This window comes from Nitrosomonas sp. JL21, assembly GCF_009833095.1.
GTDB lineage: Bacteria > Pseudomonadota > Gammaproteobacteria > Burkholderiales > Nitrosomonadaceae > Nitrosomonas.
The window spans coordinates 1-57,671 of sequence record NZ_QRCB01000050.1 but is presented as its reverse complement, the minus strand read 5'-3'; the positions used below and the strand labels follow the sequence as shown (position 1 = coordinate 57,671).

General features: G+C 50.5%; 41 protein-coding genes and 1 pseudogene (1 of these 42 running past the window's edge). 21 read left to right on the top strand and 21 right to left on the bottom strand.

The window, feature by feature from the left end; genetic code table 11:
* Window positions 1-1,649 (bottom strand): annotated as a pseudogene (locus tag ABF87_RS13335) (calcium-binding protein); its annotated part reaches 1,589 nt to the left of the window's first position; the annotation flags it as partial.
* Between the two features lie 324 nt (window positions 1,650-1,973).
* Between ABF87_RS13335 and ABF87_RS13330 the strand changes: the two are divergent.
* Genes ABF87_RS13330 through ABF87_RS13310 form a run of 5 tightly spaced genes read left to right on the top strand, consistent with a single transcriptional unit; the run spans window position 1,974 to window position 9,133 of the window.
* Window positions 1,974-3,497: an ABC transporter permease gene (locus tag ABF87_RS13330; protein WP_160829607.1), complete on the top strand. Its 1,524-nt coding sequence runs from the start codon at window positions 1,974-1,976 to the stop codon at window positions 3,495-3,497.
* Window positions 3,497-5,566: an ABC transporter ATP-binding protein gene (locus tag ABF87_RS13325; RefSeq protein WP_160829606.1), complete on the top strand. Its 2,070-nt coding sequence runs from the start codon at window positions 3,497-3,499 to the stop codon at window positions 5,564-5,566. The genes ABF87_RS13330 and ABF87_RS13325 overlap by 1 nt, the downstream gene beginning before the upstream one ends.
* The gene (locus tag ABF87_RS13320) at window positions 5,556-7,166 is read left to right on the top strand and encodes a peptide chain release factor 3 (protein ID WP_160829611.1); all 1,611 of its coding nucleotides are present in this window, start codon (window positions 5,556-5,558) and stop codon (window positions 7,164-7,166) included. The genes ABF87_RS13325 and ABF87_RS13320 overlap by 11 nt, the downstream gene beginning before the upstream one ends.
* Before the next feature lie 9 nt (window positions 7,167-7,175).
* Window positions 7,176-8,270 (top strand): hypothetical protein, encoded by a 1,095-nt coding sequence (locus tag ABF87_RS13315; RefSeq protein WP_240143688.1) that lies wholly within the window; start codon window positions 7,176-7,178, stop codon window positions 8,268-8,270.
* Window positions 8,267-9,133 (top strand): YicC/YloC family endoribonuclease, encoded by an 867-nt coding sequence (locus ABF87_RS13310; protein WP_160829605.1) that lies wholly within the window; start codon window positions 8,267-8,269, stop codon window positions 9,131-9,133. The genes ABF87_RS13315 and ABF87_RS13310 overlap by 4 nt, the downstream gene beginning before the upstream one ends.
* A gap of 83 nt (window positions 9,134-9,216) precedes the next feature.
* Here the strand turns inward: ABF87_RS13310 and ABF87_RS13305 are convergent, their stop codons facing one another.
* From ABF87_RS13305 to ABF87_RS13275, 7 genes are all read right to left on the bottom strand, one after another.
* A complete protein-coding gene (locus ABF87_RS13305) occupies window positions 9,217-10,683 on the bottom strand; it encodes a cytochrome c (RefSeq protein WP_160829604.1) in 1,467 nt (488 codons plus the stop codon).
* Window positions 10,605-11,195 carry an SCO family protein gene (locus ABF87_RS13300; RefSeq protein WP_160829603.1) on the bottom strand — a complete coding sequence of 197 codons (591 nt, stop codon included), beginning with the start codon at window positions 11,193-11,195 and terminating at the stop codon, window positions 10,605-10,607. The genes ABF87_RS13305 and ABF87_RS13300 overlap by 79 nt, the downstream gene beginning before the upstream one ends.
* A 16-nt stretch (window positions 11,196-11,211) precedes the next feature.
* The gene (locus ABF87_RS13295; RefSeq protein WP_160829602.1) at window positions 11,212-11,721 is read right to left on the bottom strand and encodes an SCO family protein; all 510 of its coding nucleotides are present in this window, start codon (window positions 11,719-11,721) and stop codon (window positions 11,212-11,214) included.
* A 95-nt stretch (window positions 11,722-11,816) separates the two neighbouring features.
* Window positions 11,817-13,688, bottom strand: coding sequence for a cytochrome D1 domain-containing protein (locus ABF87_RS13290; protein WP_160829601.1), 1,872 nt, complete (start codon window positions 13,686-13,688; stop codon window positions 11,817-11,819).
* 2 nt (window positions 13,689-13,690) lie between these two features.
* Window positions 13,691-21,013, bottom strand: coding sequence for a hypothetical protein (locus ABF87_RS13285; RefSeq protein ID WP_160829600.1), 7,323 nt, complete (start codon window positions 21,011-21,013; stop codon window positions 13,691-13,693).
* Between the two features lie 332 nt (window positions 21,014-21,345).
* Window positions 21,346-24,156, bottom strand: a complete 2,811-nt coding sequence (locus ABF87_RS13280) for a PAS domain S-box protein (RefSeq protein ID WP_160829599.1) — start codon at window positions 24,154-24,156, stop codon at window positions 21,346-21,348.
* Window positions 24,157-24,409: 253 nt separating this feature from the next.
* Complete coding sequence (locus ABF87_RS13275; protein ID WP_240143687.1) at window positions 24,410-24,823, bottom strand: multidrug ABC transporter permease; 414 nt, start codon at window positions 24,821-24,823, stop codon at window positions 24,410-24,412.
* A gap of 68 nt (window positions 24,824-24,891) precedes the next feature.
* Here ABF87_RS13275 and ABF87_RS13270 point away from each other — a divergent pair, with 68 nt between their 5' ends.
* From ABF87_RS13270 to ABF87_RS13245, 6 genes are all read left to right on the top strand, one after another.
* On the top strand, window positions 24,892-26,049 hold the full coding sequence (locus ABF87_RS13270) for an alkaline phosphatase PhoX (RefSeq protein ID WP_160829598.1): 1,158 nt from the start codon (window positions 24,892-24,894) through the stop codon (window positions 26,047-26,049).
* Window positions 26,050-26,162: 113 nt separating this feature from the next.
* The gene (locus ABF87_RS13265) at window positions 26,163-27,110 is read left to right on the top strand and encodes a DnaJ C-terminal domain-containing protein (RefSeq protein ID WP_160829597.1); all 948 of its coding nucleotides are present in this window, start codon (window positions 26,163-26,165) and stop codon (window positions 27,108-27,110) included.
* 3 nt (window positions 27,111-27,113) lie between these two features.
* The gene (locus ABF87_RS13260; protein WP_160829596.1) at window positions 27,114-27,431 is read left to right on the top strand and encodes a chaperone modulator CbpM; all 318 of its coding nucleotides are present in this window, start codon (window positions 27,114-27,116) and stop codon (window positions 27,429-27,431) included.
* A gap of 39 nt (window positions 27,432-27,470) precedes the next feature.
* A complete protein-coding gene (trxC, locus tag ABF87_RS13255; RefSeq protein ID WP_160829595.1) occupies window positions 27,471-27,902 on the top strand; it encodes a thioredoxin TrxC in 432 nt (143 codons plus the stop codon).
* A 27-nt stretch (window positions 27,903-27,929) separates the two neighbouring features.
* The gene (locus ABF87_RS13250; protein ID WP_160829594.1) at window positions 27,930-29,078 is read left to right on the top strand and encodes a trypsin-like peptidase domain-containing protein; all 1,149 of its coding nucleotides are present in this window, start codon (window positions 27,930-27,932) and stop codon (window positions 29,076-29,078) included.
* Window positions 29,079-29,172: 94 nt separating this feature from the next.
* Window positions 29,173-31,023 (top strand): ABC transporter substrate-binding protein, encoded by a 1,851-nt coding sequence (locus ABF87_RS13245; RefSeq protein ID WP_160829593.1) that lies wholly within the window; start codon window positions 29,173-29,175, stop codon window positions 31,021-31,023.
* Between the two features lie 70 nt (window positions 31,024-31,093).
* On the opposite strand, the gene ABF87_RS13240 is transcribed toward ABF87_RS13245, so the two are convergent.
* Window positions 31,094-32,653, bottom strand: coding sequence for an adenylyltransferase/cytidyltransferase family protein (locus tag ABF87_RS13240; protein WP_160829592.1), 1,560 nt, complete (start codon window positions 32,651-32,653; stop codon window positions 31,094-31,096).
* 277 nt (window positions 32,654-32,930) lie between these two features.
* Here ABF87_RS13240 and ABF87_RS15365 point away from each other — a divergent pair, with 277 nt between their 5' ends.
* A complete protein-coding gene (locus tag ABF87_RS15365) occupies window positions 32,931-33,587 on the top strand; it encodes a hemolysin expression modulating protein (protein WP_160829591.1) in 657 nt (218 codons plus the stop codon).
* 264 nt (window positions 33,588-33,851) lie between these two features.
* Here ABF87_RS15365 and ABF87_RS13230 read toward each other — a convergent pair whose 3' ends face one another.
* From ABF87_RS13230 to ABF87_RS13205, 6 genes are all read right to left on the bottom strand, one after another.
* Complete coding sequence (locus tag ABF87_RS13230) at window positions 33,852-36,101, bottom strand: hypothetical protein (protein ID WP_160829590.1); 2,250 nt, start codon at window positions 36,099-36,101, stop codon at window positions 33,852-33,854.
* Between the two features lie 130 nt (window positions 36,102-36,231).
* A complete protein-coding gene (locus tag ABF87_RS13225) occupies window positions 36,232-38,454 on the bottom strand; it encodes a TonB-dependent siderophore receptor (RefSeq protein ID WP_240143686.1) in 2,223 nt (740 codons plus the stop codon).
* A 498-nt stretch (window positions 38,455-38,952) separates the two neighbouring features.
* Complete coding sequence (locus tag ABF87_RS13220; RefSeq protein WP_160829588.1) at window positions 38,953-39,177, bottom strand: (2Fe-2S)-binding protein; 225 nt, start codon at window positions 39,175-39,177, stop codon at window positions 38,953-38,955.
* Between the two features lie 292 nt (window positions 39,178-39,469).
* A complete protein-coding gene (locus tag ABF87_RS13215; protein WP_160829608.1) occupies window positions 39,470-39,895 on the bottom strand; it encodes a biopolymer transporter ExbD in 426 nt (141 codons plus the stop codon).
* The gene (locus ABF87_RS13210; protein WP_160829587.1) at window positions 39,895-40,662 is read right to left on the bottom strand and encodes a MotA/TolQ/ExbB proton channel family protein; all 768 of its coding nucleotides are present in this window, start codon (window positions 40,660-40,662) and stop codon (window positions 39,895-39,897) included. The genes ABF87_RS13215 and ABF87_RS13210 overlap by 1 nt, the downstream gene beginning before the upstream one ends.
* A 3-nt stretch (window positions 40,663-40,665) precedes the next feature.
* On the bottom strand, window positions 40,666-41,373 hold the full coding sequence (locus tag ABF87_RS13205; RefSeq protein ID WP_160829586.1) for an energy transducer TonB: 708 nt from the start codon (window positions 41,371-41,373) through the stop codon (window positions 40,666-40,668).
* Window positions 41,374-41,664: 291 nt separating this feature from the next.
* Here ABF87_RS13205 and ABF87_RS13200 point away from each other — a divergent pair, with 291 nt between their 5' ends.
* From ABF87_RS13200 to serS, 6 genes are all read left to right on the top strand, one after another.
* The gene (locus ABF87_RS13200) at window positions 41,665-42,156 is read left to right on the top strand and encodes an RDD family protein (protein WP_160829585.1); all 492 of its coding nucleotides are present in this window, start codon (window positions 41,665-41,667) and stop codon (window positions 42,154-42,156) included.
* 168 nt (window positions 42,157-42,324) lie between these two features.
* Window positions 42,325-43,251 carry a GGDEF domain-containing protein gene (locus ABF87_RS13195; RefSeq protein WP_160829584.1) on the top strand — a complete coding sequence of 309 codons (927 nt, stop codon included), beginning with the start codon at window positions 42,325-42,327 and terminating at the stop codon, window positions 43,249-43,251.
* A gap of 175 nt (window positions 43,252-43,426) precedes the next feature.
* A complete protein-coding gene (locus ABF87_RS13190) occupies window positions 43,427-45,727 on the top strand; it encodes a DNA translocase FtsK (RefSeq protein WP_160829583.1) in 2,301 nt (766 codons plus the stop codon).
* 50 nt (window positions 45,728-45,777) lie between these two features.
* The gene (lolA, locus tag ABF87_RS13185) at window positions 45,778-46,404 is read left to right on the top strand and encodes an outer membrane lipoprotein chaperone LolA (protein ID WP_160829582.1); all 627 of its coding nucleotides are present in this window, start codon (window positions 45,778-45,780) and stop codon (window positions 46,402-46,404) included.
* A complete protein-coding gene (locus ABF87_RS13180; RefSeq protein WP_240143685.1) occupies window positions 46,388-47,725 on the top strand; it encodes a replication-associated recombination protein A in 1,338 nt (445 codons plus the stop codon). Before lolA ends, ABF87_RS13180 begins: the two co-directional genes overlap by 17 nt.
* A 32-nt stretch (window positions 47,726-47,757) precedes the next feature.
* The gene (gene serS, locus ABF87_RS13175; protein WP_160829580.1) at window positions 47,758-49,074 is read left to right on the top strand and encodes a serine--tRNA ligase; all 1,317 of its coding nucleotides are present in this window, start codon (window positions 47,758-47,760) and stop codon (window positions 49,072-49,074) included.
* A 97-nt stretch (window positions 49,075-49,171) separates the two neighbouring features.
* Here the strand turns inward: serS and ABF87_RS13170 are convergent, their stop codons facing one another.
* Entirely contained in the window at window positions 49,172-50,059 is an 888-nt protein-coding gene (locus ABF87_RS13170) for a recombination-associated protein RdgC (RefSeq protein ID WP_160829579.1), read from the bottom strand.
* A 45-nt stretch (window positions 50,060-50,104) separates the two neighbouring features.
* Here ABF87_RS13170 and ABF87_RS13165 point away from each other — a divergent pair, with 45 nt between their 5' ends.
* A complete protein-coding gene (locus ABF87_RS13165; protein WP_160829578.1) occupies window positions 50,105-50,434 on the top strand; it encodes a DUF2007 domain-containing protein in 330 nt (109 codons plus the stop codon).
* A gap of 26 nt (window positions 50,435-50,460) precedes the next feature.
* Here ABF87_RS13165 and ABF87_RS13160 read toward each other — a convergent pair whose 3' ends face one another.
* The 5 genes from ABF87_RS13160 to ABF87_RS13150 form a co-directional block, all read right to left on the bottom strand.
* Window positions 50,461-51,486 (bottom strand): Fic family protein, encoded by a 1,026-nt coding sequence (locus ABF87_RS13160; RefSeq protein WP_160829577.1) that lies wholly within the window; start codon window positions 51,484-51,486, stop codon window positions 50,461-50,463.
* Between the two features lie 79 nt (window positions 51,487-51,565).
* Window positions 51,566-53,512, bottom strand: coding sequence for an AAA family ATPase (locus ABF87_RS13155; protein ID WP_205012705.1), 1,947 nt, complete (start codon window positions 53,510-53,512; stop codon window positions 51,566-51,568).
* Window positions 53,513-53,520: 8 nt separating this feature from the next.
* Window positions 53,521-53,682 carry an AAA family ATPase gene (locus ABF87_RS14845; protein ID WP_205012704.1) on the bottom strand — a complete coding sequence of 54 codons (162 nt, stop codon included), beginning with the start codon at window positions 53,680-53,682 and terminating at the stop codon, window positions 53,521-53,523.
* Between the two features lie 215 nt (window positions 53,683-53,897).
* Window positions 53,898-54,068, bottom strand: coding sequence for a hypothetical protein (locus tag ABF87_RS14690; protein ID WP_164503244.1), 171 nt, complete (start codon window positions 54,066-54,068; stop codon window positions 53,898-53,900).
* The gene (locus ABF87_RS13150) at window positions 54,065-54,595 is read right to left on the bottom strand and encodes an AAA family ATPase (RefSeq protein ID WP_160829576.1); all 531 of its coding nucleotides are present in this window, start codon (window positions 54,593-54,595) and stop codon (window positions 54,065-54,067) included. The genes ABF87_RS14690 and ABF87_RS13150 overlap by 4 nt, the downstream gene beginning before the upstream one ends.
* A gap of 219 nt (window positions 54,596-54,814) precedes the next feature.
* Here ABF87_RS13150 and ABF87_RS13145 point away from each other — a divergent pair, with 219 nt between their 5' ends.
* Window positions 54,815-57,034, top strand: coding sequence for a Tex family protein (locus tag ABF87_RS13145; RefSeq protein ID WP_160829575.1), 2,220 nt, complete (start codon window positions 54,815-54,817; stop codon window positions 57,032-57,034).
* Between the two features lie 348 nt (window positions 57,035-57,382).
* Window positions 57,383-57,671 (top strand): hypothetical protein (locus ABF87_RS13140; protein ID WP_205012703.1); only part of this gene is annotated, 289 nt, incomplete at its 3' end.

The window sequence follows — 57,671 nt, the reverse complement described above, 5'->3', positions numbered from 1 at the left end:
TTCATGGTGTTATTGCCGGTGCCGCCATCGAGCACGACAGCCGTCATGACCAAAGGCGTCCAGGAGGCTGCCGTGGAAATCGACAAGGTATCGTTTACTGCAGTCCCTGAAAACGACGTCGCATTCGTAGGTAGATAATGCGTCGTAACTGGAGGATCAACCGGGCCTCCGCCCGAAGAGGGCGGCGACGGTAGTGCATCGGATTTTCCGTCGCCGTTCACATCCCCTACCCTGGCGGCGGCCGCCGTGATGCTTTTGGTAAACTGCGCGCCCGTCGTGCGTTTGACCGCCTCACCGATGTCGCCCTGAGCGGCACCGGATTGCATCGTTCCTTCGAGCGTTTCGGCGACAATTTGAACTGCGGCAATTTTGGAAAGAATGGTTTTCTTGTTCTGACCGCTGGTCGACAAGGCCGAGATGGTTTGCGCAAAATTCCCGATGGTCCGTGAAGCATCCGCCAGCACAGCGCCCATTCTGGATGATTCGGTGCCATCGGCCCCCGCCAGCAGGGTCGCGTCCTGAATCACAAGCGTAATGACACTGCGGGCGCTCAAATCGACCACATTGCTTTCACTTGCAAGCAAACTGGCCAGCGCCTGATATGCAAATGAAATGGCCGATGCCTCGGTATCAGTTATGCCGATGCCCTGCAATAACGCAGCCACCTGGCCCGTAATCACCTCGATCTTCACCGCCGCCGCATGGGCAGCCATTGCCATGCCGGTCATCGGCGCCGTATCCGCACTCATCACGGCGTTGATCGGATCGAAGTGCAGCAAATCGATCTCATCGTCCAACCCCAGCGCGGCCAGTACGATACCAGCCGCTTCGGCAGCGCTGACGCCGTCGTTGTCAATGATACGACTGATGATCGTGGTCAGCGGATTGATCACCGACGAGCCCGCTGGAGCAGTCATGATGCCTTCAAACGATTTGCCGGTCGCGATGTCGACACCGCCGGATGCGATCAAATCCCCGAATCCAGTTACGGCCGGCAGAGAGAAATGTCCGGTCGCATCGGTGACAGTGCTCGACTCGCCCTCATTTAATTGCTGGTCGCCGTTCAGATCGGCAAATACCTGAGCGCCCCTGACATAACCATCGATAACTGTTCCGGCGACGCCGGATGTGAGTATTTTCTTGGCCATCGCCACGCTGGCAGGGTCTTCGTCCACCAGAGCAGCCACGCGCTGCAATACCGACACGCTGGTCGCCGCCCCATGCAGATCGATCGAATAAAAAGCCGATATTTCAACCTGATGATCGAATTGTCGGGCTGCTGCGCCCCATTGCGGATCTGTTTCAGTCACTGCAGCCAGCGCCTTGGCAGCCCAATAAATGACGTCGCCTCGGCTCATGCCGTCATTGAGCAGGTGTTCTATTTCTGATGAAGCCCATACTTTGAGCTTGGCATCGACCAGGTCATTGACTGCGTTTTCAACCAATTGCAGCGAAAATTCAGCGTTCGAGAGCGTGTCCGGATAGCGTTGCTGAAATACCTCGGTTTGCGCAAGCAACCCGGCCAATTCCTGGATCGAACGCACGGAATCATTCATCACTCCCATGAATTCATTCAGATAATGTTCCCCCGCCGCAGCGCGGAACATCAAATTGATGGTCTGGAGGATATCAAGTTGCTTATTGTCCATGCAGGTTCACGGCATTCATAAAATAACTGATTATTTCCACAAGATTTTTCAACGTAGTTCGAGCCAGAGCACACTATGCATCAGATTCTTGTCAGAAAACAGGAAGAACAAACGCACTTTTTCCCACTAATTATCGAATTAAAGAGGCTTTTTTCTTACACGCGCGGAAGACTGAATAAAGAAGGGGCAAAGCTTGGCGGGATCAGGCGGGTTGTACCAATCGGCTTGGCCATAATTTCCGCTTAAGAACATCAAAAATTATGATATAAACAACACATGGTCATTATTGCGGGCACCGCAGCATTTCTTTGAATACCACCACACATGCCCTTTAGTCCGATTCTTTTGTGGACAGATGCACTGATCTACCTTCTGGTCGTGTTCGTTCTGTGCTTCATTTGGTATGTCCGGCGCCATGCACATATGCTCACGCCCTGGAAACGAGTGGGGCACAGCACCAGCGGCATGTCTGCACTGACCATTCTGCTGTTTTTCCTGCTCATCGGTTTGCTCGACACCGTGCATTTCCGCCCTGCGCTTGAGCATAAGAACGACGAAGGCAATGCTGTCTACAGCGTCGAAGTGCTGAGCCTACTCGATGTTCTGGTGGAACCACTGCGCACCCAGGTGGAAAAAACCTATTCCGCGCCGCTGGCAACCCATTTGTACGCCAAAGAGACCCTCGAACTGCCGGGTGGCCGGCAAGTCCGCACTTTCGCGCGACTTCAGCATGGCGGCGCACATCTGCAGGATCCGGAAGCCGAATACAACGACGATATCGCCTGGCGCTCGGCACAAGGACTGTTATTGGGTTTCGTTATTTGGAGCGTGCTGACTGCCGCAATCATTGCCGGGCTGGCACGTTTTCATCCGAAACGCATTCCGCAGAGCATCTCAGCCATCTGGCATCGAAGCACAGAAATTCCGTGGCATGCCATCCTCATCACGCTGTTCATCCTATCGATGCTGATCGGCTGGAGCGCGATGCTGGCATCGCATTATCATGTGCTGGGCACTGACAAAGTCGGCCAGGATATTTTGTATCAATCGCTGAAAAGCATACGCGTCGCGCTGGTGATCGGCACGCTTACGACTTTGATCATGCTGCCGTTCGCATTGCTGCTCGGGATTGCCGCGGGCTATTTCCGTGGCTGGCTCGATGATGTCATTCAGTATGTGTACACCACCCTGAATTCCATTCCGAGCGTCTTACTAATCGCCGCCGCGGTGCTGATGATGCAGGTCTATATCGAAACTCACCCGGAACTGTTCGAAACCGTCGCGTCGCGCGCTGATCTGCGATTATTGTTTCTGTGTATCATCCTCGGCATCACCAGTTGGACCAGCCTGTGCCGGCTATTGCGCGGCGAGGCGATGAAATTGCGGGAACTGGAGTATATCCAGGCAGCGCATGCATTCGGCGTGTCGCATTGGCGCATCATCAGCCGTCATATTCTGCCCAATGTGATGCACCTGGTTCTGATCGCCACGGTGATGGATTTCAGCGGACTGGTTCTGGCGGAGGCGGTGCTGTCGTATGTCGGCGTCGGGGTAGACCCTACGATGATCAGCTTTGGCACCATGATCAATGCGGCGCGGCTCGAAATGGCCCGCGAACCGATGGTGTGGTGGGCTTTGCTGGCCGCTTTCGGCTTCATGTTCACGTTGGTGTTGAGCGCGAACTTGTTCGCTGATGCGGTGCAACATGCGCTCGATCCACGCACCCGCACATTCACCCGGAAAATAACCACTCCACCCAATCCAGCAGAAAAAACAGCCATTCTTTCCAATCCAGCCACGGCTGCACCCGCGGCCGCGCCGATATTTCCTGAACCGCCGCAGCGCTGATGAATCCTCTCTTGGCCATTGAAGATCTTGAAACGCTGCTGCATACCGGCAATGCACCGGTCCGTGCAGTCGATGGGCTGACGCTGAACATAATGCCGGGTGAAACGTTTGCATTGCTGGGTGAATCGGGCTCCGGCAAGTCAATGACGGCACTCTCCATCATGCGGCTGTTGCCGGATGTCGGCGAGATCGTGGCCGGCCACATCCGCATCGATGACACCGACCTATTGCAATTGCCTGAAACGACGATGCGGAAAATCCGCGGCAAACGCATCAGCATGATTTTCCAGGAACCTATGCTGAGCCTGAATCCAGTGTTGACCATCGCGGAACAGATCGAAGAAGTGCTCAAGCAGCATTTCAATCTATCCCGGCAAGCCATCGATACCCGCATTCGGGAGCTGCTGGAACAGGTGGGTATACCGGATGCGCCGCACCGCATGCATGAATATCCGTTTCAATTTTCCGGTGGCATGAAGCAACGCGCGATGATTGCGATGGCGCTGGCCGGCGAACCGGAACTGCTCATCGCCGATGAACCGACCACGGCGCTCGACGTCACGATTCAGGCGCAAGTGCTCGAGCTGATGCGGAACATCCAGCAACGCAACCACATGGCGATCCTGCTGATCACGCATGATCTGGGCGTGGTCGCTGAAATGGCGCAACGGGTCGCGGTCATGTATGCCGGAGAGATCGTCGAAGTAGCACCGCGAGATGCGTTTTTTGATCATCCGGCGCATCCGTACTCGCAACAGTTATTCGCTTCCTTACCGGGAAAACACAAGCGCGATCAATCCCTGACCGTCATCCAAGGCGCCGTGCCTTCCCTCGCCCAGCAGTTCAGCGGTTGCCGTTTTGCCGACCGTTGCAATCAGGCGATGGATATCTGCCGCCAGGCTATTCCCCAATGGCACGCAATCACCGACGAGCACCTGGTCCGTTGCCATCTACTGAATGATGAAAGGCGCCAACCTCCTGCGCAGGCCAGTGCGGCACCAGTTCCACAGATGGCCAAGAACGCGCAACCGACATCGGTCAATCCCGCTGTGTTATTACAGGTCACGGATCTCAAAGTCCATTTCCCGATTCGCGAAGGATTGTTCAAGCGTACCGTCGGCCACGTGAAAGCGGTGGACGGTGTGTCGCTGACCATTGCAGCAGGAAAGACGCTGGCGCTGGTGGGTGAATCAGGTTGCGGCAAAACCACGATCGGCAAAAGCATACTGCAGTTGATCAAACCTACCGGCGGCAGCGTGCGCTTCAAGGAACACGAATTGGTGAGCTTGCCGCGGCCTCGATTGCGGCAATTGCGTTCACACTTTCAAATCATTTTTCAGGACCCCTACTCATCGCTCAATCCGAGGATGCGGATCATCGATATCCTGGAAGAAGGTATGAATGCGCTCGGCGTTGATCCATCCCGCCACAGCGCTCCGGGTGATTCACCCGCTACCTCCAAACACGAAGAAATCGATGCATTACTGCAGCGCGTCGGGTTGCCGGCTGAGGTAAAATGGCGCTTTCCGCATGAATTTTCGGGCGGCCAACGACAGCGGATCGCGATTGCGCGGGCATTGGCCGTTCATCCTGAATTGCTGATCTGCGATGAACCCACCAGCGCCCTGGATGTATCCGTTCAGGCGCAAATTCTGAATCTGCTCAAATCCCTGCAGAAAAATTTAGGGCTTGCATTTTTGTTTATTACCCATAATATCGCGGTTGTTGAATATCTGGCGGATGAAGTGGCGGTCATGTACTTAGGGCGAATTGTTGAACGTGGGCGGATCGATGAGGTATTGTCCGATCCCAAGCATCCATACACTCAGGCGCTGCTGTCGTCGGTGCCACAGATTACACCCCATCCTGACCGGCGCGCGGTTCCCGTAACAGGTGATTTACCCTCGCCGGCCTCACCGCCTGCAGGGTGTCATTTTCATCCGCGCTGCCCACATGCGATGCCGATCTGCAGGCAGTCCTATCCACCGGTCAGTTCATTCAGCACGACCCACACCACGCATTGTTATCTATATCCACAGGAACACGATTCAAATCAATATGAGCATTAAGAACGAAGTAGCGCGCCGCCGTACTTTCGCCATCATTTCGCACCCGGATGCGGGCAAAACCACCTTGACCGAGAAACTGCTGATGTATGCCGGCGCCATCCATATCGCCGGCAGCGTCAAAGCGCGCAAAGCAAGCCGGCATGCAACCTCCGACTGGATGGAGATTGAAAAGCAGCGCGGCATCTCGGTAGCCAGCTCGGTCATGCAGATGGAATACCGCGATTGCGTGATCAATCTGCTCGATACCCCGGGACACCAGGATTTTTCGGAAGATACTTACCGCGTGCTGACCGCCGTCGATGCCGCGCTGATGGTCATTGACGCCGCCAATGGCGTGGAGGCGCAAACATTGCGGTTGCTGGAAGTGTGTCGCGCGCGCAATACGCCGATCGTCACATTCGTCAATAAAATGGACCGGGAAGTGCGCGAACCGCTCGATCTGATCGATGAGATCGAACGCACCCTGGGCATGGCAACGATTCCGTTCACCTGGCCGGTCGGCATGGGAAAGAATTTTCACGGCGTCTGTGATTTACGCAATGACTGCATGCGGGTATTCCAGCCGGGAGCCGATCGCGTCAACGAGCAAGACGAAGTCATTGCTCAAATGGATGACCCGGCTATCCGCCAGCGTTTCGGCGACAGCCTCGCGGCTGCCTTGCAGGAAATTGAATTGATCAAAGGCGCGTCGCCGGCCTTCGATCACAAGGAATTTCTGGCCGGCCATCAGACGCCGGTGTTCTTCGGTTCCGCGATCAATAACTTCGGCGTCAGAGAAATTCTCGATGCGCTGGTTGATCTCGCGCCACCGCCGGAATCGCGCAACGCCCTGCAGCGCGAAGTGCTGCCGATCGAGAACAAATTCTCCGGCGTGGTCTTTAAAATCCAGGCCAACATGAATCTGGCGCACCGCGACCGGATTGCGTTCGTACGCGTGTGCTCCGGCCATTTCAAGCGCGGCATGAACCTGAAAATCACCCGCAACGGCAAGGACATCCGCACCAGCACGGTCGTGTCGTTCCTGTCCCAGCGCCGCGATATCCTCGAAGAAGCGTATCCCGGCGACATCATCGGCATACCCAACCATGGCACATTGCAATTGGGCGATACGCTGACCGAAGGCGAAGTGCTGCAATTCACCGGCCTGCCCTTTTTCGCGCCGGAAATTTTTCGCACCGTCGAAATTGCCGATCCGTTACGCAGCAAACAACTCAAGCTCGGATTGACGCAATTGGGCGAGGAAGGCGCGATCCAGGTATTCCGGCCCCATCTGGGCAATGTGTTGCTGCTGGGTGCGGTCGGAACATTGCAATTCGAAGTCGTCACACACCGCTTGCAGCACGAATATTCGGTCGCCACCCGTATTGCGCCTGCCAAGTACCAGTTGGCACGCTGGGTCACCGCCGATGACCCGCGCGAATTGCAGCGTTTCATCGAAGCCAATGCGCACCGTATCGCGTATGACGCGGTGGATGCCCCGACCTTTCTGGCGTCTTACGGCGCAGAATTGAGCGTCGCGGCCGACAACTGGCCAGCGATTCAATTCCATAAATTGCGCGAGCACGCCGGTCTGGTGTTTCAAAACCATTTGAATGGATAATACCGGGCGATGACGACGTGGCTGCGCCTAGTGTTAGGAATATTGCTGACTATCCCCGCCGCCCGCGCTGCCGATCCTGGCCAGAGCACCGCGGTCATCGATACTCAAGCCCTTGCAGTCACACAATTCGTGGTCATGGGTGACATGCCCTACAACGACGTCGAATACGCGTTGCTGGAACATTCCACAGGCGCCATTGCCGCCGCCATCAAGGCGCTCGATCCACCCGCGTTGATTCACATCGGTGATTTCAAAAAAGGGCGCTTGAGTTGCGGCGACGACCTGTTCAGGGATCATTACCGCCAGATTGCCTTTCTCCATCCGCATAGAATCGTGTATACCCCCGGGGACAACGACTGGACCGATTGCGACCGGTTTACGTTGGCGCCGCGGCACGATGAATTGGAGCGGCTGGCTTATTTGCGGCAATTGTTCTTTCATCAAGATGCTCATGAGTTATCCAAAAACATCCCGGGATTGGTGCGGCAGCAAGGCTTCATCGAAAATGCCCGCTGGAAAATCGATCACGTCAGTTTCGCCACGCTGCATATCCCTGGCACCAATAACGGCCGCAGCCAGATCATGCGCAGTAATGTCGAGGATGCACTGAATGAAGCCGATTATCGCGACCAGGCCAATGAAGAATGGCTGCAGCAGTTATTCGCCGAAGCCGAATCGGCTCAGGCGGTGGTGATCGCCTTTCATGCCGATATCTTTGAATTCGATCACAACAAACCCGCCTGCAGCTCCGGCAATCGCACCGAGTGCGATGGTTATCGCAGCACCCGTGACAGCATCAAACAGAAGGCCGCAGCTTTCAAGAAACCGGTGCTGCTGGTGCACGGCGACACGTTGGCCTATTGCCTGCATCAACCGTATGCCGAGATTCCGAATCTGTGGCGGCTCAATACCCCCGGCGATCATAAATATATTGATATCAGCCACGTCCTGGTTGACACCAAGGATCAGAGCAAGCCTTTCAAAGCGACCGGCGTGCTCGATCAAAAGCCGGCGCCAGCGATCTGCGACCATACTTTGCTTGGCCTGTCCCTTCAATCTTCCCCGTCAAACCCTTCAACAATGGAATCGATACCACCATCATGATTTTCAGTATGACAGGCTATGCCATCGCCACTCAGGACACGCCCTATGGATCATTCAATCTGGAGCTGCGGTCGGTCAATAATCGCTATCTGGACATTCAGTTCCGGTTGTCGGATGATTTTCGCAAGCAGGAAGCGGCCATGCGCGAACTACTCACGGCTCATCTGGTCCGCGGCAAGATCGAATGCCGGCTCAATTTCACAGCGGCTTCAAAATCCGATAGCACTATGTTGCTGGATGATGCGCAATTGGAGCAATTGCTGCATCTCGCACGCGTCATCAAAGCACGGCAACCCGACGCGCCCCCGCTCACCATCGCGGATATCCTGAAATGGCCGGGTATATTGATAAACGATACCTTGCCGATCGACGAGCTTGGCGAAATCAGCCTGCGCTTGTTGCAAACCGCCCTGGACGATCTGAAAGCTTCCCGCATCCGAGAAGGGAATAAACTGAAGAATGTGTTGCTGGAACGCATCCAGCAAATGCGCCAGTTATTGGACACGGCGAAACCGCGCATTCCAACGCTGATCGCGGCATTTGAGGAAAAACTCCGCAGCCGGATCGAGGAAATTCTGGGCAATCTGGAGGAGGAGCGCATCCATCAGGAAATCACGTTGTTTGCCGGAAAAATCGATGTCGATGAAGAGCTGTCGCGCCTGCAAGCGCATCTTGATGAGGTGGAGCGCATTCTCAAGGCCGGCGGCGCAGTCGGTAAACGTCTGGATTTCATGATGCAGGAACTCAATCGCGAGGCCAACACCATCGGCTCAAAATCGGTGGATCTGGAGATATCGCGGATATCGATGGACATGAAAATGATCATCGAACAAATGCGCGAGCAGGTGCAGAATATCGAGTGATAGCCGAAAACGCCGAGCATGCAGGATGAAGAATCAAAGTTCCGGCTGCGTAATCGGATATCGTTACTGTTCAGCGTCCCGAATCAAGGTTGAGGAAACTTATCAATGAACACCTGATCCACCAGCGCCTCAAAATGCGGCCTGCGATGTACCGCTAGATCGGTTTCCCATTGCAGGGTTTCCGGCAGGTCGGTGTAGTTGAGTTTTTTTTGGGCGGCCAGCGCCAGAAATTCACAGGCCGCGCCAGCCCATACCTCAACCGGCGTTCGCCAAGTATCTTTGTTACTGTTTCTAGGCGGGTAGGAATAGGCAATGCGCCACTCCCCGAAAGAGATACTCTGCTCACCGGGTTTCGTTCGATCAGGCTTGAAGAAAATGACCGGAACCAGCATCAATTCATCCCGGCTTGAATTCCAATCAAGTTGATTGGGGTTCACCGGTTGCAGCCATACCGTGGCGGATTTCAGGGTATCCGATGTTTTTTCATTATGTTCCGACATCAGCGACAATTGCAGCGAAGCGGCCAATTTCTGAGTGATGATTGCCAATTGCTGACTCAGGGAATTGCCAGCATCATACCGGAGTTGCACGTGCCGGTACCCCGATGCTCTGGCAGATTTCAGCAACGCCATGATCTGCGACTCCACGCCAGGAAAAGAGAACAACCAATGATGTTCTGCAGAGGGATCGCGCAGCGAAAAAGGCAGAACCGTCATAGCATCGGTATGTTCTACCGCCTGATGATAAGACTGCTCCCATCCGGCCAGGAAAGGCGCGAGAATGATCGGTGCCGGGCTAACTGATAAGCGCTTATTCAGCTTGGCGATGGCATCCTTCGGCGTATCGAAATAAATCATGTCGACGGCTGCGATCAGTGTTCCGCTTCTGCTGGCAGCGCAATTCTTGAGCTCGGCATCGAGCGCGTCAGTCAACGAATGCTGACCCGGGGTTGGCAACAAACCCAGAATGACCTGCTGCTGTTTGGCATTCTCCGTTTCATCGATGATTCCGAGATAGGCAATGAGTCCGCGAATCTCGTCGTCAGCCAGATCAAAACGCGGCATCGCCGGATCCAATGTCCTGCCGACGGCGGTCAGGCCGGTGCGCAATGCTTTGGCAAAGCTGGCCTCATCGTAGGATGTTTCGGTAAAACCGATGCGTCTGGCCGGATAACGCTTGCTTAAGCTCAACCAGCGAATATCAGGCACTTGGATGAAGGCTTCCCCTCCGCCTCGTCCTTGGCTGCCATGACAACCGTTGCAGGCAATCGCCGCAGCGCTCAATCTAACACTGCCGTGCACCACCGCGCTGATGTCCCTGCCGTCACGGCCAATTCCTTTTTCATAGATCGAACGCCCCAAATGAGCTTGTTCGGCTTCATCGACTCTTTCCGCTGCTTCGACAGCATGGATGTGACAAATCAGAGGCAATCCGAGCAAAAAGAGCGACAGGAAGGGCCGCACGTTCGCGATCAATTTCCAATGTCCGCGAGCCGGCGCAGATCCGCTACGATACGCTCGGGCGGTGAATCGGGACGTAATTTGACCCAATGCGCGCTACGGGCGTTGCCGGCAATCAGCATGGTGCTGTGATTGTTCGGATCGTCGCTCCATTGATTCAAACGGCCCAACACTCGAGCCATAACGGTTTCTTCCGCGGTGAGAAACTTCCAGCCGTCGACGTTTGCCTGCTGCTTATCGGCAAATGCTTTCAGCAGGGCGGGACTGTCCCGTTTCGGATCCACCGATAACGACAGGAACAGAATGCGCGAACCGAAATATTCTCCGAGTTCCCTGCGCACCCATTGCAGTTTTTGCGTCTGCATCGGACATGCATCCTGGCAATTCGTAAAAATGACATTGATCAATACCACGTGATTGCTCAATAAATCACTGACAAATCGGTGCGCCACACCGTTCTGATCGATCAGGCGCTCATCACCGAAATAGTTGCGCGCCCGTTCCAGCCGCTCATCCACCGTTGATTCACCGGCCGCGGCATAATCCGCCATGAGCATGGACTCAAACAAACCGAACAACAGCATTACCGCAATCTTTTTCATCTTCGCCTCGACTTTTTCATTTCGTCTCTGCGGCCAACGTATTGACTGCGTCTACCAAGGTTTGCGGCGCGGCAATGCCGACCCAGCGCAACCAGCGATTCGTGCCGACATTTCCGATCAGCACGAGGGGCGGATGATTTTCCGGGCGGCCAGTGGGCACACCGAAGGCTTTCAGGAGTTGCGCAATCTCCGCCGGTCTGCCGGTCAACCAATGCCAATGCGGGCCTGAACCTAGTTTCTCGGCATGCACGCGCAATTTCTGCGGCGTATCGTTGCCGGGATCGACAGAAATGGATAACAGAATCACGCCGCTGCCCAATCGATGCTGGAGTTGCTTTTCGAGTTCCTGCATGGTCGCACTCAGGATCGGGCACACCGTGGTGCAGGATGTGAAGACGAAATTAACGACCGCAACCTGATCCTTCAGCAAATGCGACAGTTGCTGCTCACGATCGAAGCTATCGCGCACCACGATATCCGGCACCACCAGCTGTGTTTCATGCGCACCGCTGACTGGTGCGGACATTGCATGCCCATGCGAAAAGAGCCATCCGTTGGTCATCAAGCACAAACACAAGATCAAGGCGGCGCTCAGCTTCATTCTATTCATTGTCCAGCGGATCATTGTTCCACCATCACGGTCACAAACGACGATGCCAGCGGCTGATCTGCTTCGATATGGACATAATAGCCGCCCTTGTGCGGAAGTTGACCGCTGGTAAACCATTCGTCGCGCTTATCAGGATCGGCCTGCATCGTCCAGACCGTGGCAACGCCGCCGTGCGCGGGCACGATCCGTAACTGCACGTGACGCACGGGCGTCTCGACACCCTCGTGCTGATCCTTGACGCGCACGCGGAAATCCGCCGCAGCATTGCCGCGTATCGTTTGCACGCTATCATTCAACCATTGAACCGACATCGCCGCTTCCGGCTGCGGGTTGATCGGCATATCGACAGTCAGGCCCAGGCATTCGCGCAACACCGGGGTTTCGCTCGCCAAAGCCACCATCATGCGTTTTGACGCAGGCAAGCGGATCACTGCCGAATACCGGCCCGGGCTGATTTCGCGCAATCCACGTTGCACGACCATCGCCGCCAGCGGGGTATGGCCATAGGTTTTCAAGCCGGAACTGGGCGAATTCATGCCTTCCATGTAGTGATACAAGGTGCGCTCAGAAGGCGTGGTGAAAAACGCGCCGGCGCGATCCAACGTCAACGCCATGCTCGAGGCCCGCGGCAAATCCTGCATCGCCGCCAACCCGCCCGCACCCGCCGGCACCAGTTTCAGAATCGGTTGTTCTCCGTCCAGGCTGCTTAACGACAATAACCCGATCTGCTCATTGTGCAATGTTCGAATATAGCCATATTGCGCCGAAAACAGAATGTCATACGGTTGCCCGGACAGCGTGATGCGATGCTTTTCTTTGGCAGTTGCCACATCCACGACATGAATCAGGTGCTGACTGGGATTGACCACAAGCGCATATTTCGCATCCGGCGTCAATTTGACCGGCCCCAAGCCGGGCTCGAGCATCCAATGATCGATCGGCTTGCCTCGGACATCGAAACGATGAATTTTTCCGGCCTTGGCATCGACCACCCACAGTAACGCAGATGTGTCGGCAAACATCAGGCTGATCGGCTCAAAACCGAGATCGACCTCGCGCACCACTTTGAATGTGGCTGCATCGACGATGGTCAGTGATCGGCTTTGGCGGTTGCTGATGAATGCATGGCGGCCATCGCCGGAGAAGACAATCTCATGATAACCCGCCGGCAACGGTATCCGCGCAACCGCTTTGTCATGCACGGTATCGATGATTTCCACGGCATTGTCTTCTGGTTTCGTTCCTGTCAGTCCCACCCACAGCAGCCGTTCATCCGGCTGCAATACCAACCGCGTCGGTTGCCCGGGCAAGCTCAAGTGATCCCGTATAGTCAGCGTTTGCAGATCGGCAATGGCCAGTTTCTTTTCAGCCGGAAGTGCAATGAACAAGCGCATGTCATCGCTGGTTCTGGCCCAGTCGAATCCTTTGCCGTCGAGTTTCATCGCGCCGTACAAGCTGCTGCGGCCGCTGAAACTGACTGAGGGATCCAGTATCGAGACGCTCGGTTCGGCGTCCATCGTCAGCACAAAATAACCGGTCAGATCCAGCAACGGGCGATCGACCAGATTACCGCTCAGATAGCGCCCGATCCGTTGGCCACAGACAGGAACCGCCCCGGACAGCGCATCGGTTTCACGATCCAGCCAGGCACCAACGCGCCAATTGCTCAATGCCTGATCATCGGCGAGGCGCTTGCCATCGAGCGATAACCGCACCAACTGCCCGGCCTGAGGCGTAGCAGGCGCCTGCTCGTCGATCGCGTCGATGCGGACAGCCATGCTGACGCCTTCCCGCTCGATCTGCCGGTCCAGATAGCGCGGAGGAGCTGCCTGTGCGAGCGCCGTCACGCATAGCCCCAGACAGATCATCAAGATGGCACGCATACTCATGGCTGCCCATCAACGGTAGCTACGACATCGCAATTAGTACGCAGTGATTTGCGGCTAGGTTGGGGATAATCCGCGGGCGCATCCTCAACCCGCACCAACCCCCATAAACCATTGGTAATGCCGAACCCTCCGAGATCACGCCAGAGATAATCACCGGTAACTTCATGTAAGCCACCAGCACTCGGGAAAACCAGATCAAAGTGCGACATCGGCGTCACGCTTTCCTGGCCACCCAGATGCATCGCCAGCGCATTGGCGCCGATGCATTTCGAGGGCATTCCCCACCCCAGTTGGATGAGCTCTTTGCCCTTATAGATGCCATGACGGTTACCGCCTCTGGGATATCCTTCCGGATCAACGAATTCAGACAAATAGGGATCTCTCATCCAGTGATGGCCATGCAACTGCATCGTCGACGCACGCCCGACCCCTGTCGGCAATATGGCGCGCAACCGCATTTCCTGGCCGGCGTAGGCTTTCAGGATCGGTACGTAAGGCTCATTGACAGGTCGGTCGGCGCTGATGACAGTGCCGATGTCCGCCCCATTATCACAGCATTGATTACTGAAAGCCTGCCAGGCGCTGTCGGCTCCGCCAAATCCCGACTTGCCAAACGGCGCATCCGGTGGCAAGCCAAAGCGGAACCACAACGGCTCAGCACCGTAATTGATCGCCATATGTCCAGAGTCGTGCGCATCTTCCGGCGCAGTTTGCAACGGATTTTCTCCGGCATTTTCTTTCTCAGCCGCCAGATTGGCAACCGGCTTACCATCCTTGTAACGCAAGTTCAGACCTTTCTGATGAATCATCACCAGATCGCGGAATTTGCGTACTGAAGTTGCGGTTGGATAGGTTACATCCGCCATTGTGCGAGTGGCACGCATGGCAGATTGATTGGCATTGGATACCTGCCGGTCGATGACTCGATCGTTTTCCTGCCAGGTCGCTTTTTCAGGCTCGAGGATCAACGCACCTATCGCTCCTTTCTGGCCTTGCTTGATGCGGTCGGGCGGCGTCAGGTTGGTGGCGCCATATTCGACGGCCACATATCGGGCGGGAGTGCATTGATCATTTTCTTGCTTGAGCGAAACCAGCCGCGTTGTGTATTGAGAAATCGGCCACAGCGTTTCAAGCGGCTTATTGAATTTTGATTCAATACATCTTGCCAACGTTTTGATAATCTTCCCGCGATCAAATAAATTCTCCGTAGTCACTTGATTCTTGTCTTTCAAAGCTGATAAACATTGATTATCGGAAGAAATATCGAGAGTAGCCGCTTCTTGTATAAAAAAAGCATTATTCTTTAGAAAATCATCGTCAATGAGCCGCCATTTCTGGTAATGATTCAATACCATTTTCTTGAATTCTTCTTTGTTTAGATTCTTAGGATTAAAGAAAACGGTATTTCCGGGTTTAAAAATATCGTCGATCTTGAATTTAGGATATTCATCCTCCAAATCAGCCAATCTTCTAATTTTAAGATTGATAATGCTTTCAACGAAATTAGCAGCAGAAAACAAATCGGCCGAGGATAATGGTGCTTTTTTCGGCAGAGCAAAGAGATTAAGGAGCCTATAAGCCTCGTCAGCATTTTCGTTAACTACTGTGCACACATTCGGAGGGACTTCCAAAGTGCCCGCATACCAGCTATACCGCTTGGCTTTTCCTGGTGCTACCGTATTCACCTCGTTGAAGCCGACATTATTACCATCTGCCGATTGCACATCGTAGTGCACCATTTGCGGATGTAAACCAATATGGTTGGAAGGCCGGATGAGATTATTGTTGAAAGTCACCGCTGATTTTGCGTTCTCAGAATCACGTTTACACTGACCTGATCGATGACTTCCTAAATCCGGGCAATTGCGTGGAATGATTCCAGATAATGACGTCTGTCCATCCAGATCCGGCATTTTATCGGGATCTTCCGGTAAAAGATTAGTCAGATGGATCTGAATACAATCACCGGCGGCAGCACGCAATACCAAAGGTTCGACCGGTGAATGCGATTTCAGCTTGCCATTTTCCAGATCCTCATCGAGCACGAACATAATTGCCGTAGGATCATGCAACGGCCCTGCCCCGAACGTCTCAGATTTCACGAGGTTACCCTCGTCATCATTGATCTGAATACTGATTTCGGTCTGACGTGGATTGTATACCAGGGTTCCACCCGCAGGATTCAGATGAGACCGGTTTGCCTCTCGCCGCCACTGCCTTTCCTGCGACCGATAATCCTTCGATTTCCATTCAGGAAGCGTCACCCCTAGAGCATTGTCAAGAACTTCATTGGCAAGCACAGCAGAAATATTATAGGTAATCTTCGGGGCATCCGCCGGACAAACGCGATCGACTCGTTCCCCTTCCTCTTCCTTTCCAGGGGCCAGCAGAGTCGGCACTGAATTATTGGCCAATGGCATCAGTTTCTGATGCACCCGCGCACGATTATAGCTGCGGATGAGCCCCCAGACACCGTTCCATAGACCATCCTGGCTTGAATCGACGGTATACATCCGGTCATTTATGCCGAATGGGCTTTCAAAATCGATGACATTGGCGTGGAAGGTAAATTGCTCTGATAAACCGGCATTTTGCGAATTGCGCCAGCCCGAATGCGGCGCTTGTCCAAACCCGGATCCTGCTTGCAACCATGTCAAACCATTGATGGATGCGTTGTGCTCATGCTCATGAGCGCCACCTTGAATTTTGATTCGGATTTGATCGCCCGCATAAGCACGCAAAATAGGCGTAAAAGGGTCACCTGGAAATATGCCTGACGTTAAGGGCTCATACGGTGTATGCCCCGTATCGTCATTCAATACTGCTATGGCTCGATCGATTCTGGTCTGCATCGCATAGGCAAGATCGCCTCTGATGCCATCGGCTTGCGTTCCTTTTTTTCCATCGCGACCGATCGCCTTGGGATCATACACCCGCGCACCAATGGGTTCGTTCCGGTAATTCATCACCATCATGCCGATATCGTCAGCCGAAATAGCCTCAGGGCATGGGCGCAAAGGCTCACCGTCATGATTATAAAGTTGGGAGTCAGAGAAATTAGTTTTATCTAAATAAACTGCCCCGGGTAAAAGGCTATCCCGTGAAGTATTTTTTCCTCCCGGACAGGTAGGTTTGAATGCAATGATATCAGGCGACGCCGGATCAGCAGGTTTCCTGACCGATGGATTGATGGCTTGATGAAAGCTGACTGATGTCGGTTTGGAAGTTTTCTTCCCTAAATTTTCAGGATCTTTTTCTTCCCATATCCAACCGACACCTTGTTCATTGACACCATAAAAGGCATCTTTCACATAGGCATGCTGGAAATCTCCGAACTGCAAGAAAAATTCACGATGTGAATCATCATCGCGATCCTGATTTACATCAATTTTATGTCCATCTTTTCCAGTTATTACTGCTTGCCACGATGTCGGTCCACCGTCATCTCGCTGAGATGTATCATATAGCTTGATCTTAGCGCTCTTCGAATCAAGTTCATTGCTCCACCATTCGGATCCCGGCGGCTCGGTCAGCATCGTCGCATAAAGCCCCAGTTGCTGATGCGTGGAAGGGCCAAGATGATCATGGGTAAAAGTGGTACCCAAGCCACGATGAATGCCATACCGATTAACGATGGGATCAGAAAACCAGCGTTGTAGTGTGGTGCGCGCACCCAGCCAGTTGCACATACCAGGCTTACTGCCATATTTTATCTGGAACGCCAATGCATCACCTTTCTCTTGCTTCCACAGATAAACGCATTCATCTACATTTAATTCAGAATCTCGGGGATGAGGAAGTTCCAGAATCTTTGCTTTTTTAATATTAAGCTGATGATCTGCGATGACTATACCATTGAAATAAGGATGAGCAGAAGGCGTAAGTTCTTTCTCTCCATTCGAGGGTTTGATTTTGAGATATTCAGGAACGCCTTCATTCCATTTATTGATGGCGTGTATCCGTTCACGCACGGTATCAGGTGAAAAAGTACCGTCTTCATAATTCCAACCATTCGCGCTGCCATCGGCTGAGGTCAGATCCCATTTCGGCAAATGGATATGCTGGCCAATGACATCGGTGGGTGTCGTGATCTGATAGTCATCCGCATAAAAAGCGGCGGGAACCAGATTGGTATGCGCATACATGGCGCAATCGAAGGTATTCATGCGCAACACGAGCGGTTCAGGCGCTTTCTTTTTGGCCAACAAGTCTCCAACATCTTTCCATAGCGACAAAATACGCTGCTGAGGATAATGGTAACCGAGTTTATTGAACACTACGTCCAGTTGAATATTGGCGCCTTTATAAATGCGCGGATTGAGCGCACCGAATTCAATTCCATTCGGCAATGAATCTTTGACGTTAATAAATTTTTTAATCAGTTCACTTTTATCGCGATGTGCTCCGCCGAAGAATTTGCCGTCTCCAAATTCTTTCAGTATTCTTCCATCGTCATCCATACAAGGCTCATTGAACGGCGCGCCAGGAACACGAGGGGCGCCATTAACAATAAATACTGCAGGAGAATGATTTCCTAAAAGATCTAATTTAACGGTCGCATGCTCTCGCTGTTCATGAAACGTCATAGCCATCTGCTCGAGCCGGGTACCCTCTTCCGGATAATAGATCGGCTTCGCCAGCTCAACGATTTTTTCAGCGGTTAAGCGATCAATTTTGGAATGTGCTTTTCCCCCCTCAACAAAGCCGCCCAGTGCATGCCGCGGCAATCCACCGTCATGCCCTGTGGCGGCCGATAATTTATCCGCCAATTTTGGACAATTTTCCTTATTGCACATATCGAGCGGTGGCGTTGTAGGACGAGTACCGATGGATACCGACTGTTCCTTTTTATCGATTCCCCTACCCTGTTCAGTATAGTAGGCTGCACCGGCTATCCAGAAAGGATAGCCCGGATTAGGGAAATGGCCGCTTTTCTGAGCATCGACAGGAATATCGACCACCGCCACGGAACCGTTTATTTTTGTTTCAATAGATTTCACATCATCGTTTTCATGCCGGGTAATCGCGTTTACTTCCTTGGGTTTTACAGTGACGTTCAACGGCATCGGTGCCAGTCCTTTACCGGGCAATGGAACGATGGCAGGAATTGGCGCCCCCGCAATAATTTCCCCATCGGGCAAAGCACGTGCTGTTGTGTGTGGTTTGCCTGACTTCAATGCAAAAGGTATTTTGTGAAATCCGATCGTTTCTTTCCCAGAATTATTTTTATGAATAGATACATCAAGTAATGTTCCTTTCTCAAAGACATCATGGTTGCGCCACAGGTACCACATGCCCTGCGCGAAATGCGGATAAAAATGGCAGTGAAAAATGGCGTCACCCACCGTTTTATTGCGATTGCCCGATCCGCCAAACGCAATTTCATAGGTATAGCCCGTACCCGGCCCAATGCCTTGCGCATCGATATAGTTTGAATTGTCGTCATTCGGATTAAACAACCATTGATGATTGTGCAAGTGAAAGATATGCTGCTCCTTGCCGGCATGCATATTGCGGAATTTCACGAAATCCCCGATGTAGCTGTGGTGTACATTGGCAGGGTCATGAGGGTAATAAGCCAATTCCGCCCGCTGCTCACGCGGTTGGGTACAGTAATGAGCGCGCTCTTTTTCAAATTTAGGATCTGGAATCTCTTTTATTCCTTTAGGATCGCGAGGATCTTTGATCATTCGCACATATTCAGGTTGACACTGACTGGTGAAAAGATTAGCTGGCTTGTCCACCAACATCGCAGCATCGCCGACGACAAAGGAAGACAAAAAGAATTCCTCATAGGCACAGTCGAGGCAATCATTCATCGGCCCGGCTTTTAATCGATTGGCAATAATTTCCGCACCAATTCCACCCGAGCCATAATTGATCATGAAGGCATCGCGCACGCCGTGCAGGGTGTGACTCAATTCAGGGTGTTCAAAGAAATAAGGAAACGCTTGGGTTGCGGCATTTTCATCGTGGAAAATCGACACGAATTCGCGAAAAGGTTCGAGTCGATTGGGAAGAGAAGGATTTCTTTCTCCGATGGCTTCTAACGGGTAAGTATCCTGGAGAAAACTGCCATCATTATTGGGTCCCGCGATTAAGGCATTTATATCGCCATGAATAATTCGATTATTTTGCACGATATTGAGAATCGGCTTGCCTGCTTTTCCTTCCTTGCACCAGACACCGTTGCGACTACAATCATTGGGGTAGGTAGCTTCATAATTGATAATGGGTTGCCCCGTGGTTGTTTTTACTAGATTTCCATTTTTATCTTGTCTGCTAGCAAGGCGCAATTCTTCTTCGGTAACTTGCGCACGGTAAAAGCGTGTTCTTAAATTTTTATCGCGCTTCTTTCTGAATTGTGGACTGCTCGGTTGCACCGTAACTGCACCAAATAATCCGACGCCGCTGTTGCCGGATGTACCTTCGCCGCCAAATACGGCACCGGTATTGCTCACTAAATAAGCACCTTCTTTCTCGGCACGGAAACAATACGTTCTGGTTTCACCTGGCACAACCAGGCTATTGTCATTTTTTCCTACATACGAGCTATCGTCGTTGATGCCGGTGACCAGCTCCAAACCCTGCGGATGAAAGCCGACATGGCGGCTCGCGACTTGATCATTGCTGGTATAGATCCGATGAAGGTCGGTTTCAGTTGGTTCTGTCAGCGGCTTATCTCGGCTGGTAATTCTTTCAGGGTCGGCATTTTTGTTGTCTGGATTTTCAGCGAAGCGATTTTTAGGTGGTCGCTCGAGCGGATGATCGATGCCCTTGAGGGGATCCGGATAATCAAAGGGGTTGGCATGATTAGGAGGGCTCGGAGGCTCTTGCTTGATTTCTTCGTCTGTTTCAGGTTCGAGAAAATCTGGTTCGGGTGCAGGATAATGCTTGAGTTTACGATGCAATAGATTGGTGAAATTCACTTTCAGGTAATCGCCTGCAGCAACCCTCAACACCAGTGGACGCGGACGAAGATCGGGACGTAGAGCGATGTCAAGGCTCATATGCTTATGTTTTGTTTTTGCTTTTTCTTTTGCTTTTTCAAATAACGCATTGCCTGCATCACTATAGTCAAGGGTCTTCAAATTGTTGGAATCCGAGGTATCCACGATGTCATGCCGCAACGCGTACATCATCCAATTCACATTCTGGGCGCCGAGCCGGTTAAACACCATCGGATGATCGATCGCGACCACATCAGCTTGCAATGCATTTTCCGGACATTGCCCGGCATACGCGGTAACGCTCGTTACCCAACTGAACATTGCGAACACGATGATCTTTTTGCATCCTCTTTTATCCAGACCGTTCATGATCCCCTCCCCCTCTTTAATGTCGAAAGCTTTTCCTGCGCAGTTCGTATTCCTTTCAATTCTCTGACGGCTAGTAGTCGCAGCGTTTGCCCAATGATTTTGCTGGATTAGCTCTCAGCTTCACGCACTCTAGGACGCATTACGATCAGAGTTCGATAGCCCATCCGCCACGTTTACATTAAATGATCGCCAATCGATGGGCTGTGATAAAAATCACATATCCTGAAAAACGCGAAATAAAGGAACGCGTTGGCGCAAAATTGCGCCTGCTGATCCAGAAAGAAAGGAAGAAAAGTGGAAAGGCAGCGTGCTGTGCTGCAAAGATTTTTCCGCTAATGCGTCAAATGCTGGTCTATGGAGCTCAGAAATTGCGATACATTGAGCGGCTTGGTCAGATAGTCGGCGAATCCGGCGGCACGACCTTCTTCGATATGATGGGCCATGGCGCGCGCCGTAAGTGCAATGACAGGTATATCGCTACAGCCTTGGATATTTCTCAGGGTTTTTAGCACTTCAAAACCATTCATGCCGGGCAGGTTGATATCCAGCAGCACCAGATCGGGCCGGTGCATTCTGATCAATTCGATGCCCTGCTCGGGCGTCGCGGCGGGAATGAGTTGGATATGCTGACGGTAAGCCAGTATTTTGGCGACCAACTCAAGATTGACGGCGTTATCCTCGATATACACGATCGTCTGCGGCTTCACTGATGAGAGTTGTTCGGGATCCGCTTGATCGATGCTCGTTTCGGCCGGGTTCAGGTAGTCCCCGCATTCTTCCATGGGCAACTCGAACCAAAATGTACTTCCCAAGCCTGGCTTGCTTTCCACACCTATGATGCCGCCCATCAATTCCACGATGCGGCGCGTCAGTGATAATCCAATGCCGGTGCCCTCGATGTCACTATTGGCAGCATCAAGCCGGTTGAAAGGTTGAAAAAGTTCCGTAAGCTTGGACGCGGCAATTCCGATGCCGGTATCCGTGACCATGATTCTCAAACGGCCGGGAGGACTGGATTCCTTCGCGTCGATGTGAATTTTTCCACCCGGACGATTATATTTGATCGCATTGGAAATCAGGTTGAGCATGATCTGCTTGAGGCGGATACGGTCGGTATGCAAAATCCGAGAAGATAATTCGCTGTAGTGTATGGTCACTTCTTTCTTGTCGGCTAGATTATCGACCAACGTAATGCATTCCTGGACGAGCGAACCGATATTCACCGGTTCCGGCCGCAAATCGATGCGTCCGGCCTCGATCTTTGCCAGATCGAGAATTTCATCGATCAGCGCCAGTAAATGAAAACCTGCATTCTTGATCTCTTGCACATAGTTCCGATGCGCCTCACTCAGATCTTCCATTTCCAGCAGTTGGCTGAAACCAAGTATGGCATTCATCGGCGTGCGCAACTCATGGCTCATGCTGGAAAGAAATTCAGATTTGGCCTTACTGGCACGTTCAGCCTCATGGCGCGCGGTGATCAACGCGTGTTCGGCGCTTTTCCGTTCGGTAATATCCTCAACAATTCCTTCGATGGACAAATCATCCGCTGATGTTCTTACCGGATGGCAAGAAACGCGAACAGTGCGCAAGTCTCCGCCAGGATGAATGAAACTCAGGTCGAATTGCGTGAAACCGAGTTTGCCTTCAATAATCTGTTGAATGATCGCCTTCGCGCGCTCACGATATTCAGGCAACCACTTGATGATGCCCTCCCACGACTTGCCGATGACATCCTCTTTCGTCAAACCAAACATTTTCTGAATGCCGCCGCTGACATAAGTGACTTCACCGGTAACCGCCCGATGACTGTAAATCACGAACTGATTGCCGATATCCTCCACCAATCGCTGGTATTTTTCCTGGCTTTCACGCAACGCCCGCTCTGCCTGAATACGCGAAGATATATCCTCGATGATTGACCAGACCAATTTTCTGCCGGCGGCATCATAGATCACCACGCCATTCAATTGAATGGGGTAACGGCCATCATTCTTGCGAATGTATTCTTTTTGATAAGGACCAAAATGACCTTTTGCCTGCAAATCTTCAAGCTGCTCCTGATCCAGCGCAGCATAGTCGGTGGGCGTAATGTCCTTATAGGTCATCGTGAGCAATTCTTCACGTGAATAACCGGAAGAAGCCAGCAAGGCATCGTTGATTTCAAGAAACCGGCCGGTTTTGTAATCGTTCAATGCAATTCCGACCGGCGACATATCGAACAACGCTCGCAGGCGAGTCTCGCTGTCACGTTTTTTCAGTTGAAACCGACCGATCGCAACCAGCGGCAGCAGAATCAGCAAACCGATGAGACCCAGACTCATCCGGAACCAGAGCGGATTATTGGCAGCAGCGGCCCACCCGCCTTTCGGCACCGCGGCCATCTGCCAGGATCCCGATGGTAAGGCAATATTCAATAGCACCGGGTGTTGGTCAAATATTGTCGCATCGCCTAAAAACACCTTGCCGCCCGGATCATATTCCTCTTCCGTCCGGATCGCGATATCAAATTCACCCGCAAAGTTCTTCAGATCGCTGGCGTTGAATAATCGATCAATGTCGATCACCGCCGAAATGATGCCCCAGAAAGCTTTTTCCTGCCTTGGCTGGCCATTCGCACCACTTAGGAATACCGGAATGCGGGCAATGAAAGCCTGCCCCCCTTGAACCAAATCCACCGGACCATCAAACAGCAGATTGCCATTATCGCGGGCACTCAAGGCGGCTCGCAATTGCGCCGGATGATCACGATAATCCAGACCAACTGCCGCTTCGTTATTTTCCAGCGGATACATGTACCGTATCACCAGATCAGGCGCAGCGCCGATATTGCGCAATTGCGAGCGATCATTGAACAGATAGCGCGCGAGCTGGGTAAATTTTTCTGCTGAGAGATCAGGTTCGACCGAAATCGATGCAGCCAACCCCTGCACGAGTTGCACGTTGTTGGTGATATACCCTTCGAGCTTCGCGCGTAACAGACTGAGCTGGTTAAAAACCGAAACTCGCATTTCACGCTCATGATTGCGGGTATTCAGGTGGTCGACATAGTATCCCACAGCCACCAAGCATGCGAAAACCAGAATGACAGGTAAAAAAACGATGATTCGTTGCTGAAAGAAAGTTGGTGGAGGTGTTGCCATCTCGCTCATACGCTAAACCCTGAAGAACTGGAATAGTCTATCGCTATTCGGCAATGGCAAGAACATTCGTCATGCCACGGTTATTGTATCAATCTCGGCATGAGAGCTTGAGGTCGCCGGTTATAAATAAAAAACATCACAGCGCATCGCAATTGAACACGCATTCATCGTGTTCCGCCACCGAATTCCCTGAACAAGCTGAGTCGATCTGTCGAGAGCCATTGAAATTCATAGTGCTGTGGCACGACATTGCTCATGCACGCTCATTATGCTTCGACGCATAGATATAACCCCCAATTGCGCCGGTGATCACCCCCAGCGGAGCAGCAATGAATACGCCAATCAACGGGCCTTGACTGGTATCCTTGGCAAACACCATCGGCCCCAGAAATCCAATAATGAAGCATAACCCGCCCAGCATCAGCGCACCGCTGAGGACGGCCAGACCGACATTCACTTTTTCATTCCCAGCCAGTTTCCAGGCCGACCACCCGACTAGCAACGCCCCTGCCAGCGCAACAGCGGCACGTAACCATATCGGCTGGTTCGTGGTAATCGATAGCATCGTACTGATGAAAAACAATACGATCAGAAACATCAGCGCAGCGACGATCGGTTTCAATAATGGCAGCATGGCAAATCCGCTTTCCTTGGAGTGGTCATTCATTCGTGCAATATTGTAATATATCTGCGTTGATAAATTGGCTGATGATCATTTTGTAAATCTTCTTCTCGATGACTACCCTCAATCCCCAACGGCGCAAGTTATTGCAATCCGGTTTCATGGCATTGGGAATTTTTGTTGGCAATAGCTGGTTATCCCCGCTGTTAAGAGCAAGTTCTTTATCGTTCGGGGAATTAGGCCCGGCCGATCGGAATGGGGTGCGTCTACCTGCCGGATTCACTTCCCGCATTGTCGCGCGGTCAGGACAAGCACAGTTCGGCTACCTATGGCATGCCGCCCCGGATGGTGGTGCCACCTTCGCCACGCCGGATGGAGGTTGGATATACGTTTCCAATAGTGAAGCCGACAAGGCCGCCGGCGGCGTAGGCGCACTCCGTTTCGATGCTCGCGGGAAAATCATCGATGCCTATCCGGTTCTGACGCACACCCATCGGAATTGCTCTGGCGGGGTCACGCCGTGGGGAACGTGGCTATCCTGCGAGGAAACCGACAAAGGCCGGGTGTGGGAATGCGATCCGTTTGGCATCAAGGCAGCCCAGCTTAGGTTGGCGCTGGGGCTATTCAAGCATGAAGCGGCTGCCATGGATACAAAAAACATGCAACTGTACCTGACGGAAGATGAACCCGACGGTTGTCTCTATCGCTACACCGCCCATTCATTCGATAGGCATGGAAATCCGGATCTGGATGACGGTGTGCTCGAAATCGCCGAGGTCATCGATGGCGTCATAGGGCCGGTTCGTTGGCATCGTGTGCCCGATCCGCTGGCCAGCACAGTGCCGACACGCAAACAGATTTCGCAGTGCAGCCACTTTAACGGCGGAGAAGGAATTTGGTACCACGATGGCGTGGTGTATTTCACGACCAAGGGGGATGACCGCATCTGGGCCTATCAAATCCGTGAGCAGAATCTGTCGATTCTCTACAACGCGGCGTTATTCACGTGGCCGGTACTGACCGGGGTTGACAATATCATCGGCAATGCTGCGGGGGATCTGTTCGTTGCCGAAGACAAGGGCAATATGCAAATCGTGGCGCTCACCGCCGGCAAAACTGTTCCGGTCTTGCAGCTTATCGGCCATGACAGCTCGGAAATCACCGGCCCGGCTTTCAGTCCGGACGGTTCGCGCTTATACTTCAGTTCACAACGAGGCAAAACAGGGCGGATCGAAGATGGCGTCACGTTTGAGATTACCGGCCCGTTTTAAAGAAGCACTGCAAATTGGTCAAGCGCAGTGGTTTTCAAAGCTTCCTTAAACTTCTTCGACCTCAGGCAATCCTATGCTGATCAAACGATAGCGCGACATACCGGGAGAATGATTTGGAATTCAAGGATTATTACAAAATACTCGGCATTTCACGGGACGCGGCCGCCGACGACATCAAAAAAGCTTTTCGCCGCTTGGCGCGCAAGTATCACCCGGATGTTTCCAAGGAACCCAATGCCGAACAGAACATGAAGGAGGTCAATGAGGCGTACACGGTGCTTTCCGATCCTGAAAAACGTGCCGCCTATGATCAACTGGCGCAGGGCGGACGGTATCAAGCGGGAAGCGATTTTCAGCCGCCACCCGGCTGGGATGCAGGTTTTGAGTTCAGCGGCCGAGGCTTCAATGGCGCCGAGACTGCCGATTTCAGCGATTTCTTTGCCGAATTGTTCGCTCAGCAAATGGGTGCCCGGCACCGGCATGCGCAGCACCGGATGCGCGGCGAAGATCACCACGCCAAAATCATGCTCGACCTCGAGGATAGCTATCATGGCGCCACGCGCAGCCTGACCCTGCGCATGCCTAAACTGGATGAGCAAGGACGCACGATCCTCACCGACCATATGCTCAATGTCAAGATTCCCAAAGGGGTGTACACCGGCCAAGTCATCCGCCTGGCGGGACAGGGCGGCCCAGGAACAGCAGGTGAAGCAGCCGGGGATTTGTTCTTGGAAGTGAATTTCAAACCGCATGCACGTTATAACATCGAAAACAAGGATGTCTACGCGGTATTGCCTGTCGCACCGTGGGAAGCCGCATTGGGTGCTACGGTTAAAATACCGGTGCCGGATGGACTGGTTGAAGTTCGCATACCCGAACACTCCCAATCCGGCAAAAAGTTGCGCTTGAAGGGACGCGGCATTCCCGCAGCCGTGCCAGGAAATCTGTATCTCGTGGTGGAAATCGTATTGCCGCCGGCCGATACGCCCAAAGCGCGGGAGTTCTATCAGAACATGGCGCAGGAGCTTGGATTCAATCCCCGTCAACATCTCGGAGTGTAAATCATGCCGCATGAAATCGATGCAATTTTATTGGAAGACGCGAGATTCACGCTGGATGAACTGGCGCACAGTTGCCACGTCAGCCGCGAATGGGTGATCGAGCGGGTTCAGTTCGACTTGCTGCTGAATGAGGAATACAGTAGCTCTGATCCCGCTACATGGTTGTTTGACAGCCGCAACTTCATGCGCGTCAAACGAATCATCGCTGTAGAAAGGGATTTCGAGTGCAACCCCGAATTGGCTGGGCTGGTCGCCGATTTGCTGGAAGAGATCGAATTTCTTCGTACCCACCTCAAAGCGATCGAACCGAAACAGCGATAAACGACTGCTAAATTATGAATTAATTCGAGAAATTGCCTCATGTCTCTACATATCGTATGTCCCCACTGCCACGCCACCAACCGCGTACCGGCAGAACGCCTGAATGCATCGCCAAAGTGCGGCGCCTGTCATGATCCATTGTTCAGTGCCCGGCCGACCGAGCTTACCGAACAGCATTTTCAACGCCACATCGCTCAAAACGATATTCCGGTGCTGGTCGATTTCTGGGCATCCTGGTGCGGCCCCTGCCGCATGATGGCGCCAGCATTCGCCGAAGCTGCCGCTGTTCTGGAACCGAACATGCGCTTGGTTAAAATCAATACCGAAGAGCAACAAGGATTAGCGGCGCGGTATGCGATCCGCAGCATTCCCACCTTGATACTGTTCAGGAATGGACAGGAAATCGCGCGGCAATCCGGCGCCCTGAGCAAGCCGGATCTGGTGCGCTGGGCGCAGGCATCCACTAAGTAGCGCATCATCACCACAAAAGGAACACACATGCCCCCTGATGGATTTTTACCCCGTTTGTTTTGGACGACCTTGATCGTCCTGTTGCTTATACTGGGTTTTCAATATTTCTTTTCCTCGGATGGGCTACGAGGTAATTTTTTTTCGGGCGGAGGCAACCGCGCCAGCGTTGAGCCCCGGGTGGTGCAAGCACGCGGCAACCTGGCCGAAGATGAAAAAAGCACTATCGAATTATTTGAGAACGCCCGTGTTTCGGTAGTTTTCATTACTACCCGCCAGCGGGTGATGGATGCCTGGACACGAAATATTTTTTCTGTTCCGAGCGGCAACGGCTCCGGTTTCATCTGGGACGATCAAGGTCACGTCATCACCAATTTCCACGTCATCAAAGGCGCCAGCGAAGCCATTATTCGCTTGACCGACGGGCGCGATTACAAAGCCTCGTTAGTGGGCGCCAGCCCTGCCCATGATATTGCGGTGCTGAAAATCGGCTTCGGCTTTGAACGCCCGGCCCCCGTTCCCCTGGGCACCAGCCACGATTTGAGAGTCGGCCAGAAAGTCTTTGCAATCGGCAATCCTTTCGGGCTGGATTGGACGCTCACTACCGGCATCATTTCTGCGTTGGATCGCTCGTTACCCGGCGGAGACGGGCGCACCATCGACAACTTGATCCAGACGGATGCCGCGATCAATCCCGGTAATTCCGGCGGGCCGTTACTGGACTCCGCAGGACGGCTGATCGGCATCAATACCGCCATTTACAGCCCGAGCGGCACCAGTGCAGGCATCGGCTTCGCGGTACCGGTGGATACCGTCAATCGCGTCGTTCCTCAAATCATCAGCCGCGGTAAATATATCCGCCCGGCGATGGGCATCACCGTCGATGAAAAACTCAACAATCGCCTGGTGGAGCGTTTACAGGTCAATGGCGTGGTGATTCTGAGCATCGCCCCGGGATCGGCGGCTGACGAGGCCGGCCTTCAGGGTGCAACCCTTACGCCGGACGGCAACATCATCGCCAATGACATCATCATTGCGCTGGAGAACAAGCCCATCGATTCGGTCTCTAAATTACTGGCGCGCATCGATAGTTACAAAATAGGCGATACCATCCGCATCACCGTACAACGAAAAAACCAGCAGATCGACATACCGGTGACCTTGCAAGCCGGGGACTAACCCCTCCCACACACCCAACCGATGAAACCGTATACCCTGTTTTGACCTGATCGGTGCGCATGTGATGATGACGGGGGTACTCAGGAGAAAAATTTTGAAATCATCACTGCAGTCATTTTTACTCACCCTTGGCATTATTTGCGTAACGCTGACCAACGGCATTGTCGAAGCGCATGACAACACCCTCAAAATCGGCGTCATTTCCCCCAAAGGCGATGGCAGTGCGGTATTAGCCGGTGAATCGCATGAGGAAAGCATACGCTTGGCATTTACGCATCTGCCGCCGCTGCAAGTCGGCAATCTGCACATCAAACTGGATCTGATCCCGTGGAACGACAACGGCTTGCCTGAAAAAGCCGTCCAAGGCGCCTTGCATCTGACTCATGAAGATCATGTGGTGGCGTTGCTCGGGCCGGTCAACAGCGGCTCGACAAAAGAAACCTTGAAAATACTCCGCGAACAGCAACTCGAGTTGCCGGTGATATCGGCGCTGTCAACCGCGCCAGAGCTTACCGATTCCGGACTCAGGGATAAGAATTTTTTCCGCCTGATTTTCGATGATGCCGACCGCATGGGTCAATATGCGACATTCATCAAGCAGGAAAAAGCAAAGGAGGGAGAACAGCATTTTTTATTTCTGTATCAGGACAATCCTTATGGTGAAGGGTTGAAGAATTCTCTCAAAAACCGGTTCTATACCCCGAATATCACTGACCTGTCATGGCGCGCAATCCTTCAGTCCAATTGCTCCCATCAAGGCACTGCATATCTCACTGACATTGACGCCATGCGCAGCGGCGAATGCTTCACCGAGGCATTCAAGCAATTATTGCAGCAATCCAGCATCGACAGCATCGTATTGCTGGGCGATACACCGGGATCATTATCGCTGGTGAATGGCTTGAATGCGTCGACGCTGGGTTCGAATATCGATTATTTTTTCGTGGGCTCCAACAAGCGGCTATTCGATGAAGCCCCGGCAGGCTCGATTACCATCGGCGATCCGGTATTGGATCCCGCACGCGCGCCGACAACGGGCTTAGGAAGTGACTGGGGAAAGCTGCTCGACGAGTTCGAGGACCGCGCTAAAAAAGACCGCGCCGATTTTGTGATGACAGCCTACGAAGCGGCAATGGTGCTGCATAGTGCTTTACGCATCGTCCTCAGCGGTCAGGAATCGCTGCCGGACATTCATGAGGTGCGTAAAAGTTTGCTCCAGGTACTCGAGAGCGAAACGTTCGATTCATTGGAACCCTGGCGCAGCATCAGTTTCAGTCAAGGCAAGCTGGATCAGATCCCGACAGCACCCATTTATCGCATTACCCGCGGTGTCGCGCGCGAAGATACGCTCAAGACTCACCCTTGGATACAGCTTTCTGCCCAGTCCGTTCATCCATGGCTGGAAACACCGGTCGAAGTGCAGCTCGATGCGCATGCCATCGAGTCGGCACGGTTGGGTCTTTTTAGCATCGATGAGGCAACGAATCACGAATTTCTGATCGAAGACCGCTGGGTAACGTTCTCCGCCGGCCAGGCCATCGAACGCTTCCATTTATTGCCGCGGGGTCTGTACAACTTCAAAGTGCTGGATGCGCCGTTTGCTCCAGCGCGAACCCAAACGCGCGTGGATTTATCGAATCACTATTTCATTTCTGCCATCGCCGCAGCCGTCGGCGCGATACTCGCCGTCAGCCGCGCGCCTTTCACGGTATTAAGCTGGATGATACGAGTACTGACTGGAATAATGACCGGCCTGCTGCTGACATTTTGTTCATTTTATGGTCAACAACTGTCAGGCTGGATACCGATTCCCTCATTTGGCACCGAACCGATCGTCAATGCCATGCTGACCGGCCTCATCGGCGGATTGATAGGCCCGCACCTGCTGGCTGATCTACTCGTCGGCTGGTCAAGACGGTTAGTGCTGCCCAGCAAAACGGAGTAATGATCGCGTTCATCGTCTTTTCAGCACTACGCTGACGATAAGGCCTCAATCTCTTTCAATCCACCACGGTTCAATTGCTCTGCTTGTTTTCTTCCTTGACGCCAGCGCCCGCCAGAATGCGATCTACCAGATCGGAGGTGGAGATACCCGGCGTGTAGGCGAGTTCCTGAATCATTCCCGCTGGCATTCCTTCGCACAGCGCGTACTTGTCCTGGCGTTCCTGCCCGGATGCGCAAGCGAAGGTATACACATCAAAACCATGCTGTTGCATGAACTCCAGCGTGACAGCGTCAGGCGTCTCGGTCATGACCGCATCGACGTATCCACAAGCTGCCACAACCGCTGCGCGCTCGGCCTGTTTCATCACCGGCAGTTTTCCCTTGTTTTCGACCACACGTTCATCAGATACGACGCATACCGTCAGATGCGTCCCCAGTGCCTTTGCCGCGCGCAGGAAATTCACGTGCCCTTCATGAAACAAATCCGCCACCATGCGGGTATATACTCGTTTTTGCCGCTGATTTTTAGGCCACGCTGGAATTTCTCGCTGCAACCGTATCAGCGCCCATTCCAGCCATTGACGGCTGCGCAGCGCCAGTACGTCATCCGGATCTTTCAGTGCAATCTGATGGGCATAGCACCAAGCTTTAGTCAAATCACCCAGCAACCAGTATTGTATTAATCTGTGATAGGCATAACAACGCACCAACATGGTAAAGTTTTCCAAATTGCGCGCGGACACCACGGTATCCCAGTGAGGATTAGGCGTGCGCCAATCCCCATAAAAAGCCGCCAGAATTTTATCGGGCTGCCGCGGATACCAAACTGGGCCATAGTCAGTCTCACGCTGCATTAAATCAAATGATGGAAAAATCGACACACGTTGATACTCAGCGCTATGATCAGGTAACCAGAAACCGCCTCTGATTTGTGAGCCTTGCGTTTTCAGACCGCACACATCCAACGTTACGCCGAGTTCCGGATGTAGATAGTCACGATAATTGGCATAATTAATGCGCATCGACGGTCTGATCCAGCCTGCTTGTTCCAATGCGGCACAGCAGGCTTCCCAAGATTCCATCCATACCCCTATATCCAAGTCTTTGTCGAAATCCAACAAGCTTCCGTTGCGTACCAAGCCTAATAAAGTACCGGCAAAAGGGAACGCCTGAATACCTGATTTTGCCAATTCGGCACATGTCTTCCACAAGAGTTCTTCCGCTACCCCGGAAACAAATATATTTTGCTCGGGTTGCTGCAGGATGTCATCTCCTCGATATGGTGGCGCTCTTCTTGATTTTGTAAGTGTTAACAGATGATCGAGAGAACTGGTGAAATAGCGATGCGTGGCTGCCAAATCAAGCGACATGAAGTGGGCAGTTCCTAAAATGTGTGCCCAGTGCGCTTTATGAAAATCACCTTGTGCCTGGACATAAAATTTTTCGGCATAAGCAGGGATTTCAACCGCACGATCCGTTCTTATTGCCAGAGAACACCATAACTTAGCGACATGCTGCGAGGATGGGTGTTCCAATTTTAATCGTGCAAGTATCTCATCTGCGTTATTCAGTTCACCTGTGGCAATGAAGTCTCTCGCTTTCCGCAGTAATTCATCCAGCTTCTCGGTCATGTTTTATAGTCAATCAATTTATATTTCGCTTATAAAAATACCTACAATATTCCGATACCCTGCAGCCCTGCTGGTGCTCATTGCATTTTAACGATTATTCCATATAATATGAATAATTCTCATTAAGGATTTTGCTGCTGATGAGATAAGAAATTATTTTGTGCATATTTAGAAGTTTTCTCTGAAATTCAATGTTTCAATTCGAATGATTCGAATGAGCAGAATATCTACTTATACCTAATATAAACATTCCCTACTACAATCTTGAGGAAAAATTATGACAATTACTACAGTAACTCGCACGAGTCTAGGTTCTGGAGCCACCAAGTTCATTGATGGTGTTGCATTTGATGGCATTGGATCCGCCGGTTTTAGAGAAGGTATTGACTTACTCTATCTCAGTGATGATGCAGATGATGTCATCATTGCTGGTGATGGGAATGATGAAATAGAAGCTGGAGGCGGAAATGATACTCTGAAAGAAGGCCTCGGTAATGGCATATTGACTGGCGGAGATGGAAATGACGATCTGGATGGCGGACCCGGCACCGAAAAACTGTTTGGAGGTGCGGGTGATGACATATTACGAGCGGGTGGTAGCGTACCGGTTGACTTCGTAAAAGGTAAAGGAGATTTTGATAGGCTTAATGGTGGTGCTGGCAAAGACACCTTTGGTTTTTACGGCCTAGGAAATTTTGAGATTGCCGATTTCTCATTAACCGAGGATCGTTTGTTTTTTGATTCAGCAGTTCTAGGAGTCCAGGATGTTCCGACATTGCTGTCGTACATCACAAAAATTACCGATAATGGCCCCATCGGCACCAGTAGCAGCTTTACTGCTGAATTCTTGGGCGGTGCAGCATACATTGAGGTCATCGGCGTTGGCGTCACCCCTGCCTCAATCACACCCGACATGATTGTATTTAATCTCTAAGCATCCTCGGCTACCAATCTAAACCTGTTGTTCTAATTTACTCCCAACCTCTTGTTGGGAGTATCCTCATACCAAATAGTACAAGTACAATTTCCGGATACGCCGTAATCTTTTTTCTCGCTTAAGTAAGAATAACCCGTTTTCATCAGTGCAGATTGATAGCTTAAAACAACTGTGCCTTACCATAAGTTTTTAATGGCAAGGCACAATCAGTTCTTTTAGCTTTTTGTGTTACTAGGTTACTACTAACTTACTTGAGCTCATCTAATTCAATTCGCCCTCGTACGCTGCAATGATTTCGTTAATAGCTGAACCAGCAACTAACGCTTTGGAAGCATCATTCGTGCGAATCGCTTCTTTAAGATCTTGCAGTGCATTTTGCATTTCTATGCGTTGCTGTGACCCTAAACGTAACTCCAAATCAGGAAGGAAGATATTCACATTCAAAACGACTCTCTCTGCAGCGAGAGCGGCCTCATTCATGTCAACAGCAAACGTTGATTCAATTTGGCTAATATTTCTTCTTACCTGACCAATGATTCCTTTGCTTATTTCGATAACAATTTCATTAGCAACCACGTCAGCCACGTCACCCGTTAATTGGGTTCTGATAACGCCGTTGCCTGATGGATTATCCTGAGCAATAAATACATCGACGGTGCGGTAGAGAAGTTCAGCTTCTTTCTGATCCACTTTGGCCTTATCAGCATCGGTGGTTCTATTGGTTATCAATCCCCCAACTTCACCCAACGTGCTTTTCAGGAAACCATTAACCAACGGCATAATGATATTTTCCCGTGCTATCGCAACATTATTCCGATCGTCCACATTTGCTTTAGCCAGTGCTTCCCTACCCTTCATGAGTGCAAATGTAACCTGATCGTCCAGATCTGGGTTAGTGCCATCCTGTATCGTTAGCTTATCATCTGTCAGAACCTTGGTAGTTCCGCTAGTGACACCAATAAGCGCCGCAGAGGCAGAATGCGCTCTGTCCCACTCCAGTGCCAATTGATCCGATGACATACTGTCGAAGTTATCAAGTACCATTGTTGTCCGGTTATAAATGCCAAGCGCAAAGATTTGCTGCAGCAATCTATTGACTGTTTGCCCTGCCAGTTCCACCTGGGTTCCATTTTTGATGGATTCAATAGCCGCCAGAATATCCTGATCGCTTGGCAAGCCGTAAATTTGGCCAATAATTTGCGTTACTTGCTGCAATTCTCCTCCATACGCAGCAACAATGGCATTCGCATCTATAGGATCTTTTGCAAGTGCATCAGCAATCGCCTGATAACCGACAACGGCATTGTCGACCAGCGCTGTATCGGTTGTAGGCGTATATGCTGTTAAATTAAGCGCTTGCTCATAGTCGTCAAAAATCGCTGTTATGGCAGCTTGAACTTGTGCAGATTTAGCAGCATCGTCAGCTTTAACTGCACTGTTCAGATCATTCAGTGCGGTTTGCAGGTTGTCACGTACAGTAGCTCCCATGCGTAACTCAAGATCAGGCATGAAGATCTGAGCAAATTCCCTTGTTCCTGAAGCTTCCGCCATTCTTCCTTCACGGCTATCTGCTGTTGCAATATTCGCCATTTCACCTCTTGATCGACCAAGCATCCCTAAATTTAAGTCGCTCACTATCTCATCTGCGACAAGATCTGAGCCATCACCTGTCAATCGGGATTTAATGCGTAAGCTACCTACGGGATTATCGCGAGCAATATTCGATTCGATAATGCGATAAAAAATCTCCCCTTCTTTGAGCTCTTTACGCATTTCTTCTACATCGGTATTCCTACTTTCCATTGCACCCGCTACTTCTCGCAAAACAGCGTTGTAATACGCCCGAGTCAGTGATGATATCCTGGTAACGTAACGCTCAACTGCGAGAACGCCTGCATCTTCTTGGGGATTGGTTTTATTCAGTGCCGTTCTGATTCGTGCGACGGATTCATTGAACGAAACATCTGCTGCAGGATTGCTGCCTTCCACAATAGATAACTTATCCGCACTGAGTACCTGGTTGACCCTTGCAACATTTCCCGAAATCGCCTGGTAGGCTGCCACCATTTCATCCAGCATCGGAACCAATTCTGCGGTTGTTAGAGTCGGAAACTGACTGCGCATCGCTGACATACGGTTAAAAACAATCTGATAAAAAACCCGCTGTAGGGTCTTGTCGACTACTTGACTCGCCAAGGCCGGTTCATTTCCACTTTTGATCTCGTCAATTGCAGCCAGGATATCGCTATCCAGCTTCAAATTATTGTCTGTATCAACTTCCTGTGCAAGGGTCTGTAATGCACCGGCATAAGCACTGGCAATTGCGTCCCCATTAATTGGTGTTGCTTGCCGCAGAGTACCAATCGTCTGATAAGCAGTAACAGCTGCTTCAATTGCTTGGGTATTCGCTGCGCCAAACGCACCCGTACCTCCCATACCGAGTACGACAAGTATTAATCCCATAGCCAATGACTTATTCATTGAAGCTATGAGTTTTTTTAGTAAAAACATTTGTAAACTCCTTCCGAGGTTAAATAAATACAACTTTTCAAAAACAACTTTTTATTATTATTATATTGAGAATTATTACTATTCTAATTTACAAAATCAATTTAAATAACGTTTATTTTTCTAGAAATCACTAAAAATTGACAATGAGAGTGCCACGAACAGCTATAGGTGATCCTGGCATAATATTGTTGTTATTATGGACGGACGCAAAGTAGTTGGTATCTAACAAATTTTCAATGTTCAATTGCGCACGGACCTTGCTCGTTAGTCGGGCAAATAGCGCTGCATCGACGCGTGTAAAGTCGGGTATTTTTATTGTATTGTCCGCGGAGGCAAACATACTGCCGCGGTAAATCACACCAAATGCAGCACCCAACCAAGGAGTAAGGTCATACCGATTCCAAATTGAAAAGGTGTGGCGTGGAAGTTCTCCCACCGATGCGCCCTTACTTGCTATTCCCGGCAAATCGCTTGTAAATTCGCCGGTCTGGTAAGCATACCCACCCATAACATTCCAATTGGAAGCTAATTGACCATTCAAGCTGACTTCGACGCCTTCTGTGCGTTGACCTTTAGCCAAAAAAGTTCGGGATGGATCGTTCGGATCCGCCGTGATGACGTTGGTTCGGTCTAGTTGAAATACAGCGCCTGTCAGTGCTAAATCGGGGCGAATATCCCATTTAACCCCAGTTTCGAGTGTCGTAAATTTTTCTGGCTTCAATACTGCCGTTGTTATGGTTATCCCTGTCAATTGATCGCCGGCACGTGGAACATAGGCTTGACTGTAACTGGCATAAAATGAGACAGGCGCAATAGGTTTATAAATGACCCCGAAGCGCGGTGCAATCAAGCCATCTTTAGTTTTTAGGTGTTCTTTATCTGCATTTTTTTGCTGAAAATCTACTTCGAATAAATCGTAGCGAACCCCGGCAATTAATTGCAGTTGCGGTAATACCTCAATCTGATCTTGAATATATAACGATGTTACATTAACCACACTACGATTATTTGCATCTGTATCTCTAGTTACATAATCGACAGGAGTATTAGTGATCGGATTACTTAAAGGTACGCGCAAATTGACTTGTGCTGGATCATTATTAAAAAAACCATTCCGTCGATGATTGTGAGTTTCTTGCCGCCCAACTTCAATACCCGCCATCAGTGTATGCAAAATAGGCCCTGTATTAAGGGAATAGAGCAAATTAGTTTGATTAAAAACATTTTCACGCGTTGTTGCATTGTTATATGCACCCAGTGACAATAAATTTACACCAGGAATAACTTGACCATTCGCAAATATGTTTTGGTAAAACTTGTCGTAGGTTGCATAATTAGTCCGATTCTGCAGCGTAACACCGGCATCAAACTTGTGCTCAATGAGGGAATTGAACGACAGCACATCGATATTCGCCTTACTGCGATTTGGGTCTCCAAAAAACTGCGATTCGTGGACATTCACGGGTCGCCCCATGAGAGATGGAATCCCGCGATCGGCCGTCCGATCATCGTGGTAGCGCTCCATATTCACCACTACTTTAGTGCGATTGGTCGGCTTAAATGTCACAGTGGGAGAAATACCGAGACGTTCCATGTCGACCCCATCACGGAAGCTGCCCGCATCCTCATAAATTGCATTTAGGCGGACGGCAACCTTTTCATGAACGACATGCCCGACATCTGCTGTCATTCTCATTTGATTGAATGAGCCGCCTTGGAAAGTAAATTCTCTGATCGGATCCCAAGTGGCTTGTTTAGTGACCCGATTCACTACGCCTCCTGAACCGCCTCGGCCAAAGATCATGCCATTTGCACCTTTAAGTACTTCCACCCGCTCGATATTATAAAGATCACGATAATATTCGACATCATCGCGAATGCCATCGGTAAAAAAATCACCCGTTGAGCGATTACCTCGAAATACTAGCGCATCGCGATTTCCTTCGCCTTGCGATACACCAACTCCAGGGACATATCGAATAGCATCACTTAAGTTACGAATGGATTGATCCTTGATCAATTCATTCGTAATCACGGAAATAGCTTGAGGAACATCCCGCAGCAAAGTATTGGTCTTGGTTGCAGTGGTAGAACTCACTGCTGAATAACGATTCGTACTGGTTGCAGTCACTTGGATAGATGGCAGTGTCGTGACTTTCTCATTTGCAACCGTGGTAGCTTCGATAATCGCAAAGCCTTCGGCGCGTTGCACGAGTTGCAAGCCCGAACCGATCAGCAATTGATCAAGTCCTGTTTTGATCTCAAAATTACCCACCAAACCAGGTGTGACTTTTCCCTGCAGCATCTCCGGATTGATCACAAGTTTTATCCCCGCTTGCTCTGAAAATTGCATCAGTGCATCGTAGAGATAGCCAGCTTGAATATTGTATGCTTGAATTGGTGAAGCGTTTTTGGGTAAGGATTCAGCCGAACTTATTCGAGGAACAGTGACCGATGATGCTACGATCAAAATAATCAAAAGTGAACAGAACAGAAGACTACCGGCGGTACCACGAATTATCATAATGAATTAAACAAAATTTATATGCACATCGAAGATGTCTTTGAAACAAAGAGTTACATCTACAAGATCAACATCGCATCATTCAAATAAATAGAATAATCTCTGCAATGTGAAGAAGCATCATGAATAGTTCGACCAAGATAAAATTTATCCGTATGATTACGCCAAACTATGATTTTGATTATTTTATGATATTCTTGAAACGAAGAGGAATATTAAATTTAAAATTTTGAGCAAAATTACAACAGACGAGTTGCTCACCTGACCATAATTACTGTAATCAATTGATACTATTTAACTAATACTAATACCCAACCTCACCATTTTCTAAGCTGCTGTTTCACACATCTCAGCAGAGTGAAGCTCCCGCTTTTGCATAGGTGTTCTTTCTGACAGCGTTTCATCCAGAATTTGTTTAGCATGACACGCGCACAGACCACACTGCCCGGTAACCCCCAAGCATGCTTTCAAATCTCGCATTCTATCCGCTCCTTGATAGATCGCTGCGCGCAATGTGTTTTCTGTCACACCTTTACAGATACATACATACATTTCTTATATGCCTTGTAGTTTATGTTTCAGGAATTCGTTTTAAAGCAATACTAATGAGAACGATTCTTAATTCTATCATTTTTTCTGTACAATGCAACTATTTTGTGGATGTTTTATAGTTAAGAAAATGAAATACTCGGCATCCAGGGATTAATCGAATTGAAGAGCTCTCAAAAACACAAACAGAAAACTACAGCGCCTAAATATCTGGTCCCTTTGTTCAAAGGCCTGCGAAATCTGAACAATGGTTGGCATTATTGAGTTTATAGGACCTCCCTCAACAATTTTTAAGTCAAGGTGCAGATATTGAAGGATCGGTGATAAAACCAATTTTTGTTATTCCTGCCTTGGCTGCAATGCTCATTATTTTTGCCACATGCTCATAGTGAGCTAATTTATCAGCCCGGATATGCAATTCGGTTGTAGGTGATTGGAGAGCGGCATCATGAAAACGTGAGGTCAAATTTTCCAGAATCACTGACTCTCCGTTCCAAAAAAGACTACCATCCGCTCGAATGGCCAGCTCGACATGCTCTGACTGCGCCGCATTCGGATTACTCTCTGCTTTTGGCAAATCAATCTTCACGGAATGCGTCAACAATGGCGCAGTAATGATAAAAATGATCAATAACACTAACATCACATCAACCAACGGAACGACATTAATATCTGACATGGGAGGCTGACGCCCGTTACTCTGCATACTGCCGAATCCCATCATGATCTCCTTTCGATGGCGGCGTTATTTACTACTTCATCAGCAATTGGTCGAGCTGATTGCAGCGATGATATCGAAGCTTGATGATGACGATCATCGCCAACGGTAATGAGAACGAAGAGATCGTGCGCAAAAGCCTCCAGACGCGCCAACCAAATACGGTTACGGCGCACAAAAGCGTTATACGCAAGCACTGCGGGAATAGCCACAGCAAGACCTAGTGCCGTCATAATCAAGGCCTCACCTACGGGACCGGCTACTTTATCTAATGTACCTTGGCCCGATAATCCAATCTGGATCAACGCGTGATAAATGCCCCATACCGTTCCAAACAAACCGATATAAGGTGCTGCAGAACCGGCGGAGGCAATCAAAGTAAGTCCATTTTCGATCCGCGTTGCTTCTTGGTCGATTCCATTCCGTAAGGTTCGGGTTAAAAATTCACTCGTACCACCAGCGGCGGCCAGCTTGTGAGAACTATGGATTTTCGAATCCGCAGCAGCCTCAATCCCCAACTTGGCAAGCTCCGCAAAAGCATTGTTGGGAGCAACATTCTTGAATTCCAAATTAACGGCATTGAGCGAATCAAAGCTCCAGAAATGTTTGAGAAAAGCTTCTGCTCGCCGTTTTGCGATTAGATTGACAATGCTTTTAGTGACAATCAGGTACCAGCTCGCCACTGAAAGGGATAACAGCAACACCAGCACACACATTCCGACTTCATCAATTTGAGACAGAAAATGCGAAAAACCAAGTCCTTGTTCCATTCATTAATTTCCTTGCAGTACAAAATTAAAAGGCTGTAAAGCAACCGCCCGAACCGGCTGACCATTACGAATTGAGGGATTGCACTGCCAACTCTTCACTGCACTCAAAGCTGCCGAATCGAGACGTTCATAACCACTGCTATTGATAACTTTGGCATTATCAATATGCCCATTCTCATCCAGTTCCACCCGAAGGACCAATTTACCTTCTTCTCCCATCCGCCGAGAAATGGCAGGATAAGCAGGGGCATTCAATTTAGGGCATGAAACAGATAATTCTGATGATAACGTAACCGGTCCGGTTGGCATTTGAGCAGGCTGCGCGGCATTTGTCACGGGCAAAGATTCTTGAGCTTGCTCAACAATGGGTTCATCTGGCTTAAACGGTTCCAAATGAGTTTGTTTCGCAGGTGCGGTTGATTTTGTTACGAGTCGCTCCTGCTTGGGTTTGACGACAGGCTTTTTTGCCGGCTGAAGCTTAACGGGTGCAGGCTCAGCCATTGGCATTGGCGGCTCAGAACTGGGCGGCGGAGCTGAGATAAATTCAGCGAACAATGTAACAAATTGATCAGGCTTCGGAAGAAGCTTTTGATTCCATAGAATATAAAGTACGATGGCATGAACTATGAGAACAAAAAGTAATCCGGGCGCTGAAATAAGACGCTCTTGTGAATTTAGATACTCAGAATTTCTTTGAGCTAGTGATTGCATTACCTGATACCAACTTAACAAACTTTACAGAAGAATGACTGAATACGACGATGATCATGTTTGTTCTGATCTTCGAATAACCTATCAAGCTAAAATTAATCGCGTTATGCTCATCGGTAGGAACAGTAGCTTAATTTTTATCCTTGAAACACTATAATATAATAACGTAAACGATAATAGTTATCAATAATCAAAATTGATTTATCTCTCATTTCTTAGGAGTTCCCATATAAAATCACCGAAGGAATTTATCTCTCATTTCTTCATTCGATATTGACTTAACTCAAACACATGACACACTCAACTCCCGGCTTCTGGCGGCGAATCATATGCCTCATCTATGAAACATTCATTCTTTTTGCGATTCTGTTCATTGCCAGCTTGATCTTTCACCTGATCTTTAGCGATACCAATGCTCCATTTTTCAAGCCATTGTTCCAATGTTATCTTGTAATAATCATGGGATATTATTTCACTTGGTTCTGGACACATGGCGGCCAAACGTTGGCAATGCAAACTTGGAAGATGCGCCTGGTATCGCGCGACGGGAAAACCGTCAGCAAAAAGCAAGCAATTAGCCGCTTCTTATACACATTAATTGGGATATTTATTTTTATTATTATTGATCAATTACTTCCATTTAATTTTGTATCTCCATTGCAACTCGTCTTGATCAGCGCACTCATTTTCGGCTCTGGCTTCATTTGGGCATTGTTTGATCATGACGGTCAATTTCTCCATGATCGATTAGCCGGCACCCGAATCATAAAACTCGATATTTAGTTTTTATAATAAAAAACATAAAGTTACATATAAAAATTTTTAGCTGTGCTTTTAATAAAAATAGGTATAATAACTGCGCTGTAATTTGTTTTATTTAAAGAAGATTTTCTTAAATTCGCATAATGTCAGCATAAATTACTCTTTCTGATAAAGACTTAATATAAACAGATGCGTAGCTCAATTCTCACTGCAGCTTCCAGCTTGAAAGAATATTCGATTCCAATTAATGGATTGATTTTATTGATTGCCACGCTGTTTATATTTGTTTTCGATCTGCACTTACCCCTCGGCGTTGCAGCCGCCACTCCGTATGTGCTAGTGATATTCGCCAGCTTATGGATCAGCGGGATTCAATTTACCTATTTCGTAGCCGCTCTATCCATCATATTGACTATCGTGGGTTTTTATCATTCACCCGGCATTATTCTGCCGATGAATATTGTGTTATTCAATCGGGGACTGACTTTGTTATTGATCGTTTGCTCGACGGTCATGGTCATCAAGATCAAAAAAACTAATATAGACATGTCTGCGCTCCTGACCCAAACGTTGATTGATCCCATCACTGGACAAAAAAACCGGCAAGCTTTCGAAACCGAGTTGGATACTGAGATTCTGCGATGCGAACGCTATCACCGCAATTTATCGGTTGCGATCATTGACATCGATCATTTCAAATTATTCAGCGATTCACACGATCGTCAGTATTCCAACGATGTGATCAAGAAAATCTCTGCAGACATCAAAACCAATATCAGAACATCCGATCTCTTTTATCACATTGATACGGACGTATTTGCTATTTTATTTCCCGAAACTGAGTTATCAGAAGCCAAGGAAGTTTGCGAAGCCATTCGTAAAAAAATCTCCATCAAAATGGAGAAAGAATGCACGGAAAGAAAAATCACGACCAGTATCGGTATCGCAATGCTGGGGCACAATGACAGCAAAATAGATTTATGCAAACGTGCAGAAGATGCATTGCTCATCTCAAAAAGCAACGGTAAAAACCTGGTTTCGACTTTACCCGAAGTCGCCAGCAAAGATAAATCACATGTTGCCGCGATCTTATCGCGATCACGATCTGACGGTTGATTGATCGTCCATTGGCTTGATATCATCAGTCCATCCCATCAGAATAATCAGTATTACACTTCAATTGAGCTTCACAAAATCTCGGAAGAAGCGCACAAGCTGATATTCTGAAAAAAAATTATTAGCATTCTCTTAGTATCCCATCCGATAAACACGAACGGCTTCTGCGATACCCATGAGTTTAATCAATCGACCGATGGCCAAGAAATCCACAGGCCAATCATTTTCACCTCGAGTGGCACGCCTGCTGCGGGAATCGATTTGCTTGATTCTGACAGGAGCGGCACTGTATCTGATTTTGATATTCTTCAGCTATCATCGCGGCGACGCAGGTTGGTCACACAGCGGGGATTTCAACCAGATCCATAATGCCGGCGGTCATGTCGGTGCTTGGTTGGCTGATTTATTGCTCTATCTGTTTGGCACCTCAGCATGGTGGTGGGTGGCTTTCTTTTTATCAGCCGTTGCCTGGAGCTACCGCCGCATCGACACGGCAGGTATTTTCGACCGGCATTCGCTAGTGCTTTCTGCAGCTGGTTTTCTGCTATTGCTGACAGCCAGCAGTGGACTGGAATCATTGCGTTTTCATACTCTCAATGTATCGCTTCCTTTGATGCCCGGCGGCATGCTGGGAAATACCATCAGCTATTATCTCTCGCGTATTCTCGGCTTCACCGGCGCAACGCTGACGTTGCTCATACTGATCGCGATTGGCTTCAGTCAATTCACCGGTTTGTCATGGGTGCGATTCGTTGAAAAAATTGGCGAAAATATCGAAAACTTCTGCTTATTCATTCAAAATAGCTGGCAAACCCGCCAGGACAAGTTCGCAGGACTGATCGCCTCGCGGATGCGCGATGAAATCGTTGAGAACGAGAAAAAACGTATCGAAGACAATCGCCAGCTTCATATTGAATTACCTACCACGACGATCGCCAAATCGCCGCGCATCGCCAAGGAAAAGCAAACCCCGCTGTTTTCGGATTTGCCGGATTCTCCGCTACCGCCTTTGCATTTACTGGATGAACCTGACAAGGATTTTGAAATACTATCCAAGGAAACGCTTGAATTCACATCCCGTTTGATCGAGCGCAAACTCAAGGAATTCGGCGTCGAAGTCAAGGTAATCGCCGCTTTTCCAGGGCCCGTGATTACGCGCTATGAAATCGAACCGGCAATCGGCGTGAAAGGTAGCCAGGTCATCAGCCTGATCAAGGATCTGGCGCGCGCATTATCCGTTGCCAGCATCCGCGTGGTCGAAACGATCCCTGGCAAAACCAGTATGGGACTTGAACTTCCCAATCCCAAGCGGCAAATCGTGCGGCTGCAGGAAATTCTCAGTTCCCAGGCGTATGCAGATTCCGCCTCTCTGCTCACGATTGCGCTGGGTAAAGACATCAGCGGCCGCCCGATCGTGTCGGATCTGGCGAAAATGCCACATGCATTGGTGGCGGGAACGACGGGATCCGGCAAATCGGTTGCGATTAATGCAGTGATTTTAAGCCTGATCTACAAAACGCCCCCGGAGCAAACCCGCCTCATCCTGATCGATCCCAAAATGCTCGAATTATCGGTTTATGAAGGCATTCCCCACCTCCTCACGCCCGTGGTGACCGATATGCGCGAAGCCTCCAGCGCACTGCGCTGGTGCGTCAATGAGATGGAGAGGCGCTACAAACTGATGTCAGCGCTCGGCGTGCGCAATCTCAGCGGTTATAACCAAAAAATCCAGGAAGCGCTCAAAAAAGAAGAACCGCTGTTGAATCCGCTGAACGCAGCCGAAGCAGAACCGGATTATCTGGACGAATTGCCGCTGATCGTCGTGGTGATTGATGAGTTAGCCGATCTGATGATGGTCGCCGGCAAGAAGGTCGAACATCTGATCGCACGGCTCGCTCAAAAAGCCCGCGCCTCCGGTATCCATCTGCTGCTGGCGACGCAACGTCCGTCGGTGGACGTCATCACCGGTCTGATCAAAGCCAATATTCCCACCCGCATTGCCTTTCAAGTCTCGAGCAAAATCGATTCGCGCACCATACTCGATCAGATGGGCGCCGAGGCGCTGTTAGGCCAGGGCGACATGCTGTACCTGCCGCCGGGCAGCGGTTATCCGCAACGAATTCATGGCGCTTTCGTCGCCGATCATGAAGTGCACAAGGTCGTCGAATACCTGAAAGAACATGGCGAACCGTGCTATATCGAAGAAATTCTCAGCACCGGTGAAGAAGACAATGACAATAGCGACGCTCCCGAAAGCAAGAAATCGGCGGAAGGCGAAGCCGATCCGCTGTATGATGAGGCCGTCGCGATTGTCGTCAAAACCCGTCGCGCATCAATTTCTCTGGTGCAACGCAATTTACGCATCGGTTATAATCGCGCCGCCCGAATAATCGAAGAAATGGAGCGCGCCGGATTGGTTTCATCGATGCAAAGCAACGGCAATCGCGAAGTGCTCGCGCCCGCACGTGGCGAATAATTTTGTTTGGCCCTATGCGCGCTTCTTCCCTCAACTCTAAGGCAAACCCAATGATTCGCCATTATTATTTCATTCTTATGCTATTGATCAGCAGCTTGCTAGCACCCCAGGCAAATGCTACTGCGATCGGCAGCCTGAAAAGCTTCATCCATGACACGCGCACCGTCCGGGCAAATTTTTCGCAAACGTTGTATGACAAAAGCGCACGCACATTGCAAGAATCGAAAGGAACGATGCTATTCGAACGTCCCGAAAAATTCCGCTGGACTTACGAAAAACCCTATGAACAGCTCATCGTCGGCGATGGCAAACAAGTATGGTTTTACGACCAGGATCTCAACCAGGTCACGATACGGCCCTTCAACATCGCCATTGGCAGCAGTCCCGCAGCGCTCCTCGCAGGCAATAGCGCCATCGAGGACAATTTCGAACTGACCGAACTGGGTGTACAAAATGAGCTCGAATGGCTCGAAGCCATTCCGAAAAATAAGGAAAGCGTATTTGAATTCATTCAGATGGGCTTTTCACCGGATGGCACGCTGAAAATCATGGCGCTGCGTGACAGTTTTGGGCAAACGACGGTACTGGCTTTCTCCGAATTGGACAAGAATCCCCGCTTGCCGGCAGATTCGTTCACATTCACGCCTCCGGCCAATGCGGATGTCATCAGTGAGTGATGCTGACTTATTTTCATCCACGCAATCCCCTTCCCCACATATACCGCTGGCTGAACAGCTACGCCCCAAGCAGCTCTCAGACGTCATAGGACAACAGCATCTGCTCGGCCCGGGTAAGCCGCTGCGCTTGGCCTTCGAAACCGGCAAACCGCATTCGATGATCCTCTGGGGTCCGCCTGGCACAGGCAAAACCACGCTGGCACGCATCATGGCTCATGAATTCAATTGTGAATTCATATCATTATCCGCGGTTCTATCCGGTGTTAAAGATATCCGCGCGGCCATAGAACGCGCTGAATTGACTCTCCAGCAAAGCGGACGCCACACCATCTTGTTCGTCGATGAAGTCCATCGCTTCAACAAAGCACAGCAAGATGCATTCTTACCGTATGTGGAGCAAGGATTGATCACGTTTGTCGGCGCCACCACTGAGAATCCGTCATTTGAAGTGAATAACGCGCTGCTGTCACGCACCCAAGTGTACGTGCTCACTGCTTTGTCGCAGGATGAACTGTCTCAGTTGTTTGAACGCGCCGTCAGCCAGGCGCTGGGTAATGTGGAATTTTCCGATGAAGCGCGGCAGGTCATCATCGAATTTGCCGATGGCGACGCCCGGCGTCTGCTGAATCTGCTCGAACAAGTCCAAACTGCCGCCAGCGCCGCAGCGCTGACACATATCGATAAAACCACCACCCTGAATGCATTGTCCCAAAATACGCGCAATTTTGATAAAGGCGGCGACGCGTTTTACGACCAGATTTCCGCATTGCACAAATCGGTTCGCGGCTCTTCTCCCGACGCGGCGCTGTATTGGCTGTGCCGCATGCTCGATGGCGGGGCCGACGCGCTGTATATCGGCCGGCGCTTGATCCGCATGGCCGTTGAAGATATCGGCCTGGCCGATCCGCGCGCGCTTCGTTTGGCCCTGGATGCCTGTGAAACCTATGAACGCCTCGGCAGTCCGGAAGGCGAACTGGCGCTGGCGCAAGTCAGTTTATATTTGGCCTGCGCGCCGAAAAGCAATGCGGCTTATCTGGCTTACGACAAAGCGCGTGCTTTCGTTGCTCGCGATCAATCACGCCGCGTTCCGATCCATTTGCGCAATGCGCCGACCCGGGTCATGAAAGACCTCGGCTACGGCAAAGACTATCGCTATGCGCATGATTATCCGGACGCATATGTGGCCGGCGAACAGTATTTTCCTGACGGCATGCCCGAGGTCAACTTTTATGAACCGACTGGCTACGGGCTGGAACAGAAAATTCAGGAGAAATTGGCGCATTTACGTGCTTTGGATCAACAAGCAAAGCGTAAAATATAGATTTTCAATGACCCCGGCTATTTGGAGTTTGCATGCTAGACATTCAACAATTACGCAGTGATCTGGACAACGTCACCCAGCAACTGGCTAAACGAGGATATGCTTTTCCTGCGGATGCATTCAATGCTCTTGAGGCATACCGCAAAAAAATTCAAACGCAAACCCAGGAATTGCAAGCGCAACGCAATACGGTTTCGAAGCAAATCGGCCATGCCAAAAGCAAAGGTGAAGATGTCTCGGCAATCATGGCCGAAGTAGCCCATCTGGGTGATGCGCTCAAGGATGCTGAGACGCAGTTGGAACAGATTCAGGAACAATTGCAGAAAATCCTGCTCGAAGTGCCCAATTTGCCACATGCCAGCGTGCCTGAAGGCAAGGATGACACGCACAACGTGCAAATTCGGCGCTGGGGCGAGCCACGGTCATTCGATTTTGCGATCAAAGATCATGTGAGCATCGGCGAAGACCTCGGATTATTGGATTTCGAAACTGCGGCAAAGCTCAGCGGCGCACGCTTCAGCCTCATGAAAGGCGGGCTGGCGCGCCTGCACCGCGCATTGGCTCAATTCATGCTCGATACCCATACTCAGGAACACGGCTATATCGAAACTTACGTGCCCTATCTGGTCAATCGCGACAGCCTGCGCGGCACCGGCCAGTTGCCGAAGTTCGAAGAAGATCTGTTTGCCGTGCACGCGGGCGGCGCAGGCAACGTTGCAACCGGCAATACTGCCGAATTTCATCTCATCCCAACCGCAGAAGTGCCCATCACCAATATGGTGCGCGATGCCATCGTGCCGCTCGAGGCGCTGCCGTTGAAGTTCGTGTCGCATACGCCGTGCTTTCGTTCCGAAGCCGGCAGCTATGGCCGCGACACCCGCGGCCTGATACGCCAGCACCAGTTCGACAAAGTGGAACTGGTGCACTTGGTGCATCCGGATCATTCCTACGACGCGTTGGAACAATTGGTCGGCCACGCCGAAAAAATCCTGCAGAAACTTGAACTGCCCTACCGCGTCATGGCGCTTTGCACCGGTGACATGGGCTTTTCAGCCGCAAAAACTTATGACATCGAAGTCTGGCTACCGGCGCAGAATACTTACCGCGAGATTTCCTCATGCAGCAACTGCGAAGGTTTCCAGGCGCGGCGCATGCAAGCCCGCTTCCGCAACGAACAAGGCAAAACTACGCTGCTGCATACGCTCAATGGCTCAGGTCTGGCGGTCGGCCGCGCGTTGGTCGCGGTGCTCGAAAATTATCAGAATGCCGATGGCAGCGTCACGATACCCGCTGCGCTGAGGCCTTATATGAACGACATCGATCAACTGGCGATCGGCAACGTCAAATGAATCTTTTCACATCGTGATGTAGACCAGGAAGTCAGTCGAATGAAAACACCTCTGTCGGATTATAAAAGCAGCGACAGAAATATCCCGCAACAATAACTCAGTCACGATCTTCGCCACCCAACTCGGTGGCGATATCGTTGATCATCTGGCTCAATTCACCGCTCATGATCGCAAAATCGCTGATGAACAGTTCTTCCGCGCTTTCGGCCGATTCCTTCAGAATATCCTGCGGCGCAATTCGCCGCAGTTGTAACGTGTCGTGCAGCACGAATGAAATTTTGCCATCCCAGGTCATCGCCAGTTTGATGACTTTCTTGCCGGCGCGGATATGCCGGGTAATTTCTTCGGTATCGAGCACGTGACAACTGTAGCGGATGATTTCCTTTTCATCGGTCATGCCCTGCAATTCGCAATCGCGGTCGATGGTAAAGGCCGACGATAATTCATCGCCCGACAACCAGCGCGTCATCATCGTCGAGGGCGACACTTTGGTCTCGAACGGCGCCAGCGTGATGCCGCTGTTCGACTTCAGCAACAATTGCACGAATTCTTCCGCTTTGTTGGCGCTCGCCGTGTCGATGATCAGCCGGCCCGCCAAGGCATCGATCCACGCATAGGTTTTATGGCGTTGCGCAAAAGCGCGCGGCATCAATTCGATCAACGCCGCTTCCTTAATATCCCGGATCTGCTTCTTGCCGGGCTTATAACCCTGCATTTGCTCGATTTTCTGCAACCGCTCCTTGGCCTGCTGATTGACCACCGACGCCGGCAATATTTTTTTCTCCACCCCCATCGCGATCAACCACTGCTGACCCTGCACATGCACAAAATTGTCCTGCTCGTCGCGTGGCGTCATCCAGCCCTGGCTTTGCATCTCCATTTGCAGACAAGGCTGCAGCGCATGCTGGGACAATGACTCTTCCAAACTGATCGGTGTTATATTGCCACCGGTGATACGATAGATATGCAGATTTCTAAACCACATGATTGAATTCCATTAACCGGTTGATGAAGTTGTATTCTGAATGACATGAAAAAAATCTATTCCGCCAGCAATCTGATGGAAGCGCAGATAGTACTGGATCTGCTCGAACACGCCTATATTCCGGCGAAAATTTTTAACCAGCACGCGCAAGGCATGGCCGGAGAAATCCCCGTCCACCACGCCCGCCCAGAAATCTGGATCATCCGCGACGACGACTACGACCGCGCCAGGCAAGTCATCGAAACGTATGAAAACACGCCGATCAACAACGCCCATATTCACTGCCCATCCTGCGGCGAGGAAAATCCAGCGAATTTCCAGTTATGCTGGAAGTGCGGGGGTGGGTTGGAGGTTGCTGAACGTTGCCAATCCTGAGTGGATTCTGCCTTCTGACCTGATCTTCACCCGGTTTGCTGTTGCAACCATTTTCTTCCCTTCGCGGTTAATCGATAACGTTGTGTGGGACTGCGTGGCGAATCAGGCTGCGTGCGTTCAATCCAGTTCTCTGCCAATGCCGGATTCAGATAATTCTCCCGAAAAGTCGGGCGATGCACGAGTCCCAAAGCCTGCATCAGCTCATTACCATTTAATTCTCCGCTCCCCATAACTTGAATAAGTTTTGCTACTTGATCGGTTACTTGATCGGTTACTTGGTCGGTCATTTGATGAATATCGACCGCCTCGCGTATGGCAGCAAGTAACTTGCCAAGCATATACTCGACGAAAGGTGTCGCATCCGCTCGCTCATCCGCTGCCGCCAAGGCTTGATAATAACGTTCTTGATGCTCCCTAACCATCGTCTCCACCGACAGATAAGCCAGCAAAGCATTCCAGTCGCGCAAAATCAATGTTTGCCACAGCCGTCCCATCCGGCCATTGCCGTCGGCAAAGGGATGAATAAATTCAAACTCGTAATGAAAGACACAACCGGCGATTAGCGGATGTTCGGTAGTCGTTGCAAGCCATTCCAGCAAATCGGCCATCAGTTGAGGTACCCGGTTGGCGGGCGGCGCCATGTGTACCAACTGTTTGCCCTGGAAAATACCGACCCCGCCGGAACGATAGCATCCGGCTTCATCCATCAAACCTCGCATCAACAGCTCGTGCGCCGACAGCAAATCCCGTTCGGAATTAGCACGCCAATCCTCCAATGCCTCATAGGCGGCAAAAGCATTACGCACCTCCTGAATTTCGCGTGGATGACCCAGCACCCGCTTACCTTCGATTACGGCGGTCACCTGCTCCAGCGTCAGCGTATTGTTTTCGATGGCCAGCGAAGCATGGATAGTACGAATACGATTCTCCCGCCGCAATCGTGGCGTCAGACTCTGTTCAGCCAGCACGGTGTAGCGGCCGATCGTTTCGCTGATTGCAGCGACCAAATTCACGATAGCAGGGGTAATGGTGTAAGGCGGTTGGTATTTCATGAAATCTCCCGGTATAAGGAGTCACGAAACACGCGGAAGACATGAGAAATGAGAACCACGGCAGTATGGAACGAGTAAATCAATCCGCCTTCCCGTTCACTAACTTGTTACATTCTGCTACGACATATTCTGGGATTGTGTCGAATTTAGCGGGGTCAAGCTGATTAATGAATTCATTCTCGATGTGGTAGGTTTCATTTATGAACTTCTGAATCACCGAATTTTCAACATCAAGCCCTATCAGGCGGAAAATCTGAAGCTTTTCATACCCATTTGCGGATGCATTGTATAGTACCCTTAGAGTGTTCAGATCACCGACTCGATTTAAAAGTTGTGGGTATGAAAAACCATCCAGATGGCTTGATATTTCAGTGCAGCCACTTTCGAATTTGGCAGGCTCCATTTCTGGGTGATTGTCTTCTTCATCTTTCGGCTCACGGGTATCAATACCGCGCCCCTTGTCGTTTCCTTTGTGTAATAGGTTTGACAACACCTGATAGGCGTCACCCTTATTGTCGGCAATCTCAAAATGTCGCCTTAGGTAGATTAATTTGACGATATCGTCTTTTTCGGAAGCAAGGGCATTCTTACAGATTTGGAAAAAGGTCTGTATATCATCCTTGCATATATCGCATTCGCTAATTTGGCCAGCCGCCAACCTTAGAAATGACGCCGATGTCTGATTATTAAACATTTCAGCCAGTGACTTGATGGTATCGATAACAGGTTCCACATCATGAGTAAGCATCAAAACCGTTTTATTCTTCAGGCATGAATCGGTTTTCCGGCGGAAAAGCATTTCGAGGATAGCGTACTTTTTATTTTTATCGAATGAGGAAATTGGATCATCTAGAATGATCAGATCTGGCTTTTTGGCCAGGCACTCATACATGAAAAGCACAATAGCAAACGCATTCTTTTCGCCAAAGCTGAGATGTTGATTACCACCACTGAGGTACTCTCCGTGATCGACATGCCTCAATTTCAGTTGAGCTTGTTCGCCTTCACCGGCAATCTCAACCTCATAGCGGTATCCGGCATAGGCAAGAAATTCATTGATGTCTTTCTGATGCCGCTCAATGGTTTTCTTCATTTCGCTTCGTTGTTGATTGATCTTGCCCTGAAGCTGCCCTGCTTGTTCGATAACTGCGTCTATGGAAGCATTTATCGGAGCTATGGCACCCTGCATTTTGTTTGATTTAAGTTCGGAAAAAAACTGCAAATCGAGTTTGTATGCAGGCAGTTTATCGGCGACTTTTTCACCGTCTTTGAACTGGAATGCGGAAAGCGTTCTGAGCCTTTCCAGCTTTTCGGTAAAATTGTCGATCTGAGTTTTCACCGTGGCAAGAAATGCCTCATGCTCTCTTTCAATTCCTTCCTTTAGAACAGTGATTGCTGTCAGCTTGTCTCTGGCTTCATCAGAAAAGAAATCGCCAAGCTTTTTGATCACATCAATGATAGCAATTAGGTTCTTGATGATGTTTTTATCATATTCCTGCCCAATTTTTTTGATCTGATCCCTCTTATCGACTGCATGTGATGTGCAGAAGGGACAATTGTCCGACAGTTCTACAAATTCATATCCCTTGGTTTGCCAGTCGATCCAGCCCACGCTGTTTTGACTCTGAATAAACGGAGTGTAGGATTCTAACCCTGCAGGAACATACTTGATTTTGTTTTCGGCAGAGAATGCTTTCATGCCGGCAGACCTTTTATCCAAACCTGTTTTGCTCAATTTGAAGGCATTTCCCATTTCCTTAAGAGTATCCATCAAAAATTCTAATTCTTGATTTTTGGAAAAAAGCTGCTTGATATTGCGAACCAGTTCCTCTATTTCCTGCTCTTTCTGTTTGTAGGCATCGGTTCTGATAAAAATATCGAAGCTGTTGCTGAGGAGTTCGTCAGGCTTGAAAACAAACTGACTGACATACTCCTCATTGAAGCACATGATACTTTTGAGCGCTTCTGCCCCCTTGACTTCCGGCTGCTTGTTCTCTGGGTTTTCTTTTCTGAGTTTGAACGGCATGAGTTCGCTCAGTGAGCCTCTCGCTTTAGACCGAGCAATATCGCTCTTGCAATCGTGCTTTTGCCGGTTCCATTAGGCGCGAATTTGATATTTAATCTCTTCTCTTCCAGCGAAATGACTGTCAAATCAATATTGTTGCAGTTCTTAATCTCTATCTGAATTTCGCCCATGTTCGCTTCCTTTCGCATTTTTCGTGTGCTTCACGGTACACAACTTCCGTATCACTCGCGACTCCCTAAACCGGTAAAAAAATTCGCGATAAATCCAATTCCCCCTTGGATACCCGCTTGCCTAGGGCACCGTAGCGACTTTCCAGATCAGTAAGACTCTCGGCCTTTTTGATACTATTGATCAATCCGACGATACAATCACACACACGTATATTCTACTTCTCCTCCACAATACGATCGTCTTTCAAAACCACAACCCCCGCCCCAATACGCCTAGCTCGTTCACGAGCTCTTTGAGCAGCTCGTTTCATGGCAATCTCGGCTGCAGCTAGATCCGGGTCGCGTTGTTTTTGTTTTTTGCTGGAATTTACAGTCTGGTTTTTCATTCATTCACTCTTTCATCGATCAGTCTTGGTTCACTGCCGGAATTATCATACAGCGCCCATTCGTTAACGATTGGTTTATAAAGATTGGAGAAATTCCGCAACCCTGCCGTGAAACGCCGTCGGATCACCGGCTCTGGAATATTGTGACCACCTTCGCGAACCCGTTGCCGGACTCGGGCAACCGCCAACTCCGGAGACAACAATTGAAGGAAAAACAATTTGACGATATAGCCATCGGCTTGCCATTCCGGAATCAACCCGGCATATATTCGGCCACTCAAAGTTGTTTCAAAGGCAAAATTTTCACTGCGCCGGGCATGATTGAAAATTTCTTCCAGCATCAATCTACCTGCCCGGAAAGCTGCCCGTTCCGGCTCGAAAGGAGCCAATCCGGCCGCAATGAGATCGGCGTTGATAAAGGTAGGACAGGCTGCTTCACGGGGGAGAAATTCTTCCGCAAAAGTTGTTTTTCCTGCGCCATTGGGTCCGGCGATAATGATGATTTTTTTCTCGGGATTATCATTCACGCTTCAAGCTCCAATTCGACCTCACCAATGAATCGCATCGATAACGGCGATATTAACATTCATCCAAAGTGTATTTCACTATTCCTCGATCAGGCATGACTTCAGAATAGACATGCATCCCACAGGCTCGACCAACTTTACCCGGTCTAATCCATTGCGATCCCTTAGCCACATGGTTTACCATTCTTTCCCACACTTCAACGACCGAAACACATTCCCATGCTGCCATCCATCGAACAACGCCTTGCCACCGAGCTTGCCGTCAAAACCTCACAAGTCCAGTCCACCGTGCAATTGCTCGATGATGGCGCGACGGTGCCGTTCATTGCGCGTTACCGCAAGGAGGCGACCGGCGGATTGGATGATGCGCAGTTGCGGGTGCTGGCGGAGCGGTTGCATAGTTTGCGCGAGCTGGAGAAGCGGCGCGCGGCGATCATTACGGCCATTGAGAAGCTTGGCAAGATGACGCCGCCATTGCTCGATGCGTTGACGCATGCGACGGATAAGGCATTGCTCGAGGATTTGTATCTGCCGTACCGCAAGAAGCGCCGCACCAAGGCGCAAATCGCGCTGGAGGCTGGATTGCAGCCGCTGGCGGATAGTCTGTTGAATGATCCGCGACTCGATCCACTGGCCGAAGCGGCGAAATACCTGAAAGCGCCGTTCACCAGCGAAGAAGGCGACAATCCCGGCGTGGCCGATGCGGCGGCTGCGCTGGAAGGCGCGCAGCATATCCTGATCGAGCGTTTTGCCGAGCATGCGCCGTTGCTGCAAACCTTGCGCGATTACCTGCGCGGGCACGGCGTGCTGACCGCCAAGGCCGTCAAAGACAAAAAGGACAGCGATACCAAATACACCGATTATCACGATTACAGCGAAGCGATCAGCAAAATTCCGTCGCACCGGGCGCTGGCACTGTTGCGCGGCGAGCGCGAAGGCATGCTGAAGCTCAAGCTGTTGCTCGACACTGAGCTGGAGAACAAACCCCGCGATGTTTTGCTGAATCCGTGCGAACTGATGATCGCGCGAGCATTCAACATCCGCGACCAGAAGCGTGCGGCGGATGGCTGGCTGATCGATACCGTACGTCAGGCCTGGCGCACGAAAATTTTTGCACATTTGGAAACCGAATTAATGGGCAATTTGCTCGAACGCGCCGAGACCGAAGCCATCAAAGTATTTGCGCAAAACCTGAAAGCGTTGCTACTCGCTCCACCAGCCGGAACGCGCGTGACCATCGGGCTCGATCCCGGTTTGCGCACCGGCGTCAAAGTCGCTGTCGTGGATGCCACCGGCAAAGTGCTCGACACCACGGCGATCTATCCGCATGCACCGAAAAACGACTGGGACGGCGCACTGCACACATTGCGGCAACTGGCAGAGCGGCACCAGGCATCGCTGATCGCCATCGGCAACGGCACCGCGTCGCGCGAAACCGATCAACTGGCCAAGGAGCTAATCAAGCGTCATTCACAACTCAAACTGACATCGATCATGGTGTCGGAAGCCGGGGCGTCGGTGTATTCGGCGTCCGAATTGGCCTCCGAGGAACTGCCGGACCTCGACGTATCGTTGCGCGGCGCAGTGTCGATCGCACGGCGCCTGCAAGACCCGCTCGCCGAACTGGTCAAGATCGACCCGAAATCGATCGGTGTCGGTCAGTATCAGCATGACGTCAATCAAAACCAGTTGGCACAGTCGCTCGATGCGGTGGTGGAGGACAGCGTCAATGCCGTCGGGGTCGATGTCAACACGGCATCACCGGCCCTGCTGCGCTACGTCGCCGGATTGAACAGCAAAATCGCGCACAACATCGTGGCCTATCGTGACAGCAAGGGCCGGTTTGGCCAGCGTGCCGAACTATTGAAGGTGCCCAGCCTGGGTGCCAAAACCTTTGAACAGGCGGCCGGATTCCTGCGCATTGCGGACGGCGACAACCCGCTCGACGCCTCTGCCGTGCATCCGGAATCGTACTCATTGGTTGAGCGCATACTGCGGGACGTCAAATTGAACGTTGCCGCGTTGATCGGCAACACGACCGTGCTGAAAGCCGTTCGCCCGGAGCAGTATACCAATGAGCGTTTCGGTTTGCCCACTATCAAGGATATTTTGCACGAACTCGAAAAACCCGGCCGCGATCCGCGCGCGACATTCAAGACCGCAACCTTCAAGGAAGGTGTTGAGACGTTGCAAGACCTGCATCCCGGCATGGTGCTGGAAGGCGTGGTCACCAACGTCGCCGCGTTCGGTGCGTTCGTCGACATCGGCGTGCATCAGGATGGCCTGGTGCACATCTCGGCGCTGGCGGATCAATTCGTCAAAGATCCGCACGCGATCGTCAAGGTCGGCCAGGTCGTCACCGTCAAGGTCGTTGAAGTCGATGAAAAACGCAAGCGGATTGCGCTGACGATGCGATTGAAGGACAGAACCAGCTCGTGAGTGCCTGATTCGGCATAAACTCATCATTATCATATCCATAGCCAACTGAAAACGATTTCAATTCGGCGCCCCACTTCCTGTTACTCCCTCCCCGTTGTAGTCATCCTCCTACAATTTGGATATTTATCCCATTAAAATGAGTAAATTACGAGCATTCTATGAGTCAAATATCATCTATCAAGCCAAAATCAATTCTGCTACTCTGCCTTTCCTGATGGCCGCCGACCTCAGGTTCAATCCATAAACTGAAACAAGCATCACGCGGCACGCATGAGATTCACCAGATCGCACAAGTAGTAGCAAGTCAATGAACAAAAATAATTTTTTCTATTACCAAAGGATATCAAAATGACTACCAAAACAATCAATGGCACGGATAGTAATGATACAGTAACGATTACGGACAGCACGCCAGCCCCTGGGTTTGACGTCAATCTCAATGCGGTACCGAGCGGCCCCTTTAGCGATGACACGCTGGTGATAAATGGCAGATTCGGCTCGGATACCATTAACCTGGCCGGGCTGACGGCTGCTTCCGGCGTAACGAGCGTTACTATCAGCGGCGGTGGTAATGACGATAATTTAACCGGTAGCGCACTCGCCGACACCTTCATCGTCAACGGCACCGGTGAAGGGC

What these genes read in the sequence shown, in the direction of transcription:
- ABF87_RS13290 (WP_160829601.1), bottom strand. Translation starts at nt 13,688, where the DNA reads ATGCGTGCCATCTTGATGATCTGTCTGGGGCTATGCGTGACGGCGCTC.
- ABF87_RS13180 (WP_240143685.1), top strand. Translation starts at nt 46,388, where the DNA reads ATGTCATCAGTGAGTGATGCTGACTTATTTTCATCCACGCAATCCCCT.
- ABF87_RS13170 (WP_160829579.1), bottom strand. Translation starts at nt 50,059, where the DNA reads ATGTGGTTTAGAAATCTGCATATCTATCGTATCACCGGTGGCAATATA.
- ABF87_RS13275 (WP_240143687.1), bottom strand. Translation starts at nt 24,823, where the DNA reads ATGAATGACCACTCCAAGGAAAGCGGATTTGCCATGCTGCCATTATTG.
- ABF87_RS13295 (WP_160829602.1), bottom strand. Translation starts at nt 11,721, where the DNA reads ATGTCCGCACCAGTCAGCGGTGCGCATGAAACACAGCTGGTGGTGCCG.
- ABF87_RS13325 (WP_160829606.1), top strand. Translation starts at nt 3,497, where the DNA reads ATGAATCCTCTCTTGGCCATTGAAGATCTTGAAACGCTGCTGCATACC.
- ABF87_RS13310 (WP_160829605.1), top strand. Translation starts at nt 8,267, where the DNA reads ATGATTTTCAGTATGACAGGCTATGCCATCGCCACTCAGGACACGCCC.
- ABF87_RS13270 (WP_160829598.1), top strand. Translation starts at nt 24,892, where the DNA reads ATGACTACCCTCAATCCCCAACGGCGCAAGTTATTGCAATCCGGTTTC.
- ABF87_RS13210 (WP_160829587.1), bottom strand. Translation starts at nt 40,662, where the DNA reads ATGGAACAAGGACTTGGTTTTTCGCATTTTCTGTCTCAAATTGATGAA.
- ABF87_RS13200 (WP_160829585.1), top strand. Translation starts at nt 41,665, where the DNA reads ATGACACACTCAACTCCCGGCTTCTGGCGGCGAATCATATGCCTCATC.
- ABF87_RS13145 (WP_160829575.1), top strand. Translation starts at nt 54,815, where the DNA reads ATGCTGCCATCCATCGAACAACGCCTTGCCACCGAGCTTGCCGTCAAA.
- ABF87_RS13285 (WP_160829600.1), bottom strand. Translation starts at nt 21,013, where the DNA reads ATGAACGGTCTGGATAAAAGAGGATGCAAAAAGATCATCGTGTTCGCA.
- ABF87_RS13155 (WP_205012705.1), bottom strand. Translation starts at nt 53,512, where the DNA reads ATGCCGTTCAAACTCAGAAAAGAAAACCCAGAGAACAAGCAGCCGGAA.
- ABF87_RS13230 (WP_160829590.1), bottom strand. Translation starts at nt 36,101, where the DNA reads ATGTTTTTACTAAAAAAACTCATAGCTTCAATGAATAAGTCATTGGCT.
- ABF87_RS13220 (WP_160829588.1), bottom strand. Translation starts at nt 39,177, where the DNA reads ATGTATGTATGTATCTGTAAAGGTGTGACAGAAAACACATTGCGCGCA.
- ABF87_RS13330 (WP_160829607.1), top strand. Translation starts at nt 1,974, where the DNA reads ATGCCCTTTAGTCCGATTCTTTTGTGGACAGATGCACTGATCTACCTT.
- ABF87_RS15365 (WP_160829591.1), top strand. Translation starts at nt 32,931, where the DNA reads ATGACAATTACTACAGTAACTCGCACGAGTCTAGGTTCTGGAGCCACC.
- ABF87_RS13225 (WP_240143686.1), bottom strand. Translation starts at nt 38,454, where the DNA reads ATGCAATTTTCAGAGCAAGCGGGGATAAAACTTGTGATCAATCCGGAG.
- ABF87_RS13300 (WP_160829603.1), bottom strand. Translation starts at nt 11,195, where the DNA reads ATGAAAAAGATTGCGGTAATGCTGTTGTTCGGTTTGTTTGAGTCCATG.
- ABF87_RS13215 (WP_160829608.1), bottom strand. Translation starts at nt 39,895, where the DNA reads ATGGGATTCGGCAGTATGCAGAGTAACGGGCGTCAGCCTCCCATGTCA.
- ABF87_RS14690 (WP_164503244.1), bottom strand. Translation starts at nt 54,068, where the DNA reads ATGAAAAACCAGACTGTAAATTCCAGCAAAAAACAAAAACAACGCGAC.
- trxC (WP_160829595.1), top strand. Translation starts at nt 27,471, where the DNA reads ATGTCTCTACATATCGTATGTCCCCACTGCCACGCCACCAACCGCGTA.
- ABF87_RS13260 (WP_160829596.1), top strand. Translation starts at nt 27,114, where the DNA reads ATGCCGCATGAAATCGATGCAATTTTATTGGAAGACGCGAGATTCACG.
- ABF87_RS13160 (WP_160829577.1), bottom strand. Translation starts at nt 51,486, where the DNA reads ATGAAATACCAACCGCCTTACACCATTACCCCTGCTATCGTGAATTTG.
- ABF87_RS13280 (WP_160829599.1), bottom strand. Translation starts at nt 24,156, where the DNA reads ATGGCAACACCTCCACCAACTTTCTTTCAGCAACGAATCATCGTTTTT.
- ABF87_RS13205 (WP_160829586.1), bottom strand. Translation starts at nt 41,373, where the DNA reads ATGCAATCACTAGCTCAAAGAAATTCTGAGTATCTAAATTCACAAGAG.
- ABF87_RS13315 (WP_240143688.1), top strand. Translation starts at nt 7,176, where the DNA reads ATGACGACGTGGCTGCGCCTAGTGTTAGGAATATTGCTGACTATCCCC.
- ABF87_RS14845 (WP_205012704.1), bottom strand. Translation starts at nt 53,682, where the DNA reads ATGGGCGAAATTCAGATAGAGATTAAGAACTGCAACAATATTGATTTG.
- ABF87_RS13195 (WP_160829584.1), top strand. Translation starts at nt 42,325, where the DNA reads ATGCGTAGCTCAATTCTCACTGCAGCTTCCAGCTTGAAAGAATATTCG.
- serS (WP_160829580.1), top strand. Translation starts at nt 47,758, where the DNA reads ATGCTAGACATTCAACAATTACGCAGTGATCTGGACAACGTCACCCAG.
- ABF87_RS13190 (WP_160829583.1), top strand. Translation starts at nt 43,427, where the DNA reads ATGAGTTTAATCAATCGACCGATGGCCAAGAAATCCACAGGCCAATCA.
- ABF87_RS13250 (WP_160829594.1), top strand. Translation starts at nt 27,930, where the DNA reads ATGCCCCCTGATGGATTTTTACCCCGTTTGTTTTGGACGACCTTGATC.
- ABF87_RS13320 (WP_160829611.1), top strand. Translation starts at nt 5,556, where the DNA reads ATGAGCATTAAGAACGAAGTAGCGCGCCGCCGTACTTTCGCCATCATT.
- lolA (WP_160829582.1), top strand. Translation starts at nt 45,778, where the DNA reads ATGATTCGCCATTATTATTTCATTCTTATGCTATTGATCAGCAGCTTG.
- ABF87_RS13240 (WP_160829592.1), bottom strand. Translation starts at nt 32,653, where the DNA reads ATGACCGAGAAGCTGGATGAATTACTGCGGAAAGCGAGAGACTTCATT.
- ABF87_RS13165 (WP_160829578.1), top strand. Translation starts at nt 50,105, where the DNA reads ATGAAAAAAATCTATTCCGCCAGCAATCTGATGGAAGCGCAGATAGTA.